At 74.7% G+C, this 56309-nt stretch carries 47 protein-coding genes and 3 pseudogenes (1 of these 50 running past the window's edge); 21 read left to right on the forward strand and 29 right to left on the reverse strand.

Going from position 1 to position 56309, the window contains the following annotated elements; all coding sequences use genetic code 11:
* Positions 1-18 precede the first annotated feature (18 nt).
* The 3 genes from ABZ836_RS11830 to ABZ836_RS11840 form a co-directional block, all read right to left on the reverse strand.
* A complete protein-coding gene (locus ABZ836_RS11830; protein ID WP_356129673.1) occupies positions 19-381 on the reverse strand; it encodes a hypothetical protein in 363 nt (120 codons plus the stop codon).
* Entirely contained in the window at positions 378-2087 is a 1710-nt protein-coding gene (ctaD, locus tag ABZ836_RS11835; RefSeq protein WP_356129671.1) for a cytochrome c oxidase subunit I, read from the reverse strand. The genes ABZ836_RS11830 and ctaD overlap by 4 nt, the downstream gene beginning before the upstream one ends.
* Before the next feature lie 269 nt (positions 2088-2356).
* Positions 2357-3013 carry a pentapeptide repeat-containing protein gene (locus tag ABZ836_RS11840; RefSeq protein WP_356129669.1) on the reverse strand — a complete coding sequence of 219 codons (657 nt, stop codon included), beginning with the start codon at positions 3011-3013 and terminating at the stop codon, positions 2357-2359.
* Between the two features lie 132 nt (positions 3014-3145).
* Between ABZ836_RS11840 and ABZ836_RS11845 the strand changes: the two genes are divergently transcribed.
* On the forward strand, positions 3146-3634 hold the full coding sequence (locus ABZ836_RS11845; RefSeq protein ID WP_361141481.1) for a hypothetical protein: 489 nt from the start codon (positions 3146-3148) through the stop codon (positions 3632-3634).
* Positions 3631-4800, forward strand: coding sequence for a zinc-dependent alcohol dehydrogenase (locus ABZ836_RS11850; protein WP_356129665.1), 1170 nt, complete (start codon positions 3631-3633; stop codon positions 4798-4800). The genes ABZ836_RS11845 and ABZ836_RS11850 overlap by 4 nt, the downstream gene beginning before the upstream one ends.
* Positions 4801-4817: 17 nt before the next feature.
* Here the strand turns inward: ABZ836_RS11850 and ABZ836_RS11855 are convergent, their stop codons facing one another.
* The 4 genes and pseudogenes from ABZ836_RS11855 to ABZ836_RS11870 all read right to left on the reverse strand — a co-directional run bounded on the left by ABZ836_RS11855 (position 4818) and on the right by ABZ836_RS11870 (position 9226).
* On the reverse strand, positions 4818-5924 hold the full coding sequence (locus ABZ836_RS11855; protein ID WP_361141483.1) for a cobalamin-dependent protein: 1107 nt from the start codon (positions 5922-5924) through the stop codon (positions 4818-4820).
* Positions 5921-7471 (reverse strand): PP2C family protein-serine/threonine phosphatase, encoded by a 1551-nt coding sequence (locus ABZ836_RS11860; protein ID WP_361141485.1) that lies wholly within the window; start codon positions 7469-7471, stop codon positions 5921-5923. The genes ABZ836_RS11855 and ABZ836_RS11860 overlap by 4 nt, the downstream gene beginning before the upstream one ends.
* A gap of 207 nt (positions 7472-7678) precedes the next feature.
* A pseudogene (locus tag ABZ836_RS11865) lies at positions 7679-7982 on the reverse strand (hypothetical protein).
* A 5-nt stretch (positions 7983-7987) separates the two neighbouring features.
* The gene (locus ABZ836_RS11870) at positions 7988-9226 is read right to left on the reverse strand and encodes a cytochrome P450 (protein ID WP_361141487.1); all 1239 of its coding nucleotides are present in this window, start codon (positions 9224-9226) and stop codon (positions 7988-7990) included.
* Positions 9227-9373: 147 nt separating this feature from the next.
* On the opposite strand from ABZ836_RS11870, the gene ABZ836_RS11875 reads away from it, so the two are divergent.
* A complete protein-coding gene (locus ABZ836_RS11875) occupies positions 9374-9874 on the forward strand; it encodes a DUF4383 domain-containing protein (protein WP_361141489.1) in 501 nt (166 codons plus the stop codon).
* Positions 9875-10202: 328 nt separating this feature from the next.
* Here the strand turns inward: ABZ836_RS11875 and ABZ836_RS11880 are convergent, their stop codons facing one another.
* Entirely contained in the window at positions 10203-11708 is a 1506-nt protein-coding gene (locus tag ABZ836_RS11880) for a DEAD/DEAH box helicase (RefSeq protein ID WP_356129655.1), read from the reverse strand.
* Between the two features lie 293 nt (positions 11709-12001).
* On the reverse strand, positions 12002-12205 hold the full coding sequence (locus ABZ836_RS11885; RefSeq protein ID WP_108952184.1) for a cold-shock protein: 204 nt from the start codon (positions 12203-12205) through the stop codon (positions 12002-12004).
* 321 nt (positions 12206-12526) lie between these two features.
* Between ABZ836_RS11885 and ABZ836_RS11890 the strand changes: the two genes are divergently transcribed.
* Complete coding sequence (locus ABZ836_RS11890) at positions 12527-13210, forward strand: ABC transporter ATP-binding protein (protein WP_356129653.1); 684 nt, start codon at positions 12527-12529, stop codon at positions 13208-13210.
* Positions 13207-14862 (forward strand): hypothetical protein, encoded by a 1656-nt coding sequence (locus ABZ836_RS11895; protein WP_361141492.1) that lies wholly within the window; start codon positions 13207-13209, stop codon positions 14860-14862. Before ABZ836_RS11890 ends, ABZ836_RS11895 begins: the two co-directional genes overlap by 4 nt.
* Positions 14863-14941: 79 nt before the next feature.
* On the opposite strand, the gene ABZ836_RS11900 is transcribed toward ABZ836_RS11895, so the two are convergent.
* The 6 genes from ABZ836_RS11900 to ABZ836_RS11925 form a co-directional block, all read right to left on the reverse strand.
* A complete protein-coding gene (locus tag ABZ836_RS11900) occupies positions 14942-15559 on the reverse strand; it encodes an XRE family transcriptional regulator (protein WP_361141494.1) in 618 nt (205 codons plus the stop codon).
* A gap of 104 nt (positions 15560-15663) precedes the next feature.
* Entirely contained in the window at positions 15664-17589 is a 1926-nt protein-coding gene (locus tag ABZ836_RS11905; RefSeq protein WP_361141496.1) for an ABC transporter ATP-binding protein, read from the reverse strand.
* Positions 17586-18425, reverse strand: a complete 840-nt coding sequence (locus ABZ836_RS11910) for an ABC transporter permease (RefSeq protein ID WP_361141498.1) — start codon at positions 18423-18425, stop codon at positions 17586-17588. The genes ABZ836_RS11905 and ABZ836_RS11910 overlap by 4 nt, the downstream gene beginning before the upstream one ends.
* A complete protein-coding gene (locus ABZ836_RS11915) occupies positions 18422-19429 on the reverse strand; it encodes an ABC transporter permease (RefSeq protein WP_356129643.1) in 1008 nt (335 codons plus the stop codon). Before ABZ836_RS11915 ends, ABZ836_RS11910 begins: the two co-directional genes overlap by 4 nt.
* Entirely contained in the window at positions 19426-21597 is a 2172-nt protein-coding gene (locus ABZ836_RS11920; protein WP_361141500.1) for an alpha/beta fold hydrolase, read from the reverse strand. Before ABZ836_RS11920 ends, ABZ836_RS11915 begins: the two co-directional genes overlap by 4 nt.
* A gap of 96 nt (positions 21598-21693) precedes the next feature.
* Complete coding sequence (locus tag ABZ836_RS11925; protein ID WP_361141502.1) at positions 21694-23331, reverse strand: ABC transporter substrate-binding protein; 1638 nt, start codon at positions 23329-23331, stop codon at positions 21694-21696.
* Positions 23332-23611: 280 nt separating this feature from the next.
* On the opposite strand from ABZ836_RS11925, the gene ABZ836_RS11930 reads away from it, so the two are divergent.
* The 3 genes and pseudogenes from ABZ836_RS11930 to ABZ836_RS11940 form a co-directional block, all read left to right on the forward strand.
* Complete coding sequence (locus ABZ836_RS11930) at positions 23612-24424, forward strand: M23 family metallopeptidase (protein ID WP_361141504.1); 813 nt, start codon at positions 23612-23614, stop codon at positions 24422-24424.
* 140 nt (positions 24425-24564) lie between these two features.
* Positions 24565-24939: a DUF2255 family protein gene (locus ABZ836_RS11935; RefSeq protein ID WP_356129635.1), complete on the forward strand. Its 375-nt coding sequence runs from the start codon at positions 24565-24567 to the stop codon at positions 24937-24939.
* A 386-nt stretch (positions 24940-25325) separates the two neighbouring features.
* Positions 25326-25577, forward strand: a pseudogene (locus ABZ836_RS11940) (lysine transporter LysE); the annotation flags it as partial.
* Here the strand turns inward: ABZ836_RS11940 and ABZ836_RS11945 are convergent.
* The 3 genes from ABZ836_RS11945 to ABZ836_RS11955 form a co-directional block, all read right to left on the reverse strand.
* A complete protein-coding gene (locus tag ABZ836_RS11945) occupies positions 25570-25974 on the reverse strand; it encodes a VOC family protein (RefSeq protein WP_356129633.1) in 405 nt (134 codons plus the stop codon). The pseudogene ABZ836_RS11940 and the gene ABZ836_RS11945 overlap by 8 nt on opposite strands.
* Positions 25975-26654: 680 nt before the next feature.
* Positions 26655-28238 (reverse strand): alkaline phosphatase D family protein, encoded by a 1584-nt coding sequence (locus tag ABZ836_RS11950; protein ID WP_361141506.1) that lies wholly within the window; start codon positions 28236-28238, stop codon positions 26655-26657.
* 188 nt (positions 28239-28426) lie between these two features.
* Positions 28427-29074: a TetR family transcriptional regulator gene (locus ABZ836_RS11955; RefSeq protein WP_361141508.1), complete on the reverse strand. Its 648-nt coding sequence runs from the start codon at positions 29072-29074 to the stop codon at positions 28427-28429.
* A gap of 205 nt (positions 29075-29279) precedes the next feature.
* On the opposite strand from ABZ836_RS11955, the pseudogene ABZ836_RS11960 reads away from it, so the two are divergent.
* Positions 29280-30852, forward strand: a pseudogene (locus tag ABZ836_RS11960) (MDR family MFS transporter).
* 88 nt (positions 30853-30940) lie between these two features.
* Here the strand turns inward: ABZ836_RS11960 and ABZ836_RS11965 are convergent.
* The 4 genes from ABZ836_RS11965 to ABZ836_RS11980 all read right to left on the reverse strand — a co-directional run bounded on the left by ABZ836_RS11965 (position 30941) and on the right by ABZ836_RS11980 (position 36179).
* Entirely contained in the window at positions 30941-31981 is a 1041-nt protein-coding gene (locus ABZ836_RS11965) for an NAD(P)-dependent alcohol dehydrogenase (protein WP_356129627.1), read from the reverse strand.
* A gap of 60 nt (positions 31982-32041) precedes the next feature.
* Positions 32042-32809, reverse strand: coding sequence for an SDR family NAD(P)-dependent oxidoreductase (locus ABZ836_RS11970; protein ID WP_356129625.1), 768 nt, complete (start codon positions 32807-32809; stop codon positions 32042-32044).
* A gap of 212 nt (positions 32810-33021) precedes the next feature.
* Positions 33022-34077, reverse strand: a complete 1056-nt coding sequence (locus ABZ836_RS11975) for a YncE family protein (protein ID WP_361141510.1) — start codon at positions 34075-34077, stop codon at positions 33022-33024.
* Between the two features lie 80 nt (positions 34078-34157).
* Positions 34158-36179, reverse strand: a complete 2022-nt coding sequence (locus ABZ836_RS11980; RefSeq protein WP_361141512.1) for a hypothetical protein — start codon at positions 36177-36179, stop codon at positions 34158-34160.
* 243 nt (positions 36180-36422) lie between these two features.
* Between ABZ836_RS11980 and ABZ836_RS11985 the strand changes: the two genes are divergently transcribed.
* Positions 36423-36839: a hypothetical protein gene (locus tag ABZ836_RS11985; RefSeq protein ID WP_356129620.1), complete on the forward strand. Its 417-nt coding sequence runs from the start codon at positions 36423-36425 to the stop codon at positions 36837-36839.
* Positions 36840-36855: 16 nt separating this feature from the next.
* Here ABZ836_RS11985 and ABZ836_RS11990 read toward each other — a convergent pair whose 3' ends face one another.
* From ABZ836_RS11990 to ABZ836_RS12000, 3 genes are all read right to left on the reverse strand, one after another.
* Positions 36856-38772 (reverse strand): glycoside hydrolase family 15 protein, encoded by a 1917-nt coding sequence (locus tag ABZ836_RS11990; RefSeq protein ID WP_361141514.1) that lies wholly within the window; start codon positions 38770-38772, stop codon positions 36856-36858.
* Positions 38769-39731, reverse strand: a complete 963-nt coding sequence (locus ABZ836_RS11995) for a TIGR03885 family FMN-dependent LLM class oxidoreductase (protein WP_361141516.1) — start codon at positions 39729-39731, stop codon at positions 38769-38771. The genes ABZ836_RS11990 and ABZ836_RS11995 overlap by 4 nt, the downstream gene beginning before the upstream one ends.
* Before the next feature lie 197 nt (positions 39732-39928).
* A complete protein-coding gene (locus ABZ836_RS12000) occupies positions 39929-40201 on the reverse strand; it encodes a GlsB/YeaQ/YmgE family stress response membrane protein (RefSeq protein WP_356129614.1) in 273 nt (90 codons plus the stop codon).
* Between the two features lie 91 nt (positions 40202-40292).
* Here ABZ836_RS12000 and ABZ836_RS12005 point away from each other — a divergent pair, with 91 nt between their 5' ends.
* From ABZ836_RS12005 to mnhG, 7 genes are all read left to right on the forward strand, one after another.
* Positions 40293-41291: a PfkB family carbohydrate kinase gene (locus tag ABZ836_RS12005; RefSeq protein ID WP_361141518.1), complete on the forward strand. Its 999-nt coding sequence runs from the start codon at positions 40293-40295 to the stop codon at positions 41289-41291.
* A 97-nt stretch (positions 41292-41388) separates the two neighbouring features.
* Positions 41389-44271, forward strand: a complete 2883-nt coding sequence (locus tag ABZ836_RS12010) for a Na+/H+ antiporter subunit A (RefSeq protein WP_361141519.1) — start codon at positions 41389-41391, stop codon at positions 44269-44271.
* Positions 44268-44702 (forward strand): Na(+)/H(+) antiporter subunit C, encoded by a 435-nt coding sequence (locus tag ABZ836_RS12015; protein WP_356129608.1) that lies wholly within the window; start codon positions 44268-44270, stop codon positions 44700-44702. Before ABZ836_RS12010 ends, ABZ836_RS12015 begins: the two co-directional genes overlap by 4 nt.
* Entirely contained in the window at positions 44699-46219 is a 1521-nt protein-coding gene (locus tag ABZ836_RS12020) for a proton-conducting transporter membrane subunit (RefSeq protein WP_356129606.1), read from the forward strand. Before ABZ836_RS12015 ends, ABZ836_RS12020 begins: the two co-directional genes overlap by 4 nt.
* On the forward strand, positions 46216-46764 hold the full coding sequence (locus ABZ836_RS12025; RefSeq protein ID WP_361141522.1) for a Na+/H+ antiporter subunit E: 549 nt from the start codon (positions 46216-46218) through the stop codon (positions 46762-46764). The genes ABZ836_RS12020 and ABZ836_RS12025 overlap by 4 nt, the downstream gene beginning before the upstream one ends.
* Positions 46761-47027: a monovalent cation/H+ antiporter complex subunit F gene (locus ABZ836_RS12030; protein ID WP_356129602.1), complete on the forward strand. Its 267-nt coding sequence runs from the start codon at positions 46761-46763 to the stop codon at positions 47025-47027. The genes ABZ836_RS12025 and ABZ836_RS12030 overlap by 4 nt, the downstream gene beginning before the upstream one ends.
* Positions 47024-47386 carry a monovalent cation/H(+) antiporter subunit G gene (gene mnhG, locus ABZ836_RS12035; RefSeq protein ID WP_356129600.1) on the forward strand — a complete coding sequence of 121 codons (363 nt, stop codon included), beginning with the start codon at positions 47024-47026 and terminating at the stop codon, positions 47384-47386. The genes ABZ836_RS12030 and mnhG overlap by 4 nt, the downstream gene beginning before the upstream one ends.
* Here mnhG and ABZ836_RS12040 read toward each other — a convergent pair whose 3' ends face one another.
* On the reverse strand, positions 47387-47614 hold the full coding sequence (locus tag ABZ836_RS12040) for a twin-arginine translocase TatA/TatE family subunit (RefSeq protein ID WP_356129598.1): 228 nt from the start codon (positions 47612-47614) through the stop codon (positions 47387-47389).
* A gap of 174 nt (positions 47615-47788) precedes the next feature.
* Here ABZ836_RS12040 and ABZ836_RS12045 point away from each other — a divergent pair, with 174 nt between their 5' ends.
* From ABZ836_RS12045 to ABZ836_RS12060, 4 genes are all read left to right on the forward strand, one after another.
* Positions 47789-48529: an SDR family oxidoreductase gene (locus ABZ836_RS12045; RefSeq protein WP_356129596.1), complete on the forward strand. Its 741-nt coding sequence runs from the start codon at positions 47789-47791 to the stop codon at positions 48527-48529.
* A gap of 134 nt (positions 48530-48663) precedes the next feature.
* The gene (locus ABZ836_RS12050) at positions 48664-50349 is read left to right on the forward strand and encodes a helix-turn-helix domain-containing protein (protein WP_361141525.1); all 1686 of its coding nucleotides are present in this window, start codon (positions 48664-48666) and stop codon (positions 50347-50349) included.
* Positions 50350-50587: 238 nt separating this feature from the next.
* The gene (locus ABZ836_RS12055) at positions 50588-51913 is read left to right on the forward strand and encodes an MFS transporter (RefSeq protein ID WP_356129592.1); all 1326 of its coding nucleotides are present in this window, start codon (positions 50588-50590) and stop codon (positions 51911-51913) included.
* Positions 51914-52045: 132 nt separating this feature from the next.
* Positions 52046-53485, forward strand: a complete 1440-nt coding sequence (locus tag ABZ836_RS12060) for a M28 family metallopeptidase (RefSeq protein WP_361141527.1) — start codon at positions 52046-52048, stop codon at positions 53483-53485.
* 41 nt (positions 53486-53526) lie between these two features.
* On the opposite strand, the gene ABZ836_RS12065 is transcribed toward ABZ836_RS12060, so the two are convergent.
* From ABZ836_RS12065 to ABZ836_RS12075, 3 genes are all read right to left on the reverse strand, one after another.
* Positions 53527-54576 carry an MBL fold metallo-hydrolase gene (locus ABZ836_RS12065; RefSeq protein ID WP_361141529.1) on the reverse strand — a complete coding sequence of 350 codons (1050 nt, stop codon included), beginning with the start codon at positions 54574-54576 and terminating at the stop codon, positions 53527-53529.
* A 182-nt stretch (positions 54577-54758) separates the two neighbouring features.
* A complete protein-coding gene (locus ABZ836_RS12070; RefSeq protein ID WP_361141530.1) occupies positions 54759-55340 on the reverse strand; it encodes a hypothetical protein in 582 nt (193 codons plus the stop codon).
* A gap of 56 nt (positions 55341-55396) precedes the next feature.
* Positions 55397-56309 carry the 3' portion of a DUF6571 family protein gene (locus tag ABZ836_RS12075; RefSeq protein ID WP_361141532.1) on the reverse strand. 1382 nt of this gene lie beyond the right edge of the window, so 913 of the gene's 2295 nt are visible here — the last part of the coding sequence; its start codon lies off the right edge, out of view — the gene reads right to left on this strand; it ends in the stop codon at positions 55397-55399.

Genomic DNA, 56309 nt, shown 5'->3' on the forward strand with positions numbered 1-56309 from the left:
ACGGCCGTGTCGTGCGGGTCAGCGGGCCGCCGGCAGGGCCAGGGACCCCAGGCCCGCCGCGCAGGCCAGAGCGGCGCAGGCGGCCGCGGCGTGCCGGCGCAGCAGGTCGCGGCGCAGCTCCTGGTAGCGCGCCTCGTACTCCCCGCGGAGCTGGTCGGCCCGCTCGGCGGCCTCCCGCAGCATGCGCCGGCTGAGGCCGAGGCGCAGCGGCACGTAGTGGCGGGCGAGGTCCTCCGCCTGCGCGGACGTCAGCCACGGCATGCGCGCGCACAGCTCCCGCGCCTCCTGCCGGGCGCGCTCACGGTGGGTGTGGGCGATCAGGTGGGCCTCCATCTCCACCGACGGCGGGACCCCGCGCCCGCCCGGCGTGGGCAGGCTCATGTCCGCCGTCCGCGGTGGCTCGCCGCGTCCACGACGTCCCGCTTGCCGTCGTTCTCGTCCTCGTCGAACGCCGCCAGGTCCGGGTGGTGCAGGTCGAAGGCCGGGGACTCGGACCGGATCCGGGGCAGCGTCTCGAAGTTGTGCCGCGGCGGCGGGCAGGAGGTCGCCCATTCCAGCGAACGGCCGTAGCCCCACGGGTCGTCCACCGTGATCCGCTCGCCGCGCTGCGCGGTGCGCCAGACGTTGTAGAGGAACGGCAGTGTCGACAGGCCCAGCAGGAAGGCGGCGATGGTGGAGACGGTGTTGAGGGCGGTGAAGCCGTCGGCGGCCAGGTAGTCGGCGTAGCGGCGCGGCATGCCCTCGGCGCCCAGCCAGTGCTGCACCAGGAACGTGCCGTGGAAGCCGACGAACAGCGTCCAGAAGTGCATCTTCTCCAGGCGGTGGTTGAGCATGGTGCCGGTCATCTTCGGCCACCAGAAGCTGAATCCGCCGAACATCGCGAACACGATCGTGCCGAACAGCACGTAGTGGAAGTGGGCGATCACGAAGTAGCTGTCGGTGACGTGCCAGTCCAGCGGCGGGGAGCCGAGGACCACGCCGGTCAGCCCGCCGAACAGGAAGGTGACCAGGAAGCCCACCGCCCACAGCATGGGCGGTTCGAAGGAGAGCGAGCCCTTCCACATGGTGCCGATCCAGTTGAAGAACTTCACCCCGGTCGGGACGGCGATCAGGAAGGTCATGAAGGAGAAGAACGGCAGCAGCACACCGCCGGTCGCGAACATGTGGTGCGCCCACACGGCGACCGAGAGGCCGGTGATGGCGATGGTGGCGCCGACCAGGCCCATGTAGCCGAAGATCGGCTTCCGGGAGAAGACCGGGATGATCTCGCTGATCACGCCGAAGAACGGCAGCGCCAGGATGTAGACCTCGGGGTGCCCGAAGAACCAGAACAGGTGCTGCCACAGCAGGGCCCCGCCGTTCGCCGGGTCGTAGACGTGGGTGCCGAACCTGCGGTCCGCCTCCAGCGCGAACAGGGCGGCGGCCAGCACCGGGAAGGCCAGCAGCACCAGCACCGAGGTGAGCAGCACGTTCCAGGTGAAGATCGGCATCCGGAACATGGTCATGCCCGGGGCGCGCAGGCACAGGACGGTGGTGATGAAGTTGACGGCGCCGAGGATGGTGCCGAAGCCGGAGAGGGCCAGGCCCATGATCCACAGGTCGCCGCCGAGGTACCCGGTGTGCTCCCTGCCGCTGAGCGGGGTGTACGCCGTCCAGCCGAAGTCGGCCGCGCCGTTGGGGGTGAGGAAGCTGGCCAGCACGATCAGGCTGCCGAACAGGAACAGCCAGAACGAGAAGGCGTTCAGCCGGGGGAAGGCGACGTCGGGGGAACCGATCTGCAGCGGCATGATCGCGTTGGCGAACCCGGCGAAGGTCGGGGTGGCGAACAGCAGCAGCATCATCGTGCCGTGCATGGTGAACGCCTGGTTGTACTGCTCGTTGGAGATCAGCTGAAGCCCCGGGCGGGCCAGTTCCGCGCGGATCACCAGGGCCAGCAGACCGGCGAGCAGGAAGAAGACGAACGAGGTGATCAGGTACAGGTGACCGATCTTCTTGTGGTCGGTCGTCGTCAGCCACGAGACGATCACGCGTCCCGGCCCGCGGCCCTTCACGGGCACCGGGGCAACAGGTTCGGTATGGCTCGCCATCGGTCTCCTCGGTGCATGGCGGTCGACGCGGTCGACGCCTGCGGCGGATGGAAGGGACCGGCGAACCGGGGGTTCCCCGCCCTCCGCCTCACCGGTCCGGCCGAAGGTAGCCGTGAACTCTTCCCCGCACGGCGCGTCGCAGCCGTGCCGTGGGGCCGAATGGCCGGTCGATCCACCCTTCCGGGCGACGGGGCGACGGGGCGACGGGGCGACGGGGCGACGGGGCGACGGGGCGACGGGGCGCGGCCCGGCGTCGGCGCGGCCCGGCGTCAGCGCTCGGCGACCGTGACGCCCAGCGCCTGGGCGAACGCCGGGGCCAGGTCGAGGAGCTGGCCGTGGTCGATGACCGCCCCGCTCAGCGCCTCCACGCCGTCGGCGATGCCCAGGGACGCCGCGCCGCGCAGGTCCACGGAGCCGAGCCGGGCGCCGCGCAGCCGGACGCCGTCGAGGGTGGAGCCGGGGAAGGACACGTCGGTGAGCGTCGCCTCCCCGAAGTCCACGTCGCGCAGCAGGCAGTCCACGAAGCGGACCTCCCGCAGCGCCGCGGAGCGCCAGTTCACCGAGTCCAGCTTGCAGTGGGAGAAGGTCACCCGGCGCAGCGTGGAGCCGAAGGCCTGCGCCCCCGCCAGCATCCCGGAGACCAGCGAGACGTCCATCCACGACGACTCGGCCAGGTCGGTGCCCACCCAGCGGGTGCTGTGGCACCACACGTCGGTGAACCGGGCCCGCCGCATCCCCCCGCCCTCGAACGCCACCGAGGTGAAGGCGCACTCCACGAACCGGGCGCCGCCCGCCCGGGGCTCCAGGAACTCCCGCTCGTCGGCGTGGACGGTGTCGTACACGCCCTCGGTCTCCAGCTCCCCGGGCAACGGCTCCAGGTAGCCGGCGTACGGCAGGTCGCCGAGCTCTTGGGGGACGGCCGTCATGGGCACCTCGCAGACGTACGGGAGGCACCGACTCTACCGGGGCCGGCGCCGCGGGCGCCGTTTCGAACCGTTCCTTCCTGGTACCCCACCGCCCACGGGGACGGACACCGAGCGCTCGGCCGGGAGGACCGGATGAAGAAGATCGTGTGGGGGCTGCCCGCCCTCGCCGCCGGGGTGGTGGCGGTGCGCGGAGCCCGCGCCCGGGGCCGGGAGGACCGCGAGGACCGCGAGGCGGAGGAGGGGCGTGCCGGGAACCGGTGGCTGGCGGTCACCGTCAACCTGCCGCCCGAGGAGGTCGGCCGCGGCGGTGAACTCCCGCCGCCGCTCGACCGGTTCGCCGACCGGGTCGACGTGAGGATCACCCCCGCCCCCGGCGACCGCGGCACCGAACTGGCCGTGCTGCTGAAGGACCCGCCCTCGCGCCTCGCGTCGTCCCTGCCGGGACGGCTGGCCGGCGAGGACCCGCGGCAGGAGCTCCGGGTGGCCCTGCGGGAGGCCAAGTCGCTGCTGGAGACGGGCGAGGTGATGCTGCCCGACACGCCGCCCACCACGCACGACACCCCGGGCGGGAAGGTGCTGGGACTGCTGAGCCGGAGGTCCGGCGGGGAAGGAGTGCTGTGAAGGCGCTGTGCTGGGAAGGCGTGAACGAGCTGGCCGTGGAGCAGGTCCCCGACCCGGAGCTGCGCAACGACCAGGACATGATCGTGCGGCTGCTGGCCGGCACCACCTGCGGGTCCGACCTGCACCTGATCGGCGGCTACATCCCCGCGATGCGGGCCGGCGACGTCATCGGGCACGAGTTCGTGGCCGAGGTCGTCGAGACCGGGCGGGGGGTGCGGCGGCACAAGCCGGGCGACCGGGTCGTGGTGTGCTCCTTCGTCGGCTGCGGCCGGTGCTGGTACTGCGCCAACGACCTGTGGTCGCTGTGCGACAACACCAACACCAACCCCGGCGTCGGCCAGGCCCTCTTCGGCTACGAGACCGGCGGCATCTTCGGCTACTCGCACGCCATGGGCGGCCTGCGCGGCAGCCACGCCGAGTACGTGCGTGTGCCGTTCGCCGACCACGGGGCGTTCCCGGTGCCCGAGGAGGTCGACGACGTCAGCGCTCTGTTCGTCTCCGACTCGGTGCCGACCGGGTGGATGGGCGCCGACCTCGGCGGGGTGAAGCCGGGTGACGTGGTCGCCGTCTGGGGCTGCGGGGCGGTCGGCCAGATGGCGGCGCGGGCGGCCCTCCTGATGGGCGCGGAACGCGTGATCTCCATCGACCGGATCCCCGAGCGGCTCGCCATGACGGAGCGCCACATCGGGTCCGAGACCATCGACTACACCCGCACGGACGTCGCGGCGGAGCTGCGGGAGCGGACCGGCGGCCGGGGACCGGACGTGTGCATCGAGGCGGTGGGCCAGGAGGCGCACGGCGACGGCATCGGCCACGTCTACGACCAGGTCAAGCAGCAGCTGCGGCTCCAGACCGACCGGCCGACGGCGGTCCGGGAGGCGATCCACGCCTGCCGCAAGGGCGGCACGGTGTTCGTGCTCGGGGTCTTCGCCGGGGGCGTCGACAAGTTCCCGCTCGGCGCCGTCGTCAACAAGGGGCTGACGCTGCGGGGCGCGCAGATGCACGGGCAGCGGTACATCCCGATGCTGCTGGAGCGGGTCGCCGCGGGGGACATCAGCACGGCCCACCTGGCGACCCACACCTTCCCCCTGGACGAGGCCCCGAAGGCGTACGACCTGTTCAAGCACAAGAAGCAGGGCTGCGTCCGCTCCGTCATCCGCCCCTGAGGCCGCCGGGGGCGGGGTCAGTGCCGCGGGGCGGCGGTGAGCGCGCGGTCGCCGGCGGCGAGGACGCGGCGGGCGCGGGGGGTGCCGGGCGGGAGGGCCGCGGCGAGGAGGTCCAGGGTGGGGATCAGGCCGGCCGCGGGGACACCGCGGGCGGCGAGGACCTCCGCGGTCCAGGTGAGGAACTCGGTGAAGAGGGCGTCGTCGTCGACGTAGACCGCCGCCGCGAGGTGGTCCACGATCTGCGCGACGTCCTCCGCCGTGCGGTCGCGCTGCACGTCCGAGTACGTCCGCATCGGCGGGAACCGCTCCTCCAGTCCCGCCAGGGCCGACCGCACCAGCTCCTGCCGGGCCCGCGACACGACCGCGTACTCCTGGTCCGCCAGGTGCGGCAGGTCGTCGACGGGCCGGTGCCCCGGCCGCGGCAGGCTCCCGGCGAGGCCCGACGCCAGCACGTCCGCCGCCCCCAGCGCGTCCGGCGCCCACCCGTCCGCGCCCAGCGCCCGCGCGTACCGCCCGTCCGTCCCGAACGCCCGGCCGCCGGCGAGCACCGGGAACCCGGCGTCCTGGCAGGCGGCCACCACCCGGTGCGCGGTGGGCAGGTGACGCGGCAACGAGCAGGACAGCGCCACCGCCCGCGGGGCGGAGGCGTGCAGGTCCGCGACCAGGTGCGCGGTCGGCACGTGGGCGCCGAGGAACCCGACCTCCCAGCCGCGCCGCCGCAGCACCTCCGCGACCAGCCGGGCCGGCAGCGCGTGCCACTCGCCGTCCACGCAGGCCACCGTGATCCGCCCGAGGTGCGGGGCGGGCGGCCGGTGCGCCGGGTGGTGGGCGAGCGCGGCCATCACCCGCTCGTTGACCGCGGTCGCCGTGTGCTCCTGGGCCACCGTGATCCGGTTCGCCGCCCATTCGGCCCCGATCCGCACCTGCGCCGGCGCGATCAGCCCGAGGAGCGCGTCCTCCACGCTCAGGCCGTCCTCGACCGCGTCCAGGACGACCCCGGACGCGGTGTACTCGTCGCCCTCCCGCAGCGCCTCCCACAGGCGCTCGTGGACGTCCAGGGGCACCTTCTCCCAGGGCGCCTGGGCCGGGGCCGCGCCCCGGTCCTCGGAGTGTCGCTGCGTCATGCGGAGGGGCCTTCCTGAGGCGATGAGCGGTGCGGGGCGCCGACGGCCACCACCGCGATGTCGTCATGATCGTTCCCCGAGAGCCAGTCCGCGACCAGCATGTGCACATGATCGGCCAGCGCGTCGACCGGCATGCCCGCGCACTCGGCCAGCGCCGCCTCGAGCCGCCGCTGCCCGAACATCTCGTTCCCCAGCGGCCCCCCGCGCGCCTCGGTGACGCCGTCGGTGAAGAACACGCAGGTCTCGCCCGGCTCCAGGACCACCTCGGCGGTGGTGGAGCTGATCTCGTGGAAGGCGCCGACCAGCGTGCCCCGGGTGGGCGCCTCCTCCACCGCCCCCGAACGCCGCACCACCAACGGCGGCGGATGACCCGCGCTGGTGACCCGCAGCCGCACCAGCGGACCGTCGCGCACCACGGAGGCCAGGGCCAGCGTGGCGAAGCGCGGGTTGGCGGGGGTGAGCAGGGCGCCGTTGAGCAGGCCCAGCAGCCGCTGGTGGTCGTCGGCGAGCGGCAGCAGCGCCTGCAGGGTGTTGCGTATCTTGCCGGTGAGGACGGCGGCCTCCAGCCCCTTGCCGCAGACGTCGCCCAGCACCACCAGCGTCTCGTCGCCGGAGCCGGAACCCGGATGGACGTCGTAGAAGTCGCCGCCCACCCACTCGCTCGCCCCGGAGGCCCGGTAGACGCCGGCGTACTCCACGCCGTGGACCGCCGACAGCCCGGGAGGCAGCAGGCCCCGCATCAGGGTGGCGGTGATCGCCGCCTGGTCGGCGTGCAGCCGCGCGGCGGAGAGGGCGGCGCCCGCCCGGCTGGCGAAGAGGCGGGCGAAACCCGGACCGGGGCGGGCGTCGTCGGCGCCGTCGGAGGCGCCGGTGTCGAGCAGCAGCAGCGCCCCCGCGGGCATGCCCTGACCCGGCAGCGGGGTGAGCGACGCGCGGGTCACCGGCCCCGTCAGGGACTCCGGAACCGCCCAGTCGGGCAGCAGCGCGGGGTCGACGGTGACGGTGGCGGGCGAGGGCAGGCGCCCCAGCAGGGCCTCCTCCAGACCCGGAACCGCCGCAGGTTCGGCGCGCAGCAACTGGTGGGTCGCCACGCCGTCCGGGCCGCAACGGGCCACCGGCAGGCCCCGGCCGAGCGCGGGGGCGACGACCACCGCGGCGTCGGCCAGGTGCTCGGCGGCCAGCCGTGCGGTGAGCTCCAGGCAGCGCTCGGGGTTGAGGGTGGCGAGCAGCGCGCCGGATGCCTCGGCGAGCACGCCGGCGAGCCGCCGCTCCTCCGCCAGCCGGCGCTCGGCGGCGTGGCGCGCGGTGTCGTCCAGCAGCCACCAGCCGACGCCGCCGTCCGGGGCGAAGACCGGGTGCGCACGGAACCAGCGGTCGCCGACCGGACCGCAGGAGGTGGCGACAGAGCCCTGGGACGAGGCGGCCCGGCAGGCGCGCTCGTGGGCCTTGACCAGCCAGGAGGGCGCGGCGTCGCGCAGCGGCACCCCGGTCGCGGCGCGCGGGAGCAGCACGGCGGCGGCGGGGTTGAGCGAGGTGACGACACCCATCGGGTCCGCGGTCAGAAGAGGGAAGGGGGCCGTACGGGCCGCTTCCCGTTCGAACGCGGCGGCCGAGGGGTTGTCGTGAAGTGAGTGCGAGGGGTCCATCACGGGCGTGACCGAAGCACGCCGACCGCCCTTCTGAACGACATTGGTCCTACCACCTTCCCGCGCTTCGGCGTGTGGGAGCAAGTGCGGGCCCCGATGTGTGCCGGGTCACGGCCGCGGCCTGGTCCGCTGCCGGCGCGGCCGGGCGTCCGGACCGCGGCGGCCGGCCACCGAGGCGCACCGCGGGCACACCCGCCGGACCCGGTCCGCGGCGCCGCCGGACTCCGGGAAGGTGTCCTGCCAGAGCACCCCGGCGAAGCGGGTCAGCTCGGAGCGGCTGATCGACAGACCGCAGACGGTCCGGTTGGTCCCCGGCTCCCAGGCGCACCTCGCCGGCCGGGAGCCGCCGCCCGTCCTCCTCGTCGGTCCACCGTCCGGACGCCGCCACCGCGTAGCGCCTGGGCCTGGCCATCGTCGTCACGTCCCGGTCACCGAGATGCGGATCCCGCTGCGGGGCCGGGCCGGCATCCGGTGGAGGGAGATCCGCAGGTCCTGGTCGGGCACCCGGTGCTCCAGCCGGGCCAGCCGCAGCGTTAGCGCCTCCAGCAGCGCGATGGTGATCGCCTCGCCGGGGCAGCGGTGGCCCCGCGCCGGGTCGCCGCCGCCCTGCGGCACCAGCTCGTCGCGCTCGACCGGCCGCTTGAGGAACCGCTCCGGCCGGAAGACGTACGGGTCGCCCCACAGCTCCTCGTCGTGGTTCTGGCCGAAGAGGTCGAGCAGCACCAAGCCGCCCTCGGGGATCCGCTCGCCGCCGTACGACACCTCCGCCGGGGCCCGTCCGCCGATCAGCGGCGCGAACGGGTAGAAGCGGCGCAGCTCGTGGACGAAGGCGGCCAGGTAGGCGGCGTCGTCCGTCCACAGCCGGTCCCGCACGTCCGGCCGGTGGTGCAGCAGGTGCCCGGCGAAGGAGACGAACCAGGTCACCGCGACCGTCGGGCGCAGCACGTTCAGCAGCTCCACGCCGGCGACCCGCGGCTCCAGCGGCAGACCGTCCGCGTCGCGGTGCCGGGCGATCACCTCGAGCGCCGAGCCCTCCGGCGGGGCCAGCGCGTCGTCGCGGACCTCCTCGACGACTCCCGCCGCCCAGAACTCGCGCCGCGCGCGGGCCCGCCGGGCCCGCCAGTGCCGCGGACCGCCGGTGGCGAAACCGTCCACCATGGCCACCAGGTCGCGGGCGAGGGGACCGACCTCGTCGTCCCGCAGCGGCACCCCGGCCCACCGGCACACGCCCTCCGCGAGGACCGCGGCCACCTCGTCGAACAGCACGATCTCGTCCCGCTCCGCCCAGCCGGGCACCGCCCGCTCCCAGGCGTCGGCGACCTGCTCGGTGAGGTCGGCGACCTGCCGCGGGTCGGTCAGCAGGGACAGGAACATCGCCTTGCGCACCCGGTGCGCCTCACCGTCCAGGGTGTGCACGGCGCCCTTCCCGAAGAGCGTGCTCAGCACGGGCTCCGGCAGGGCGGGCCCGCGCACCACGTGCCGCTCGTCGTACACGAACCGGACCGCCTCCGGGCCGCGCAGGGCCACGGTGGGGCGGCCCGCCAGCCGGGTGCGCAGCGGGGTCCCGTACCGCCGGACCAGCCCGGGGAGCCAGGTGTAGCCCTTGAGCAGGAGCGCGGCGGTGCGGTCGGCGAGCGGAGAGGGATTGCTGGACATGGCGGGCGAGTGCCCGGGGGCCGGGCCGGAAAACTCCCTGCTCCGCCGAGCGGGTGAGCGGCGGACTGCCCCCGCCGGGGCTGGGCACCGGGCGCAGCACAGGCGGGAGCCGAAGGCCGGAGTCCGCCGTGAGGAGGTGGTACGACGATGACCACGAACGACGCGCGCCCGGCCGGGGCCCGCTCCCCGGTGCAGCGGGCCGCCCAGGCGGTGGGCCTGGTGTTCGTCCTGGTGGGACTGCTCGGGTTCGTGCCCGGCATCACCACGAACTACGGCGACCTGCAGTTCGCCTCGCACGGGTCGGGCGCCAAGCTCCTGGGCGTCTTCCAGGTGTCGATCCTGCACAACCTCCTGCACCTGCTCCTCGGCGTGCTCGGCCTGGCCCTGGCGCGGACCGCGCAGGCCGCCCGCGCCTACCTGATCGGAGGCGGCCTGGTCTACCTGGTGCTGTGGGTCTACGGGCTGGTCGTCGACCACCACAGCAGCGCCAACTTCGTGCCGCTGAACAACGCCGACAACTGGCTCCACCTCTTCCTGGGCCTCGGCATGATCGCCCTGGCCCTGCTGCTGACCCGCGGCCGCGGCGGCGCCGGAACGCACCGGGCCACCGGGGGCCGCGGCGACGGCGGGGCCAACCTGGCGCCCTGAGCGGTTGGCACGGAGCCCGGCGGGTGACTCGCGAGGTGACACGTCCGGGCGACCACGAGGAGGCCCCATGCCGGACCCCCAGGACCGCGACCGGGCCGACAGCCCGCTGGAGCAGGTCGGGACGTCCACCCCGAGGAGGAGCGCGCCCGCCAGGACGACGAGCAGCCGTCCACCACCGACGAGGACGGCGGCGACCGACCCGCGCGACCGACCCGCGCGCCCCTCGGGCGACGCACGAGGCCCCCGTCCCGTTCGGTGAGAACGGGACGGGGGCCTGATCGTGCCGGGGGCCGGGGGCCGGGGGCCGGGGGCCGGGGGACCGGACCGGTCAGCGGCCGGAGCCGCCGCCCGGCGTGCGGCGGCGCCCCTGCGCGGGACGGCTGCGCCGGCCCCGGCGGGAGGCCGCGGAACGCGCGGACGGAGCCGTCGCGGCCGGGGCCTGGATGACCACCGGGACGCCGGACGGGGCCTGGGCGCCGGTGATCCGGGTCAGCTCCGCCTCGCCCGAGCGGACCTTGGCGATCCGCGGCGTGATGCCGGCGTCCGCCATCAGCCGGTCCATCTCGCGGCGCTGACTGGGCAGCACCAGGGTGACGACCGTGCCGGACTCGCCGGCGCGGGCGGTGCGGCCGCCGCGGTGCAGGTAGTCCTTGTGGTCGGCCGGCGGGTCGACGTTGACGACCAGGTCCAGGTTGTCGACGTGGATGCCGCGCGCCGCCACGTTGGTGGCCACCAGCACGTTCACCAGGCCGTCCTTGAACTGCGCCAGGGTCCGGGTGCGCTGCGGCTGGGACTTGCCGCCGTGCAGCGCCGAGGCGCGCACGCCCACCGACAGCAGGTGCTTGGTGAGCCGGTCCACCGCGTGCTTGGTGTCCAGGAACATGATCACGCGACCGTCGCGGGCGGCGATCTCCGTGGTCGTGGCGTGCTTGTCCGCGTCGTGCACGTGCAGCACGTGGTGCTCCATGGTGGTGACCGCGCCCGCCGACGGGTCCACCGAGTGGACCACCGGGTCGTGCAGGTAGCGGCGCACCAGCAGGTCCACGTTGCGGTCCAGGGTGGCCGAGAACAGCATCCGCTGCCCGTCCGGGCGCACCTGGTCCAGCAGCGCGGTGACCTGCGGCATGAAGCCCATGTCGGTCATCTGGTCTGCCTCGTCGAGCACCGTGATCGACACGCGGTCCAGCCGCACGTCGCCGCGGTCGATGAGGTCCTTCAGACGGCCCGGCGTGGCCACCACGACCTCGGCGCCGCCGCGCAGCGCGCCCGCCTGGCGGCCGATCGACATGCCGCCGACCACCGTGGCGACGCGCATGCGCAGCGCCTGGGCGTACGGGGTGAGCGCGTCGGTGACCTGCTGGGCCAGCTCGCGGGTGGGCACCAGGACCAGGCCCAGCGGCTGCTTCGACTCGGCGCGCTGCCCGGCCAGACGGGCCAGCAGGGCCAGCCCGAAGGCCAGCGTCTTGCCCGAGCCGGTCCGGCCGCGGCCCAGGACGTCACGCCCGGCCAGCGAGTTCGGCAGCGTGGCCGCCTGGATCGGGAACGGCGCGGTGACGTCCTGCGCGGTCAGCGCCGACAGCAGCGCGGCCGGCAGGTCCAGCGCGTCGAACGTCTCCACCGCCGGCAGCGCCGGGGTGATGGTGGCGGGCGGCGCGAACTCGCTGGAACGGGCCGGGGAACCGGGGCGGCGCGTGCCGCCCTTGCGGGACGGAGCCCCCTGGCGACCGGCCCCGGAGCCCTGCGAGCGGTACCGGCCGCCGCGCGAGCCGGAGCCCGAGCCGTCGGACGGGCGGCGGTCGGGACGCGAGCCGTTGGAGCGGGTGGTGCGGTTCAAGGCGGAACCTTCCTCGATGCGGCACACGTATCGAGGAATTCCCCCGGGCGGGCGAGCGCCGTGCGGGTATTCGCAATACTTGAGCCGGTGGGTGGGCGAAACAGCGCCGGCCGGAGAAGGCGGCGGCTGCGCCGGAAGAATGAGCCGGACGTGTACGGGAGATGAATGTCCGTACCGAGTGCGTCCGGAAGGGGCGGCGGAGCTCGCCGCCCGGGCGTCCGCGCGGCGAACACCGCACGGGAATGGGGCCCGCACTGCGTAGTGCGGGCCCCGGTCCGTCGAACGCGTCAGCGTCAGGCGGGAACGATGTTCTCGGCCTGCGGGCCCTTCTGGCCCTGCGTGACGTCGAAGTTCACCTTCTGGCCCTCCTGAAGCTCACGGAAGCCGGAGGTGGCGATGTTCGAGTAGTGGGCGAAGACGTCGGGGCCGCCGCCGTCCTGCTCGATGAAGCCAAAACCCTTTTCCGAGTTGAACCACTTCACGGTGCCAGATGCCATATTGAATCTCCTTCTGGGCATGCCCGGATCCACACCGCGTGGAACCGGAGTCGCTGCGATGATTTCCCGTCCGGAGATCCCCGGCAAGCGGTGAAACTGCCGAAAACAAAAAGAGTGCTCGTCGACGAAAGGGTCGGAAGAGCACTCGAAGCCTCTGGGAACCAAAACTGCAACTTCTGCGACCGTAGCACACAAGGGCCGTCGGCGGGTCGACCGACGGCGTCCGGATGGGGTGTGCCACCGGTCCGGAGCACACGTTCGTGGTCTGATGAACGTGCGGAAGGGCCGGTCGCGGGCACGGGCCCGGGGAGGAACGGCGGGGTGGGGACGACGACGTTGCTGACGGCCGACGGAGTGAGCCGCAGCTACGGGGAGCGGGTCGCGCTGCGGACCGTGCGGCTGGAGATCGCCCGCGGCGAACGGGTCGCGCTGATGGGGCCGAACGGGTCGGGCAAGTCCACCCTGCTGCGGATCGCCGCCGGGCGGGACCGGCCGGACGCCGGCACGGTCCTCCTCGACGGGGCGCCGATGACCGAGGACGACCCCCGGGTGCGGGCCCGGGTCGCCGTCGTCGCCGACACGCCGAGCTGGTACCCCGACCTCACCGTGCGGCAGCACCTGGAGCTGGTCGCGGTCGGCCACGGGGTGGCGCGGGAGCGGATCGACGACGTGCTGCGCGAGATGCGGCTGGACGCGCACGGGGAGTCGCTGCCCGGCGCGCTGTCCTCCGGGCAGCTCCAGTCCCTGCTGCTCGGCGCGGCCCTGCTCAGGCCCCGCGACCTGCTGGTGCTCGACGAGCCCGAGCAGCGGCTCGACCCCGGCGCGCGCCGCCGCCTCGCCGGCCTGGTGCGGGCCGAGGGCGACCGGGGCACCGCCGTCCTCTACGCCACCCACCACCACGAGCTGGCCCGTGCCGCCCACCGGGTGGTGCTGATGCGGGACGGGGCGGTGGTCGCCGACGGGCCCGCCGAGCGGGTGCTCGCGACGGCGGAGACGCAGAGATGAGCGGCGCGAGCGGCATGAGCGGCGCGAGCGGCACGACGGCGCCGGTGGCCGGGGAGCGGGCGGACGGGCCGCGGCCGGCCCCGGACCGCACGGCCGAGGTGCGCGCCTGGCTGAGGGCCCGGCGCGGGGCCGAGACGAGGCGGCGGTTCGTCTCCCGCCTCTACACGGCCGTGGTCCTGCTCGGGGGCTGGTACGGCCTGTTCCTGGCGGGGCTGCTCGCGGAGTCCGGGCAGCGTCCGTTCGCGGTGCACGCCGCCGTCACCGAGGCCGTGCTGCCCGCCGGGCTGACCACGGCCGCCGCCCTCGTCGTGTGGGCCACCGTCCGCGACGCGCTGTGGCGGGGGCCGGTGACCCCGCCCGCCCCCGTGGTCGACCTGCTGCTGACCCTCCCGGTGCGGCGGCGGACCTTCCTGCTGCCCTGGTTCTGGCTGTCCGCCGGGATCTGGTCCACCGCGGGGCTGCTGCTGGGCCTGGTGGGGGCCGGGCTGCTGGCCGCCACCGGGCTCGGCGACCTGGGCCCGCTGGCCGCGGCCTGCCTGGGCGGCGCCCTGTGCGTGGCGCTGCTGGCGGTCTCCGCGGCGGCGGTGGTGCAGCGCTCCCGCCGGGCGGCGGACGCCGTGCACCGCGTCACGCCGTGGGCGGTGGCCGCGCTGCTGCTGGGCGGCGCGCAGGCGGTGGCGGCGGCGCGCGGCGGCGGGCGGGCGCGATGGCTGGAGACGGCGGAGCTGTGGTCGGGGCCGTGGGGCTGGGCGGCGCAGCCGGTGCTGGCGGCGGCGGGCGGCACGGCGCCGGGGTGGCCGGTGGCGGCGCTGCTGCTGGCGGTGGCCACCGCCGCGGCCCTGTGGGCGGCGCTGCGGTGCGTGGGAGGCATCCCCGGCGAGACCCTGCGGGCGCGGGCCCGGGCGGCCGACGGCGTGCTGGCCGGGATCCTGGCCGCGGACGCGCGGGTGGTGCGGCTGGCGACGGCCCGCGCGCGGGGCGACCGGGGCAGGGGACGGCTCGCGCGGTGGGCCGGGCGGCTCGCCGCGCCCGGCTCCCCACGACTGCTGGTGCTCTGGCGGGACGCGGTGTCCCTTGCGGCGGCCCCCCGGCGGACCGGCACGGCGCTGCTCCTGCTGCTGCTCGCCGTGGCGGCGGCGGAACGGGGACCGCTGGCGACGGTGGCGGCAGCCCTCCTGGCGTACGGCGCGGCGGCACGGCTGCTGGAGCCGGCCCGGCTGGACGGGGACGACCCGCGCCGCGCGGCCTGGTCGCCCCGGCCGTTCCAGCGGATCGCGGTGGCCCACGCGGTGGTGCCGGTGGCGGTGCTGACGGCGGTGGGGACGCCCGCCGCCGTGGTGCTGGGCGGCGGGCCGGCGCTGTGGTGGCTGCTGGGGGCGGTGCCGGTGTTGGTCGCGGCCGGTCTGGTCGGCGCCTGGCGGCCCGCCACACCCGCCGCGCGGCTGTACGGGTCGCCCGCCCTGGCCGGGGCGGGGCCGATGCTGGCCCTGCTGTGGAACGCGGCGGGACCCGTGGCCGGCGTCCTGACGGCCACGGCCGCGGCGGGCGGGACCGGGGGCACCGGGGCGGTGCGGCTCCTGGTCTGCTGGGCGGTCGCGGCGGTGCTGCTGCTGTGGGCCCGCCGCCGGGCCCGCGCGCTGGTCCGGCCGTGAGCCGCGCCGCGAGCCGCGCCGCGAGCCCCGCCGCGGGCCCCGCCGCCCGGTCGGTGCCCGGCGGCGCGGTGCCGCGCCGTCAGTGGCGCGGGTGCCCGACCATGGTGAGGGTGACGGCGGGGGCCGCGTCGGTGGTGTAGAAGTGGCTGCTCAGCCCGGAGAAGCGGGCGCTGTCGCCGGTCCCGAGATGGTACGGCCGGTCGTCCACCGTGAGGGTGACCTCCCCGGCCAGGACCACCACGTACTCCACCGACCCCGCGCCGTGCGAGCTCAACTGGCTCTGCGCGTGCGGGTGGAGGCGCGTGCGGTACAGCTCGATCCGGCCCGGCTCGTGGCCGGCGAAGAGCTGGTGCACCGAGGTCTCGTCCGGCGGCTCGGGAAGGTCGGCGGCGCGGACGATCTCCGGGTGGAGCAGCGGGCGGCGCAGGAGCTCGTCGCAGGTCGTCTCCAGCGCGTCCGCGATCCGCACCAGGACGTCCACCGTGGGGTTGGCCTCGGCGCGTTCGATCTGCGACAGCAACGCCTTGCTGACGCCGGTCGCGGCGGACAGCTCCCGCAGGCTCAGACCCCGTGCCAGGCGGCGCCGGTTGACGTTCCCGGCGAGCGAGGCGCGGGCGCCGGACGCGGACGGCGCGGCGGGCTCCGTCACGTCGCCGGCCTGGCGCGGGACCGCCGCCCGGGTGCTCGTCCCGGTCACCGTCGGCCTCCTTCGTCGTCGCGGTCAGGTCGCTGGTCAAGGTCGCTGGTCAAAGTCGCAGGTCAGGGTCGCTGGTCGAGAGCGCAGGTCAGGGGTGCCCGACTCTACCGTGGGGTGGGGACGGCGGCGAGCAGCCGCCGCGTCTCGGGGTGTTCGGGGGCGTCCAACACCCGTTCCGCCGGGCCGGTTTCGACGAGGCGGCCGTCGTGGAGCACCGCCACGTGGTCGGCGATCTGCCGCACCACGGCGAGGTCGTGGGTGATGAACAGCACCGCGAAACCCTGGTCCCTGCGCAACTCGTCGAGAAGGTTGAGCAGTTGCGCCTGCACCGACACGTCCAGCGCGGCCACCGCCTCGTCGCAGATCAGCAGCCGTGGCCGCGCGGCCAACGCCCGGGCCACCGCGACGCGTTGACGCTCTCCGCCGGAGAGGGCGGCGGGCCGCCGGCCCGCGTACCGCTCGGGCAGGCCGACCCGGGCCAGCAGCGACTCCACGGTCTCGTCGCCGCCGCGTCCGCCGCGCCGGGCGGCGTCCAGGGCCTCGCGGAGGGTGGCGCCGACCGTGCGGAGCGGGCTCAGCGAGGCGTAGGGGTCCTGGAAGACGATCTGCGCGTGCGCCGCCAGCCGGCGCCGGTCCGCGGTGGACGGGCGGCGGCCGCGGGGGAGTTCCACCGGGCCGGTGCGCACGGTGCCGGAGTCGTAGGACTCCAGGCCGATGGCGATCCGCGCCAGCGTGGTCTTGCCGGAGCCGGACCGCCCCACCAGCGCCGTCACCTCCCCGTGCGGCACCGTCAGCGACACGTCGGCGAGCGCCTGCCGCTCCCCGCCGTCCGTCCCGAACCGGCGGCCCACCTCCCGGACCACCAGCGCGGCGTCGTCGGCGCCACCGGGCCCGTCCGTCCCGTCCGTCCCGTCCGTCCCGGCGGCCCCGGCGGGCTCGGCGGCCCCGGCGGGGTCCTCCCGCGCCGTCTCCGGCCGGTCCGCGGCCGGGTCGCCGTCGGCGGGAGGGCCGAGCCGTCCGAGCTCGGCGGCCCGCAGGCAGGCGGTGGCCCGTGCGCCGGCCGCGGCGTCCGCACCGGCCGGCCCGAGGGCGACCGGGGTCGTGCGGCAGGCCGCGACGGTGAAGGCGCAGCGGTCGGCGAAGGGACAGCCGGGGCCGCGCTCGCCGGGGGCCGGGACGGAGCCCGGGACGGTGGCGAGGCGGGGGCGGCGCTCCCGCGCCGAGGGCTCGGAGGCGAGCAGGGCCGCCGTGTACGGGTGCCGGGGGTCGGCGCGCAGCTCCTCGGAGGGGCCGTGCTCGACCACCGTCCCGGCGTACAGCACGTGCACCCGGTCGCAGGTGGAGAAGGCGACCCGCAGGTCGTGGGTGATCAGGATCAGGCCCATGCCGCGGCTGCGCCGCAGCCCGCCCAGCAGGTCCAGGACGGCCGCCTGGGTGGCCGTGTCGAGCGCGGTGGTCGGCTCGTCGGCGATCAGCAGCTCGGGGTCGCCGGCCAGCGCGGCGGCCGTGGCCACCCGCTGGAGCATGCCGCCCGACAGTTCGTGCGGGTGGCGGTCGGCGACCGACGGGTCCAGGCCCACCTCGGCGAGGCGGCGCTCCACCTCGGCGCGTCGCGCCGCGCGGACGGCGCGCCCGCGGCCGTCGAGGCCGCGCAGCCCGTCGGCGATCTGCCGGCCGCAGGTGAGCTGGGGGTGCAGCATCGCGAACGGGTCCTGCATCAGCAGCGCGATCCGCCGCCCGCGCAGCGCCGCCCGGGCGCGGGGGGCGAGGGCCAGGACGTCCTCGCCGTCGAGGCGGACCGCGCCGCCGGTGACGCGCAGGCCCTCGGGGAGCAGCCCGGCGACGGCCCGCACGGTCAGCGACTTGCCGCTGCCGGACTCGCCGACCACCCCGACGCACTCGCCGGGCGCCACGGTCAGCGACACACCGTCCACGACGACGGCGCGGGACCCGGCGTCGGAGGCCACGGACAGGCCGTCGACCTCCAGGAGCGGGGTCGTCGCGGTGCTGGTTGCGGTGGTGGTCGTCACGACTTGCCTCGCTTGGAGAACGCCTCCAGGACGCGGTCGCCGAGCAGGTTGAGCACGACGGCCGAGAGGACGATGAGAACGGCGGGCGCGAGCGCGGCGCTCGGGTTGGTCCACAGCAGGTTGCGGTTCTCGGAGAGCATCCGGCCCCAGTCGGGCGCCCCCGGCGGGACGCCCAGGCCCAGGAAGGACAGCGAGCTCAGCGAGACCACGGCGCCCGCGAAGTTGAGCAGCGTGTTGGCGACGACCACCGGCAGGGTGTTCGGCCAGATGTGCCGCAGCATCACCGTGCGCCGGGACAGCCCCAGCGTCTCGGCGGCCTCCACGTACGGCAGGTGCCGCTGCTCCAGGACCGCGGTGCGCACCAGGCGGATGTCGGACGGGGAGGTCAGCACGACCAGCGCGCAGACCGCCAGCGCCCAGCCACCGCCGCCGATGCCGGCCACCACCAGGGTGACCAGCAGCGCGGGGACCGCCAGCAGCAGGTCGGCCCAGCGGCGCACCAGGACGTCGGTCCAGCCCCCGAGGTAGCCGGCGAGCAGGCCCAGGACGCTGCCGATCAGCATGGAGCCGAGGGCTACCAGCGCGGCGCCGGTGAGCGTCGACCGGGCGCCGGCGACCACCATCTGCGCGATGTCGCGGCCCAGTTCGTCGGTGCCGAGCAGGTGTCCGCCGCCGGGCATCCGGGCGCCGGCGGTGATGTCCTGGGCGTCCCAGTGCGGCAGCAGCGTCTGGCCGAACGCGGCGGCCGCCAGCAGCAGCACGGCCACCAGGGCGCTCAGCGCGGTCAGCGGACGGACCCGGCGCGGCCGGGCGGTCACGGAGGCGGGCGCGCTCATCGGGGCTCCCCGGTGCTGCGGAGGGAGGAGCCGCCGGACGGCGGCCCGGCGCGTCGGGGCGCGGCGGCCACCGGGCGCAGGCGGGGGTCGACCAGCGGCTGGGCGAGGTCGGTGAGCAGGCCGGCCAGGCAGACCAGCACCGCGATCAGCAGCGCCTCCGCCTGCACCAGCGGGACGTCGCGGTAGGTCACCGAGTCCACCAGCAGCGAGCCGAGACCGGGCAGCGCGAAGACCTGTTCCACCATCACCGTGCCGGCCAGCAGGTAGGCGACGACCAGCCCGACGCCGGTGAGCACCGGGACCAGCGCGCCGCGCAGCACGTAGTGGACCAGGATGCGGCGCTCGGGGACCCCGCGGGCCCGCGCGAACACCACGTGCTCCTTGTCGAGTTCCCGGATCACCGCGGCCCGGGTCAGCTTCAGCAGCACCGCGGTGACGCCCAGCGCCAGCGCCACCGAGGGCAGCACCAGGTGGAGCAGCCGCTCGCCGCCCTCGCCGGGCCCGTACGCGGGGAACCAGCCGAGCATCAGCGAGAAGACGTAGATCAGCACCAGGCCGCCCGCGAAGGCCGGGGTGGAGAGCGCGATCAGCGAGGCGGTCTGCACCACCCGGTCGGTCGCCCGGTAGCGGCGCAGCGCGGCGAGGACCCCGCCGGGCACGCCCAGCAGCAGCGCGATCGCCAGGCCGAGCCCCACCAGCTGCCCGGTGAGCGCCAGCCGTCCGCCGATGGTGGCGGCCACGGACGCCCCGGTGCGGATGGAGGTGCCCAGGTCCAGCCGGAGCGCGTCGCCGGCCCAGCGCACGTACTGCACCGCGAACGGCTGGTCGAGGTGGTGCCGGGCGCGTACGGCGGCCAGCGCGTCGGGGGTGGCGTTGCGCGGGCCCAGCAGGGTGCGCGCCGGGTCGCCGGGCGCCGCCTGGAGCAGCGCGAACACCGCCACCGACAGCACGAACAGCAGCACCAGCGTGCCGCCGAGCCGGCGCAGGACGTATCCCGCGGTCATCTCTCGCCTCCCTCGGGCGCGTGGGGTCCGCCGGGCGCGTGGCGGGACCCGCCGTCGGCCGGGGGGCCGCCCGGCAGGTGCTCGGCCAGCCATGCCTCGACCCGGCCCACGGCGTCCAGCAGCCGGTCGGGGGAGGTGAACTCGTGGCCCTCCTCCGGGTACACGTAGAGCTCGACCGGGGCCCGGCCCGCGCGGCTCAGCGAGCGGTACAGCTGGTGGGCCTGGCCGACCGGGGTGACCCGGTCCTCGGCGCCGTGGACGATCAGCGTGGGGGTGCCGGGACCGCCCTCGGCGGCGACCGCGGAGCGTTCGCGGGCCCGGGGCCGGATCGCGTAGGCGTCGTCGTAACCGCCGCCGATGTTGCTGGTGTCGCGGAAGCTGACCCAGTCGGCGGGCGCGGAGACCACCACGGCGGCGCGGAACAGGCCGGTGCGGCCGGCGGCCAGCGCGGCGAGGTGACCGCCGTAGCTGTGGCCCAGCACCGCCGTCCGGTCCGGGTCGGCGAGGCCGGCGTCGATCAGGTGGCGCACGCCCGAGAGCACGTCCTCGAGGTCGCCGCCGCCGACGTCGCCGACCACCGCGCGGGCGTGGTCCAGCCCGCGGCCGCTGCTGCCGCGGGGATTGGGCAGCAGCACCCGGTACCCGGCGGCGGCGAGCGCCGGGGCGAGGCCCAGCACGTCGCCCGGGGCGTGGGCGTAGGTCCAGAGCCAGGACGGGCCGCCGTGCAGCAGCACGGCGAGGGGGCGCGGGGCGGCGGGGGCGGCGGAGGTGTGCGGGGCGTCCAGGAGCAGGCCGTGGACGGGGGTGCCGTCGGTGGAGGTCCAGGAGGTCGCGGAGGTGCGGAAGCCGTCGATCCGCCGTCCGGCGTTGAGCGCGGTCACCGGACGCCAGTGCCAGGCGTCGGGCCCCTCGGTGGCGGCGACCACGGCCTCGGCGGGGCGGCCGGGGGCGTCCAGCACGGTGGCGGCGGTGCGGCCGTCGGCGCTCAGCGAGAGCGCGGGCGCGAAGCCGGGGCCGGTGAGGGTCACCGGGCCGTGCCAGCCGGTCAGGGGCTCGCCGCGGTCCGTGACGCGGCCGACGCGGGAGCCGAAGCCGTCCCAGCCGGCGTGCCACAGGCCCGGTCCGGCCTCCGCGACGGCGGGGCGGGACCCGGACCCGCGCCCGGGCCGCCCGGCCCGCGCGTCGTCGCCGTCACCGTCCCCGTGCCCATGCTGCTCGGACGGGTGCCCGTGCCCGTGCCCGTGCCCGGGCTCGTGCGCGGGGTCGGCGAACTCCAGCCAGGTCAGGTCCTCCAGACCCGACGGGCGGGTGACCTCGCCGGTCGCCAGGTCGATCAGCAGAGGGCGTCCGGCCACGATGGAGATGCCCTCGACCACGGCGGCGCGCCGGCCCTCCGCGTCGATCGCGGGCGCGGTGAGCTGGCCCTCGGGCAGGTGCAGGGTGCGCGCGGTGCGGGTGGTGAGGTCCAGGGCGGCGAAGCGGGCCGCGTAGTAGCCGGAGGGCAGGGTCTCCTCGGAGACGGTGGCCACCGCCACGTCCCCGCCGCGCCAGGCCGCGTTCCAGACGGTCAGCCCCTCGGGGCCGACCTCGCGGGCGGCGCCGGTGGCGAGGTCCACCAGGTGCAGCCGGCGGCGCCCGAGGCCGGGCGCGAACCGCTCCGGGTCCGGTGCGGGGCCCAGCCGCACGGGCAGGCCGAGGCTCATCCCGTCCCGCTCCGCGCCGTCGTCCGCGGTGAGCAGCAGGGCGTGCGCGCCGTCGTCGGCGAGCAGCAGGTCCTCGACCTCGCCGGGGGCGCGGAGCAGGGTGCGGGCCTCGCCGGTGGCCGTGTCGAGCAGGGCCAGGTGCGGATGCCGGTCCGCGTCCTCGGGGTGGGCGACGTGCAGCAGATGACGGGAGTCGGGCAGCCAGCGCGGGGTGTGCCGCCAGGTCGCGGCGCGGTCCTCCGCGGCCCGGTCGGCGGCCCCGGGGCCGTCGGCGCCGTGTCCGGCCGCCGGGACGAGCACGATGCCGGTGTGGTCCGGGGCGGCGGCGGTGACCGCCACCGTGGTCCCGTCCGGGCTGAGGCGGGCCTCCGCAGGGTGGACCAGCCGCAGCATGGCCTCCCGGACCCGCCGGACGGCGGCGGCCGCGGGGCGCTGTGGGGACGGGGGAGTGTCGGGGCTGTGCATGCGGAGTCCGTGTCTGGAGGGAGCGTGCGGGTGGGCGGGGACGGCGCGGGGGCCGTCGTCCCCGCCCACCGGTCAGGGGGAGGAGCCGTCGGCCGGTCAGGCGGCCTTGCGGATCCGGGTGGCCCAGGGGCCGACGAAGGCGAACGGCCCGGGCTCCTGGAGGACGATCTCGCGGGAGAGCGCCGTCGCGGTCCGCGCCCACCACAGGGGCAGGTACGGCAGGTCCTCGGAGGCGGTGGTGACGGCGGTCATCAGCTTCCGGCCGCGGCTCGCCGGGTCGGTGTCCGTCCTGGCGGCGTCCAGCGCCTCGTTGACGGCCGGCTCGTCGTAGTGGGCGATGTTGGTGGCCGTGGCGGCGGCGTTGAGGTAGGCGTCGGCCAGCTCCGCCGGGTCGCCGGTCACCGGGAAGTACCAGAGGAACTGCAGCGGCTGCTTGCCGGAGCCGAGCTCGTTCACCCAGGCCTCGAGGGTGATCTCCTTGACCTTCAGGGTGATGCCGAGCTTCTTCAGCGAGTCGGCCAGCGCCAGCGCGGCCTTGCCGACCTGGGGGCCGCTGGCCGGGTAGTGCAGCTCGGCGGTGAACCCGTCCGCGTGCCGGGACCGGGCGAGCTCCGCACGGGCCTTGTCCAGGTCGAACGCGTACTCCGGGATCCGGGAGTAGGCGGCGTCGACCTCGTCGGCCGGCATCAGGTCGCCCCACATGGCGGGCGAGACCAGGGCGTTGGCGACCTCGGCCCTGCCCTGCAGGATGCCCCCGACCATGCCCTCCCGGTCGGCGGCGTGCGCGACGGCGCGGCGCACGTGCGGGTCGTTCCAGGGCGCCTTGGAGGTGTCGAAGGCCAGCGAGACCACCGAGCGGTCCGCGGTGTAGGCGACCTCGGCGGCCGAGTCCCAGCCCTTGGTCTCGTCGGAGGCGAGCGCGAGCGCGCCGTCCACCGAGCCGGACTTCATGGCGACCAGGCGGGTGCCGGCGTCCGGGACGAAGGTCAGCTTCAGCTCGGACACCGCGGGCTTCTCGCCCCACCAGCGCGGGTTGGCCTCCAGCAGCACGTGGCTGTCGGCGGCGAACTCGGTGATCCGGTAGGCGCCGGTGCCCAGCAGCAGCGTCTTCTCGGTGCCGATCCGCCCCCGGTTGGCGCGCAGGAACTTCTCGCTGCCGACCGGCAGGCAGCCCGGCGCGACGCTCCACAGGAAGGCGCCGTCGGCGGCCTCGAGCCGGACGGTGACCTCGTGGGAACCGGTGGCCTCGACGGACTTCACGCCGGCGAAGGCGTAGGCGAGCACCGAGGCGTTCTCCGGGTCGCGGATCTCCTCGATGGAGGCGACCACGTCGGCGGCGGTGAAGGGCGTGCCGTCGCTGAAGACCACGCCGCGGCGGAGCGTGAACACGTACGTGGTGGCGTCCGGCTGCTTCCAGGAGGTGGCCAGGCCGGGCTCGAGGGCGCCGGCCGGGGTCACCGAGAGCAGGGACTCCTGGACCAGGGTCGCCACCAGGTAGTTCAGCACGCCGGACTCGCGGCCGACGTCCAGCGAGGAGATGGAGGAGGGGAGGGCGAAGGTCAGCTCGCCGACCGGCCCGTCCACGCCCCGCGCCTCGCCCTTGCCGCCCTGGTCGGCGGCCTGCGGCGCGCACGCCCCGAGCAGTCCGGAGGCCGCGAGCACGCCGGCTCCCGCCGCGGAAAGACCCAGCAGTCTGCGACGGCTCAGGGCACCGCCGGTCTCCGAGGCCGCCATCGGGCCACCGTCCTCACTCTGTACGTCCGTACGTCTCGCTCTTCCGGTCGCTTGTCCACCAGAAGTGTCCACTTGGGCGGTGACAGTATCCGAAGGTTTTTGGCCACGTCAAAGGGCGCCTTATACGCGGACACGGAAGCGGACCCGCGCCGGTGCCGGAGGGCGAACGCAGAGGTTCCGGGAGGTGGCCGGAAGGCCGGTAGGCACTCTTGTGGCGGGCGGGGCGGCGGCCCTACGTTCCGGGCGTCGAGCGTCGTTCCCCCCATCCGAGGAGGACTCCTTGTCCCTGCTCAGACGTCTGCCCGCGCTGCTCTCCGTCGTCCTGCTCGCCCTGACCGGCTTGTCCGCGGCCCCCGCGCAGGCGGCCGGGGCCGAGAGGGCCGCGATCGCCGCCGCCCCCAACTTCAAGGCGCCGTTCCCGTGCGGCCAGCGCTGGACGTACAGCCACCACTCGGCCGAGGTGCGCCGTGCCCTCGACTTCGTCCGGGCCGACGGCGGCGCCACCGCCGGCGCCCCGGTCCTCGCCTCCGCGGCCGGCACCGCCACCCGCCATTACCAGGCGAGCGGCGCCGGCAACTACATCGTCATCGACCACGGCGGCGGCTGGCGCACCTACTACTTCCACCTCGCCGCCTACTCCGTCCCGAGCGGCGCCTACGTCGCCCAGGGCCAGCAGATCGGCACCACCGGCTCCACCGGCAACTCCTCCGGCGCCCACATCCACTACGAGCAGCTGTACAACGGCACCGGCCAGAACATCGTCATCAACGGCGCCGGGCTCTCCTACCCCGGCTCCTACCACCAGGCCTACCTGACCAGCGACAACGGCTGCGGCGGCAGCGGCGGCGGCGCCTTCCGTACCTGGGGCAGCGGCGTCAACGTCCGCGCCGACGCGCGGCTGGGCGCGCCGGTGGTCGCCACCCTGAGCGGCCCGACCTCGGTGTGGGTGGTCTGCCAGAAGCAGGGCGACACGGTCAACGCCGAGGGCTACACCAACAACTGGTGGAGCAAGCTCCGCGACCAGAACGGCTTCGTCTCCAACATCTACATCGACCACCCCTCCGCACAGCTCCCCGGCGTCCCCGTCTGCTGACGGGTCGTCGCCGGCCACCGCGGCGTCCGGACGGTGCGCGCCGTTGGCCCGTCCGGACGCCCACGGGTGGCGGGGGCCGCGGCCGGGCGGTCCGCTGGGAGGAAGGCGCGCACCGACCCCCAGCGAGGAGCCGACAAGTGATGACCACGTGGAGCAGCACCGAACTCACGGGGATCGGCGAGGCGGAGGAACTGGAGATCGCCTCCGTCGCCGAGGACGGGGAGCTGAGCGACTGGCGCACGATCTGGGTGGTGCGGGACGCCGACGACCTGTACGTCCGGTCGGTCTACGGCCCCGCGTCCCGCTGGTACCGGGGCACCCGGGTCCGTCACCAGGGCCGCGTCCGCGCCGGGGGCGTCGAGAAGGACGTCACCGTCGTCGACGCCGACCCGGCGGTCAACGAACGGGTGGACGCGGCGTACTACGCCAAGTACGAGGGCTACCCGGCCTCCCTGGAGGCCATCCTGGGCGAGTCCGCCCGCTCCACCACCATGCGGCTCGACCCGCGCGGGTAGGGACGGGGTTCGACCCGGCCGCACCACCCCGCGCGTCGGCCAGGACCGTGCCGTCCACGAACCGCGGGTGCACGTGCGGCCGGGGGAGTTCCCCGAGGTGCCGCAGTCCGCCAGGTGCTCGCGCCGGGCGAGCACCTGACCGAGCGTCACGCGCGGCGAAACCCGGCGCACCCGCCCGGCCTGCCCGAGCGCGTACGCCAGCTACGAACGCCGCGCCCCGTGGTCGGGTTCCTGTGCGCCACGGCCACGGTCCCGGCCACGGTCACGGTCCCGGCCACGGCGGCCGGGGACCGCGGGGGCGGCCTGCTGCCGAGCAGGTCCGTGCCGTGACTGGGCACCCACCGGGCGGGGCTGCTCTCCACCCGCCACGGCCTGGTGCACCACAGAACCCCATGACGGTGGTCCACTTCGCGGCCTTGGTGCTCGGCAGCCGGGCGGGAGCCGTCGGCATCTCGCCCCCGGAGCAGGCCGTCTTCGTGCTGGCCGTGTTCGCCGCCTCCGCCGGCCGGCAGGTGCTGCTCGCGGGAGGAGGCGCGCTGCTCGGGCGGGTGCTGACCGGGGACCGGGAACGGTTGGCGACCGCGCTCGCCTCCAGTGTGCTGGTCACCGCCCTGGCCGTGCGGCTGCTGGTCAGCTGACCGGGCCGGAGTCCCCCCAGCCGCCGTACGGCACGGTGATCAGCTCCATGGCGTGCCCGGACGGGTCGAGGAAGTAGACGCCCCGGCCCCCGTCGTTGTGGTTGATCTCCCCGGGCAGGGTCTGCCGCGGGTCGGCCCAGTGCTGGACGCCCCGGTCCCTGAGCCGGGAGTAGGCGGCGTCGAACTCCTCCTCGGAGACGAGGAAGGCGTAGTGCTGGACGGCGATGTGGTCCTCGGGGACGGTGGCGAAGTCCAGCGTGACGCCGTTGGCGAGGGCGACCGCGACGAACGGGCCCCATTCCGCGGTGATCTCCAGGTCCAGCAGCTCCGCGAAGAAGCGGGCGGACTCCCGGTTGTCCCGGGCGTGGACGATGGTGTGGTTGAACGAGACGGACAAGGTATGCCTCCACGGGCATATCCCGGCACCTCCATGCCCCGCCCGGACGGCGGCCGGCACGCGATGCGACCGCCGAGTCTAGGCCGGAACCGGTGCCCACCGGAAGGGACCGCCCGCCGCCGGCCCGCCGCCTGCCCGCCCGCTCGCCGCTCGCCGTCCGCCCGCCGCCTGCCCGCCCGCTCGCCGCCCGCCGTTCGTCCGCCTGCCCGCCGTCCGCCCGTCGTCCGCCGTCCGCCCGCCGTCCGCCCGCCGTCCGCCGTTCGTCCGCCTGCCCGCCGTCCGCCCGTCGTCCGCCGTCCGCCCGCCGTCCGCCGTCCGCCCGCCGTCCGCCGTTCGTCCGCCTGCCCGCCGTCCGCCCGTCGTCCGCCGTCCGCCCGCCGTCCGCCGTCCGTCCGCCGTTCGTCCGCCTGCCCGCCGTCCGCCGTCCGTCCGCCGTCCGCCGTCCGCCCGCCGTCCGCCGTCCGTCCGCCGTCCGCCGTCCGCCCGCCGTCCGCCGTCCGTCCGCCGTCCGCCGTCCGTCGTCCGCCCTCCGTCCGTCCGCCGTCCGCCGTCCGCCCGCCGTCCGCCGTCCGTCCGCCGTCCGCCGTCCGTCGTCCGCCCTCCGTCCGTCCGCCGTCCGTCGTCCGTCGTCCGCCCTCCGTCGGCGTCCGGGGAAGGGAGGGGAGGCCAGAGGGGGCACCTCACATCCGGACGCCCGGTACCCGGTCCTCGACCACCGCCGTGGCGCGGGTGGTGATGGGGGCGCCGGGACGCTGGACGTAGGGGAGCACACGGAAGTCGGTGGTCCAGCGGCGGTGGTCCACGCGGACACGGGCGTAGCCGCGCTGGGCGTTGAAGAACCTCATGTGCGGGTTGGCGGCGAGGAACTTCTCGCCGTCGGCGTTCATGTCGGCGCCGTCGCCGCCGCTGGTGATCGAGGTGCCGACGAACTCCGCGCCGACGGTCGGGGATTCGGGGTCCTGGTAGTCCCGCTTGAGGTCCCAGGCGTAGTTCTGGTGTCGGTCCCCGGTGACGACGACCAGGTTGCGCACGCCGCGCCGGTCCGCCTCGGCGAGGAGCCGGTTGCGGTCGGCGACGTAACCGTCCCAGGGGTCGAGCCAGACCAGTTCGGCGGGGCCGGGATCCTTGTCGGTCTGGCCCATGGGGGCCTGGTTGCCGAGGATCTGCCACTGGGCGGGGGAGCGGGAGAAGTTGCCGAGGACCCAGTCGCGCTGGCGGGCGCCGAGGATGGTGCGGTCCGGGTCGAAGCGCGCGGTGCTGGTGGCGGACTCGCCGTCGCCGTCGGGCTGGTCGTCGCGGTACTGGCGGGTGTCCAGCATGGTGAGGTCGGCGAGGCGGCCGTACGGGATGCGGCGGTGGGCCCGCATGCTCGGGCCCTGCGGCATCTGGGTGTGGCGCAGCGGCTGGTGCTCGTAGAGGGCCTGGAACGCGGCGGCGCGGCGGGCCCGGAAGACGGCGGGGTCCTGGTCCGGCTCGGAGTCGGCCTGGGAGAGGTCGCCGGCCCAGTTGTTCTCCACCTCGTGGTCGTCGAAGGTGACGACCCAGGGGAAGCGGGCGTGCGCCTTCTTCAGCGGCTCCTCGGCCTTGTAGAGGCCGTACTGGAGGCGGTAGCGGGCCAGGTCGAAGGTCTCGGTGTGGAACCGGGGGTCGGTGCTGACGCCGCGCCGGTTGCCGCGCACGCCGGACTCGTACAGGTAGTCGCCGAGGTGCACGACGAGGTCGAGGTCCTCCTCGGCCATGTGGTCGTAGGCGGTGTAGTAGCCGTCCTGCCAGGCCTGGCAGGAGGCGAAGGCGAACTTCAGGTCCGCCGGCTTCGCCTCGGCGGGCGGCGTGGTGCGGGTGCGGCCGACGGGGGAGACGTGCCCGGCGGCGCGGAACCGGTAGTGGTAGACGCGGTCCGGGAGCAGGCCGGAGACCTCCGGGTGGACGGAGTGCGCGAGCTCCGGCGTGGCGACGACGCTGCCGCGGCGCACGACCCGGCGGAAGCGGTGGTCGGCGGCGACCTCGTACTGGACGCGGACGGGCGTCGGCGGCATGCCGCCCCGCCCGTCGGGGGCGAACGGGTCGGGGGCCAGGCGGGTCCACAGCACGACGCCGTCCGGGCGGGGGTCGCCCGAGGCGACGCCGAGGGTGAAGGGGTCGTCGGGGACGGCGGGTGCGGACCAGGCGGTGTCCGTGCTCCAGAGTCCGGTGCCGAGCATCAGGGCGGCGCCGGCGGTGCCGTAGCCCAGGAGGTGTCTGCGGGACGGATGCAGGTCGGCCATGGTGCCTCCTCGGAGGTCGGGCTGGGACATCCGGAAGGCTGCTCCCCGGCGATGACACGGTGAGGGTGCCGGGGTGACCGAGACATGAATTGCCGTGACGCGCCGGGCCGGAAGGGTTCGCCCGGACGTCGGTTGACGACGTGGGCCGACGGTGCGTCAGTCACCGCTGCGCACGGACGCGGCGCGGGTCACGCGTCCCCCGCGCGGGGGTCCTCCTTGAAGGGGCGGGCCATGAGGTCCATGACCTCGCCGATGAGGTCGAGCGGTTCACCGGGGTGTTCGGTCTCGACCCAGGCGCGCATGGCGGTGCGCAGGGAGGCGAGGAAGGCGGCGGCCAGGACCCGGGCGCGGAGCGGTGCGGCGCCGCGGTCGGCGAGGACGGCGGCGAGGTCCTGCTCCAGCCGTGCGTGGGTGGCGAGTTGACGGCCCAGCAGGGAGGGGTGGCGCAGGGCCAGCCGGGTGCGGGTGACCGTCTCGCGGTCGACGCGGTCGGCGCCGGGTCCGACGCCGGCGATGGTGGCGTGGAGGGCCGCGCGCAGGGCGGTCCAGGAAGCCTCCCCGGCGGGGCGGTCGCGGACCGCGCGCAGCAGGGCGGCGACCTGCTGCTCCTCGCCCCACAGGACGGCGTCCTCCTTGGTGGCGAAGTAGTTGGAGAAGGTCCGGCGGGACACTCCGGCCTCGTCGGCGACGGCCTCCACCGTCACGTGGTCGAGGCCGTGCTCGACCGTCAGGCGCAGCGCGGCGCGGTGCACCGCCTCACGGGTGGCGGCCTTCTTGCGTTCGCGCAGGCCCGGCTGGGAGTCCGGGGCGGCGGCGGTGGGGTCGGTGGTGTCCATCGGAGGCCATGGTAAGGCCCGGGCAAGAAAAATGCTCAGTGCGCAAAATTGCACAGTGCGCATGTATGGTGGACGTCATCCCCTTCTCCCTCGCTCCGAGGGCATGCCTTCTTCCCCTTCCCGCCTTCTCCGGAGGTCCTTCTTGAGCGCGCCCGTCGCCGACGCCACCGATGTCACCCCACCGGGTGCGGCCCCCGCACCGCGGATGGAGCACCGGGCCGTCCTGAGGGCCATGAGCGGCCTTCTCCTGCTGCTGTTCGTCACGATGATCAGCGGCACGATCGTCTCCGTGGCGCTGCCGCAGATCATCGGCGCGCTGGAGGGCACGCAGTCGCAGTACACCTGGGTGGTCACCGCGATGCTGCTCACCTCGACGGCCTCCACGCCGATCTGGGGCAAGCTGGCGGACCTCTTCGACAAGAAGGTGCTGCTGCAGGTCGCCATCGTGCTCTTCTTCGTGTCGTCGCTCGGCGCCGGTCTCTCGGAGAACACCGGCACGCTGATCGGCTTCCGGGCCCTGCAGGGCCTCGGCATGGGCGCGCTGCAGATCCTGGTGCAGGTGATCATCGCTGCGATGATCAGCCCCAAGGAGCGCGGCCGGTACAACGGCTACCTGGGCGCGGTGATGGCCGTCGCCACGGTCGGCGGCCCGTTGCTCGGCGGCGCCATCGCCGACGCCTCCTGGCTCGGCTGGCGCTGGTGCTTCTTCTTCGCGCTGCCGTTCACCGCCCTGGCCTTCGTGATCCTCTCCCGCACCCTCGTGCTCCCCGCGGTCACGCGCACCGGACCGAAGCCGAAGGTGGACTACCTGGGCGCGGCGCTGATCGCCGTCGGCGTCAGCGTGCTGCTGCTCTGGGTCACCTTTCGACAACGAGTTCGCCTGGATCTCCTGGGAGTCCGGCGCCATGGTCGGCGCCACGGTGGTGCTGCTGGGCCTCGCCCTGCTGGTGGAGTCGCGGGTCTCCGACCCGGTCGTGCCGCTGCGGGTCATCAAGCGCCGTGACCCGGCGCTGGCCATCGTCGCCAGCCTGGCGGTCGGCGTGGCCATGTTCGGCGGCGCGGTCTTCCTCGGCCAGTACTTCCAGATCGGACGCGGCTACTCGCCGACCAAGGCCGGTCTGATGACCGTCCCGCTGATGCTGGGCGTGCTGCTCTCCTCGACGATCGCGGGCAAGCTGGTCTCGAAGAGCGGCAAGGTCAAGCCGTACATCGTGGCCGGCACCGTCATCCTCACCCTCGGCTTCCTGAGCCTGGCGGGCATCGACCACACGACGTCCATGTGGTACGTCTTCGCCGGCATGTTCCTCATCGGCGTGGGCGTCGGCATGTCGATGCAGAACCTGGTCCTGGTGCTGCAGAACACCGTGCCGCTCTCCGAGCTCGGCGCGGCCAGCGCCTCGATCACCTTCTTCCGTTCCCTGGGCGGCACCATCGGCGTCTCCGTGCTCGGGGCGATCCTCGCCAACAGCGTCGCCACCAGGATCGCCGACGGGCTGCGGAAGATGGGCGTGGACACTTCGGGCGGCGGCGCGGCGGCGGGCGGCAACCTGGACATCGCGAGCATGCCCGCGCCGGTCCAGGAGATCGTCCGGGCGGCCTACGGCGAGGCCACCGGCCAGATCTTCCTGGTCGCGGCGGCGGTCGCGGTCGTCGGCGTGGTCGCCACCTTCTTCCTCACCTCCACCAAGCTCCGCGACAGCGTGGACCTGCCGGCGGAGGGCCCCGAGAGCCCCGGGAACCGCGAGGGCGCCGAGGGCGGGGAGACGGCCAAGGTCTGATCCCGGCTCCCGGCCCGCCGGGCACGGACCGTGGGGCCGCCCCCCGTCGAGGAGGGCGGCCCCGCGGGCGTGTCCGGGAGGTTGCCGGTCAGCCGTGCGGCAGCACGACCGCGCGGCCGTTGATCCGGCCGTCGTGGAGCCGGGCGTAGGCCTCGGGGGCCTCGTCCAGCGAGAACTTCTCGGTGTGGACGGAGATCGCCCCGGAGCGGGCCAGGTCGAACACCTCGATCAGCTCGCCGCGGCTGCCCCAGTAGGGCGCGGCGACCGACACCTCGAACGGCAGCAGGCCGAAACCGACCGGCAGCCCCGCCCCGGCGATGCCCACGATGGTGATGTCGCCCTCGATGCCGACCGACGCGGCGGCGGTCCGCACGGTGGGTTCCGCGCCCACGAAGTCCAGCACCACCTGGGCGCCCAGCCCGTCGGTGAGCTCGCGGACCTTCGCGGCGGCCCCGGCGTCCGACAGCACCGTCTCGTCCGCGCCGACCGCGCGCGCCAGCTCCAGCTTCTCCTCGCTGACGTCCATCACGACCACCCGCGCCGGGGTCAGCACGCGCAGCAGCTGGATCGCGACGTGGCCGAGGCCGCCGCTGCCGATCACCACCGCGGTCGAGCCGGGGACCAGCTTGTGCAGCGAGCGCTTGATCGCGTGGTAGGGCGTGAGGCCGGCGTCGGTCAGCGGCACCACCTCGGCGGGGTCGAGGCCGTCGATCGGCACCAGGTGGCGCGGCGAGTCGACGATCATGTACTCGGCCATCGAGCCGGGCTCGCCCAGGCCGGGCGGGTTGATGCCCCGCTCGCGGGCCACCAGGCAGTAGTTCTCCTTGCCCTCCGCGCACTTGGCGCACAGCCCGCAGCCCCACGGCCCGTACACGGCGACCAGGTCGCCCTCGGAGAGGCCGGTGACGCCGGCGCCCAGCGCGGCGACCGTGCCGACGCCCTCGTGCCCGAGGGTCAGGGGCAGCCGGTACGGGAACTGCTCTGCGGGCCACTCCATCACGGCGATGTCGGAGTGGCAGACGCCGGCGGCGGCCACCTTCAGCAGGACCTCGCCCGGACCGGGCTCGGGGTCGGCGACCGGCACCACCTCGGGTGCGGAGCCGATGGTGCGGTACTGGAGTGCCTTCATGGAAAACGGCCTCCTTCCGTGGAGGGGGAGAGACCCGGGTACCCCGAGAGGGCGGAGCGCTCAGAGGGAGGTGTAGCCACCGTCGACCAGGTGGTAGCTGCCCGTGACGAACGAGGCGCGGTCGGACAGCAGGAAGGCGGTGAGCTCCGCGACCTCCTCGCTCCGGCCCAGGCGTCCGATCGGGTGAAGTCCGACCAGGGCGTCCCGGGTCGCGGTGTCCATGTTCGCCAGCAGCGGCGTCTCGATGAAGCCGGGGCCGACGGAGTTGATCCGGATGTCCTTGGGGGCGTACTCCACGGCGGCGCACTTGGTCAGCCCCAGCACGCCGTGTTTGGCGGCGACGTACGCGGAGGAGCCGCTGAAGGCCACGGAGCCGAGGATGGAGGCGACGTTGACGATGGAGCCGCCCGTGCCGGACCGCTCCATCTCCTGGATCTCGTACCGCATCGAGAAGAAGACGCCGTCCAGGTTGACGCGCACCACGCGGTCCCAGTTCTCCAGCGTCTGCTCGCCGGTGGGAGCGCTGTCGCCGCCGATGCCGGCGTTGTTGACGCCCAGGTGGAGGCCGCCGTAGGTGTCGACGGTGAACCGGACCGCGGCCTCGACGGAGGCGGGGTCGGAGACGTCCACCGTGACGGCGGACGCCTCGAGACCGTCCCTCCCGAGGTCCGCCGCGGCCTGTTCGGCGCCGTCGGCGTTGTAGTCGGCGATGACCACCTTGGCGCCGCCCTCGGCGAGGCGGCGGGCGACGGCGAGCCCGATGCCGGAGGCCGCACCGGTGACCAGGGCGGCGCGTCCGGCGAACTCGGTGGCGTAGTCGGTGCTCACGATGGGTGCTCACTTCCTCTGGGCGAGACATCGGGACATGGGGCGGTATGCGAAGTTCGTCCGTCAGCGCGACCGTACAACGCCCTCTTCCGGGCGACATCTCGTACGGGCCGGGCGGGCGGAACGGGACCGCCGGGAGGCGTGGGAAACGCGGGAGCCCCCGCGGCCCTGGGGAGGGGATGGCCGCGGGGGCTCCGTCGAGGTGCCGTGGCTCAGTGGCCGAGGTCGATCCGGTAGCCGAGGTCGAGGCCCTCGGCGCCGGCGCCCGACTTGTCGAGCACGTAGGCGGTGTCGTCCACGATGGTGACGTGGTTGGGGTTCTTCTGTGTGACCAGGTCCTGCACGGCGCCGGTCCGCGGGTCGACGACCGAGACGGTGGCGGCGACGCGGTTGGCGACGACCAGCCTGCCGGTCCGCTCGTCGGTGGCCACGGAGAGCGCGCCGGCGCCCGTCGGGATGGTCGTCTTGAGGGTGCTGGTGCTCAGGTTGACGACGGAGACGGTGCCGTCGGTCTGGTTCGTGGTGTAGGCGGTGCGGCCGTTGCGGGACAGCGAGACGCTGATGGCGCCCGCGCCGGCCGGGTGGAACGCGACGGCCTCGTCCTTGTACGGCGAGAACTGCACGATGCGCGGGTTGTTGAGGTCGGTCGCGTAGACCTTGCCCGTCCGCTCGTCCAGGGCGACGCCCATGAGGCCGGCGCCCTCGACGGCGATGCGCTTCTTCTCCGCGAAGGTGTCCGTGTCGAACGCGACGATCTCGCCGGTGTTGTACGAGGTCGCCCAGGCCAGGTCGCGCTTCTCGTCGACGACGACCTCGCGGGCGTGTCCCACGTTCGGCAGGAAGGCGAGGTGCTCGCCGGTCCGCTGGCTGTAGACGGCCACGCCGTTGTCGCGGGTGTTGGTGACCCAGACGGTGTTGTTCTCGTCGTCCACGTCGATGCCGTAGACGGCCTCACGGGCGCCGGTCGTCTCGTTGACCAGCGGCGGGGTGAAGCTGCCGAGGACCTCGAGGGTGTCGGGGTCCAGCTTCAGCAGCGCGGTCTGGGTGACCGGCGGGCGGCCGGTGGAGGCGGTCGCCCACAGGACGTCGTTCCGCTCCGAGTAGGCGGTCTGGTACAGGCCCTTCCACACCGGGGTGGTGCTCTCCACCGTCGCCGGCTTCGGCTTCGGCTTGTGCGGGTGGGCGGAGGCGGGAGAGGTCAGCGTGAGGCCGGCGGCCGCGGCGACGGCGACGGCCACGGTCAGGCGCAGGTGACGGGTCGAGCTCATGAAAGGTCAATCTCCTTGTCAGGGCAGCGCGTTCGCGGTGCGAGAGCGAAAACTGAGGGGAGCGGGGGGAGGGGGGAGGGTCAGCCGGCGGCGGGGGTGCCGGTGCCGGCCGGGTCCGCCTTCGGGCGGGCGCGGCGCAGCACCAGGTAACCGGCTGCCGCGGCGCCCGCCGCGCCGCCGACCACGCCGCCGGCCGTGGACCAGCCGATGGTGGCGTAGGAGACGGGGGAGGCGGCCGTCGTGGTGGCGGCCGGGGCGCCGTCGAGGGTCTCGGCCTGCGGGGCGGCGGTGGAGTCGGTCGCCGCCGGGGCGCTCCGGCCGGCGGCCACCACGGTGAAGTCGACCTTCAGACTGGTGGGCGGGTTGGGCGCGAGGAAGCGGAACCAGTGCTCGCCGGCCGGGGTGTCGGCGGGGATCTCGATGTCGCCCTCGTAGGAGCCCTCGGCGTCGGTCTTCCACTGGCCGAGGATGCCGTCGTCGTCCAGCTTGACGGTGACGGTCTCGTTCTTCGGGAACTTGGTCACCGTGAAGTGGATCGTGCCGCCCGGCTGGACCTCGCTGGCGGTGATCTCGGCCTTGGCGCCGGCGGAGTTGGAGGCCGAGGCGGGGGAGCCGGTCGCGGCGGGCACATCGCCCGTGGCGCCCGTGCCGCCGGCGCCCGAGCCGCCGGTGGCGGCGGAGGCCGGGTCGGCGCCGTCGGTGACGGTGAAGTCGGCGCGGAGGCTGGTGGACGGGTTGGGGGCCAGGAAGCGCAGCCAGTGGGCGCCCTTGGTGGTGCCCGAGGGGACGGTGACGCTGCCGGAGAAGGAGCCGTCGGAGCCGATCGTCCACTGGCCGATGATCTCGGAGTCGTCCAGCTTCACGGTCAGGCGCTCACCGGCCGGGAAGCCGGTGACGCGGAAGGAGACCTTGCCGCCCGCCCTGACGCTGGAGCCCGCGGTGATGGACGCGGAGGCGCCGCTGCTGGTGCCGCCGGTGGCCGAGCCGCCCGTGGACCCGCCGGTCGAGCCGCCGCCCGTGGAGCCGCCCGAGCCGGAGCCGCCGCCGGTGGAGCCGCCCGAGCCGGAGTCGCCACCGGTGGAGCCGCCGCCCGTGGACCCGCCCGAGCCGGAGCCGCCGCCGGAGGTCACCGTGAAGTCGGCGCGGAGGCTGGTGGACGGGTCGGGAGCCAGGATGCGCAGCCAGTGGGCGCCCTTGGCGGTGTCCTTGGGCACGGTGACCGTGCCGGAGAAGGTGCCGTCGGCGCGGACCGCGTTCTCCCACTGCTTCAGGATGGCGCCGTCGTCCAGCTTGACGGTGATGTTCTGGCCCTTGACGAAGCCGGAGAGGGAGAACGACACCTTGCCGCCGGCCGCGACCGAGGAACCCGCGGTGACGACCGCCTTCGGACCCGCGGGCGCGGGCTTGGCGGTCACCGTGAAGGTGGAGCTCTTCACGCTGGTGCCGGCGGCCAGGAAGCGCAGCGAGTGGTCGCCGGCCGCGGTGTCGGCGGGGACGGTGACGCTGCCGGAGAACGAGCCGTTCGCGTCGGTGGTGAAGGGCTTCGAGGTGAGGAGGGCCGCGTCGTCCAGCTTGACGTTCAGCGCCGAGTTGGCCGGGAAGCCCGAGACGCGGAACGGCACGGCGCCGCCGGCCTGCACCGAGGAGGCCAGGAGTTCGGCCGCCGGGACGCGGACGGTCAACGCGACCGGTATGCCGGGCTGTCCGGGCACCAGGAAGTACAGCGTGTGCGCGCCCGCCGTGGTGCCCTCGGGGACGGTCACCCGGCCGGTGGCGGAGCCGTCCGCGCCGACGGTGAACGGTTCGGGGGTGAGCAGCGTGACCTTGTCCAGCTTGACGTTGAGCGTCGCCCCGGCGGGGAGGCCCGTCGCCGTGAAGGAGACCTGCGCGCCCGCCGCGACGGATCCGGACCCCAGCGACACCGCGGGGGCGGCGTCGGCGGTCGTCCGCGTCGACAGGCCGGCGGCCTCGCCGCCCTGGCCCGCGCCGAGCGCCGGGGAGGTCAGCGCGCCGATGGTGAGCGCGGCTCCGGCGGTGGCGGCGGCGATCCTGCCAAGACGGCCGTGGGGACGGGGGGCGCGGTCGGCTCTGTAGGGGGACATGGCTGAGGAAGGCTCCTGGTGGGGCGAAGGGTGTGAAAAGCCCAAGAAGTAGGCGACGGCGCAGGACTGAGGCCCTGTGCGACGTGCTTAGGTTAGCCTAACCAAAGCTGATCTGTGAGGGGTGGGTGAGGGCCGATTCACCGGACCCGCCCGCCGTTAGCCCGTCCGCCTCCCACCGCGTGCCGGGCACTTCGGCCCGGCGCACCCTCGTAGGGACCAGTCCCCACGGCGGAAGGACCGCGTATGAGCGGGCAGGCGGGCTCCGGGAAGAAACAGCTGCTGGCGACGGGCGGCACGACGTTCGCGGGCGTGCTCCTCGGCGTCTCCGGCGCGGTGACGGTGCTGCAGGGCATCGCCGCGGTCGCCGGGGACGACGTGTACGGCCGGATCGGCTCGTACGTCTTCGAGTTCACCCTCACCGGCTGGGGCGTCGTCCACCTGGTCGTCGGCGTGCTCCTGCTCGTCACCGGCGCCGGGCTGCTGGGCGGCAGGGAATGGGCACGGGTGGCCGGTCTGGTGCTGGCCGTGCTGAGCCTGATCGAGCAGTTCGTGTTCCTGCCCTACGCGCCGGTCTGGTCGGTGCTGCTGATCGCCCTGGACGTCTTCATCATCTGGTCCCTGGCCACCTACCGGCCGGACGCGCGCGAGGGCGCCCTCTGAGCGGAGCGGTACCCGCTCAGGCGGTGCGCTCCGCCCAGGCGCGCAGCGACTCCTCGTCACCGGCGGCGTCCAGGTTCATCGCCGCGTCGATCTGCGCCAGGTGGGTGAAGGCCTGCGGGTAGTTGCCCAGCATGACGCCCTCCGCAGTCATCTCCTCCGAGAAGAGCCCGAACCGTCCCGCGCGGGCGCAGAGTTCCTCGTACCGGCGGCGCGCCTCGTCGGCCCGGCCGGCCAGCACCAGCGCGGAGACCATGGCGAAGGAGCAGAGCAGGAAGCCGCCCTCGGGGCCGCCGACGCCGTCGTCGGTGGCGGCCGGGTCGTAGCGGTGGACCAGCCAGCCCCCCTCGCCCAGCTCCCGCTCGACGCGGTCGAGGGTCGACACCACCCGGGGGTCGGTGCCGTCCAGGAAGCCGAGCAGGGGAAGCGACAGGAGGGAGGCGTCGAGGTCCGGGGAGCCGTAGCTCTGGGTGAAGGCGCCCACCGACGCGTTCCAGCCCCGGGTGAGGACCTCCTCGCGGACCTCGTCGCGCTGCCGCCGCCAGTGGTCCAGGTCGGGCCGGTCGTCGCCGGTGAGCTCCGCCAGCCGCAGGCCGCGGTCGAAGCAGACCCAGGCGTACACCTTGGAGATGGTCCAGTGCCGCCTGCCCCGGCGCACCTCCCAGATGCCCTCGTCCGGCTCCCGCCAGCGCCGCGCCGCCTCGTCGACCACGGCGTAGGCGGCGCTCAGCTCCTCGGCGGTCAGCTCCTCCCCGGTGCCGAGCGCGGCCTGCTGGTGGACGAACGCCGCGTCCAGCACCTGCCCGTAGACGTCGAGCTGGTGCTGGGCGAAGGCGCTGTTGCCGACCCGCACGGGCCGCGAGTCCCGGTACCCGCCCAGGTGGTCCAGGACGGTCTCCTCGCCCTCGGCCCGCCCGTCGAGGTCGAGCATCGGGTGCAGCGCTCCGGCCTCCCGGGCGCTGTGGGCCAGGAGCACGCGCAGGTACCTGCTCGCCTCCGCCCGGTGCCCCAGCCGCATCAGCACCAGGACGACCAGGGCGGCGTCACGGTGCCACAGGAACCGGTAGTCCCAGTTGCGTTCCCCGCCGATCCACTCCGGCAGCGAGGTCGTGGCGGCCGCCAGCAGCGCTCCGGTCTCCGCGGTCATCAGCCCGCGCAGGACCAGCGCGCTGCGCCGGACCTGTGCCGCGCCGAAGCCGTCGTACCGGTTGCGCGCGTCCCAGGCCCGCCAGGCGCGCAGCGTCTCCTCCCGCATCCGGTGGACCAGGTCCATGCTCAGCGGGCCGTGCGGCGCGCCGTCGTAGCCGAGGACGACGGCGAGCGACTCGCCCTCGGCGAGGGTGGTCTCCACGGTCACCAGGCCGTCCTCCGGGCCCTCCGGGGCGGGCGCGCCCCCGCGGTCGTCGACGGCCCCCAGCCACAGGCCCGCCGTCGCCTCCCGCAGGGCGCCCCGCTCCCCGGCCGGCGACCAGCGCGGCCGGGCGCGCGCGTAGTCGGGCCGGACGTCGACCCGGTGCCGGACCGTCACCCGCCCCTCGGCGCAGCGCAGCAGGCGCACCAGGACCCCGCGCGAGGCGACGCCGTCGGCCTCGTCCATCGCCGGGGGGTCGTGGACGGCGAGGAAGTCCTCGCCCAGGAGCGTGCCGCCCGGCGCGGACCAGCGGCTCTCGACCAGCAGGGTGGAGTCCCGGTACCGCTGCTCGGGCGGCGGCGCGCCGTCGACCAGGAGCTCCCAGGCGCCCCCGGTCCGCCGGTCCAGCAGCCGGGCGAAGACCGACGGCCCGTCGAACCGCGGGGCGCAGAGCCACTCGACGGCGGCGTCGGGGCCGATCAGCGCGGCCACGTGGCAGTCCGACAGGAACGCCAGCGACCCGATGGGCGGCCACCCGCCGGCCGTCCCACCGTCGGCCTCCTCCCGGCGCGGCGGGGCGCTCACGCGCTCAGCTCCGGCAGCACCTCGGCCCCGAAGGCCTCCACGAACCGCAGCTGGTGGTCCTTGGCCACCTGGTGCAGCATCACCTCGTCGAACCCGTGGGAGCCCTGCCGGGCCAGCCAGTCCGCGTGGCGGCCGAGTTCGGCGGAGACGAGGACGGGGCCCTCCACGCGGTGCGGCTCCGTCCCGGCCGCGGCCTGCTCGAAGTGCTCGGGCAGCGGGATCTCCCAGCCGACGTCGCTGCCGAGGGCGGCCTCCCGCCACTGGTCGTGCGCGGCGTCCAGCGCCTCCTGACCGGTCGGCGCCCACGACAGGTGCGCCTGCAGGACGGCGGGGCCCCGGCCGCCGGCGTCACGGTAGGCGGCGAGCGTGTCCCGGTGCGCGTCGCCGGGCCGGTTGACCGTGACCAGGCCGTCCGCCCAGGCCGCGACCCGACGCGCCGTGGCGGGGGTGACGGCCGCGCCCAGCAGGATCGGCGGGCGTTCCGGCAGCGACCACAGCCGCGCCCGGTCCACCCGGACCAGACCGTCGTGCGAGACCTCCTCGCCCGCGAACAGCGCCCGCATCACGTCCACGCACTCCTCGAGACGGCGGGTGCGCTCCTCCTTCGAGGGCCAGCGGTCCCCGGTGATGTGCTCGTTGAGCGCCTGTCCGGTGCCCAGCGCCACCCACAGCCGTCCCGGGTGCATCTGGGCGAGCGTGGCCGCCGCCTGGGCCAGCACCGCGGGGTGGTACCGCTGCCCGGGCGCGGTGACCACGCCCATCGGCAGCTCGGTCGAGGCGAGCGCGGAGCCCAGCCAGGCCCAGGCGTGCCCCGAATGGCCCTGCCGGGAGGACCACGGCGCGAAGTGGTCGGAGCACATGCCCGTCGCGAAGCCGGCGTCCTGGGCCGCCCGGAGCAGCTGCAGCGCCTCGGCGGGGGAGAACTGCTCGTGCGAGACGTGGAATCCGTACGCGGTCATGGCGGCGTGCTCGCTTCCTGCTCGGGTGGCCCGGCGCCCCCTGGCGACGGAGCGCGGACGGGCCGCCCGTGCCCTCCGCAACCCTCACCCCGCCACGGGCCGTCCGCCGAACCGGGTTGCCCCGAACGGGCCGACCGCCACCCGGACGGACCCCTCGCCGCTCCTGCCCGCATCCGCCGCCGCCGGGCGGGGGCCGGTCAGCCGCGCTCGCGGGAGTGGCCGAAGAGGACGCGGTAGGCGATCAGCAGCACCAGCGCGCCGCCGATCGCGGACACCCAGGTGGCCGGGTCGTAGAAGTCCTGGTCCACCGGCCGGTCGAAGAAGCGCGCGGACAGCCAGCCGCCCAGGAACGCGCCGACCACCCCGATCAGGGTGGTGCCGATCAGCCCGCCCGGATCCCGGCCGGGCATCAGCACCTTGGCCACCGCCCCGGCGACGAGTCCCAGTACCACCCACGCGACGACGCTCATGTCCCGCTTCCTCCGCTTCCTTCCCGTCCGGCCCCCGGGCCGGTAGGGGGTTCCTGCCCAACGATCCGGCAGGTCACGCCAGGATGGGCGGATGCAGCGAACGGACGACGACTTCGACGTACTGGTCCTCGGCGGCGCGGGCGTGGACACCATCGTGTACGTGCCCGAACTGCCCCTCCCGGACGCGGACAGCCGGCTGGTGGAGGGGGTGCAGGCACGGGCCGGGCACACCGGCGACTTCGTGGCCCTCGGCCTCACCGGGCTCGGCCTGCGCGTCCACCACCTCGACGTGGTGGGCGACGACCCGGAGGGCGACCTGGTGCGCGCCTTCCACCGGGACCACGGCATCCCGCTGACCGCGCCGCACGCCCCGGACGGCACCCGGCGGGCCGTGAACCTGGTGGGCCCCGACGGCCGCCGCGCCTCCCTCTACGACGGCGGCCGCGGCGGCGGCCACTACCCCGAGGAGACCGTCGCCGCCCTGGCGTCCAGGTGCCGCCACGCCCACGTCTCCATCACCGGCCCCTGCGAGCAGGCCCTGCCGGTACTGCTCAGAGCGGGCGTCACCGTCTCCACCGACCTCCACGACTGGGACGGCCGGGCCGAGCACCACCTGCCGTACGCGCTCGCCGCCGACGTCGTCTTCCTGTCGGCCGCCGCGCTCCCCGCGGACCCGGAGCCGGTGATGCGCCGGATCGCCCGCGAGGGCCGCGCCCGGGCCGTGGTCGTCACCGCCGGGGCCGAGGGCGCGCTGCAGCTCGTCGACGGCACCCTCACCCGCGTCCCGCCCGCCGTCCCGCCCGCGCCGGTCGTCGACTCCAACGGCGCGGGCGACGCCTTCGCCGCCGGCTACCTGTACGGCATGCTGCGCGGCGAACCGGCCGAGCGGTGCGGGCGGTTCGGCGCGGTCGCCGGCGCCTACGCGTGCACCGTGCCGGCCACCGAGGCCCGCGCCGTGGACGCCGCCGACCTCCTGGCCGCCGCCGCCGACTTCCTGGCCGACGCCGACGCCGACGCCGACGCCGACGCCGACGCCGACGCCGATCGCCGGGCGGCCGGGGACGGCCCGTCCTCCGGGGGCGGACACTAGGCCATGTAGGGCAGCGCGGCAGGCGGCGGCCGATCAAGGCGTTAAGGGTGGAGCGAACAGGGAACCGGAGGCTCACCGCCCAGCGCCCGGAGGTCGCGTGCTCGTCGTCGTGCTTGCGCAGCTCGCGTGCGCCGCCGCCCTGCCCGCGGCCGCCCGCCGCATCGGCCGCGGGGTGTGGGCCCTCGCCGCCGTGGTGCTCGCCGCCTCCCTGGCCTGGCTGCTCACCCGGACGGCGTCCGTCCTGGACGGCGGGACCTACACCGAGACCTACGCCTGGGCGCCCACGCTCGGCCTGGAGATCGCGTTCCGTCTGGACCCGCTGGCGCTGCTGATGGCCCTGGTCGTCACCGGCGTCGGCGTCTGCGTGATGGTCTACGGCGCGTACTACCACCACACCGGCCACGGCCGGGAGGCCGGCCTGCTGCTCGCCTTCGCGGCGGTGATGCTGGGACTGGTCCTCGCCGACCACCTGCTGCTGCTCTACGTCTTCTGGGAACTCACCAGCGTCGCCTCCTTCCTGCTGATCGCCGGACGGCGCGAGGGCGGCGACCGGCGGCGGGCCGCCGAGCAGGCGCTGCTCACCACCGTCGCCGCCGGACTGGCCATGCTGCTCGGCCTGGTGATGCTGGGCCAGGCCGCCGGCACCTACCGGATCTCCGCGCTCCTCGCCGACCTGCCGGAACCCGGCCCCCTGGTCACCAGCGCCCTGGTGCTGATCCTGGTGGGCGCGTTCGCCAAGTCCGCCCAGTTCCCGCTGCACGCCTGGCTGCCCGCCGCGATGGCCGCGCCCACCTCGGTCAGCGCCTACCTGCACGCCGCGACCATGGTGAAGGCCGGCGTGTACCTGGTCGCCCGGCTGGCCCCCGGCTTCGCCGAGACCGCCCCCTGGCGGCCGCTGGTGCTGACCGTCGGGCTGTACACCCTGGTCGTCGGGGCCTGGCGGGCGCTGCGCGAGACCGACATGAAACGGCTGCTGGCGTACGGGACCGTCAGCGAACTCGGGATGATGATCGCCCTGTTCGGCATGGGCACCCGCACCGCCGCCCTCGCCGGGGCGGTGCTGCTGCTGTCCCACGCCCTCTTCAAGGGCGCCCTGTTCATGGTCGTCGGCGTCGTCGACCACCAGACGGGCACCCGCGACCTGAGGAAACTGTCCGGCCTGGGCACCGCGCTGCCCGTGGTCGCCGCGGTGGCGGTGCTGGCCTGCGCGTCGATGGCCAAGCTGCCGCCGACGGTGGGCTGGATCGCCCAGGACGGCGCCCTGGAGGCCCTGCTGCACGGCGAGGTCACCGGCACGGCCTGGGCGGCGGCCGCCCTCTGCCTGGGCTCGGTGCTGACCGTCACCTACACCGCGCGGTTCCTCCAGGGCGGGTTCGGGACCAAGCGCGACGACCGGCCCCCGCGGCCCGCGCGCCCGTCCCACCCGGTGTTCCTCGCTCCCGCCGCCGTGCTCGCGGTGCTCGGCCTGGCCGCCGGCCTCGCGTACCCGGCGGTCGACGCGCTGACCGCTCCGTACGCCGACCTCTACCCCGAGCCCTCCGGGAAGCCCTTCCACGCGGCGCTCTGGCACGGCTGGACCGCCCCCCTGTGGCTGGCGCTGCTCATCGTGGTGCTGGGCCTCGCGCTGCACGCCGCCCGCCGGCCCTTCTCCCGGCTGCTGGGCCGGCTTCCCCGGCTGCCCGACGCCGAGTGGTGCTACCGGCGCCTCATGGTCGCCCTGCACCACGGCGCGGTGGTGTTCACCCGCCGCACCCAGGTCGGCTCGCTGCCGCTGTACCTGACCGCCGTGCTGATCACCGCCGTGGTGCTGCCGTCGATCGCCGTGCTGCACACCCTGCCCCCGCTCGGCCAGGTGCGCGCCTGGTGGACCACGGCCGAGCTGCCGCTGGCGCTCACCGTGCTGATCACCGCCTTCGGCGCCGCCGTGATCAGGCACCGGCTGGCCGCCGTCCTGGTCACCGGCGCCGTCGGCTACGCCGTGGCCGGCCTGTTCGTCGTCCAGGGCGCACCCGACCTCGCGCTCACCCAGTTCCTGGTGGAGTCGCTCACCCTGGTCGTGGTGGTGCTGGTGCTGCGCCGCATGCCGGCCCGCTTCAGCCCCGGCTCCCGGACCGGGGTGGGGCGCTGGGCGCGCGCCTCGCTGGCCCTCCTGGTCGGGGCGTTCGTGGCCGGCTTCGCCCTCACCGCCCAGCAGGGGCGCGAGAACCCGGGCCCGGCCGGCGACTACCTCCGCCGGGTGGGGGAGACCGGCGGCAACAACGTCGTCAACGCGATCATCGTTGACTTCCGTGCCCTGGACACCCTCGGCGAGATCGCCGTGCTGATGGTCACCGCCCTCGGCGTGATCAGCCTCATCCGGCTCGGCACCCGCACCGACACCGGTCCCGGGAGCGGCCCCGAGAGCTGGGCCCGGCCCGGCGAGGAGGAGGGGCCGGTGCCCACGGCCGCCCGCTGGGACGAGCCCCGCGAGCACTGGCTGCCCGGCAGCACCGACCTGCTCGGCGCCGAGCGCTCGGTGCTGATGGAGGTCGTCACCCGGCTGCTCTTCCCGTCGATCCTGGTCGTCTCCCTCTTCCTGCTGCTGTCCGGGCACTACCGCCCCGGCGGCGGATTCGCGGGCGGACTGGTCGCCGGCCAGGCGTTCATCCTGCGGTACGTGGTCGCCGGGGCCGCCGACGTCGAACACGCGGCCCCCGTCCGCCCCGGACACCTGATCGGCTCCGGCCTCATCCTCGCCGCCACCACCGCCATCGTCCCGCTCGCCTTCGGGAGGCCGCCGCTGACCAGCACCCTGTGGACCTGGAACCTGCCCGTGCTGGGCGAGGTGAAGACCGCCAGCAGCCTGGTCTTCGACGTCGGCGTCTACCTGCTGATCCTCGGCGTCATCCTGACCCTGCTGTCGGCGGCCGGCAGTTCCCTGCGCGCCCCCGTGCCCCAGCTCGGCACCGGCCCCGGAACGGTCGGAGGGCGGTCACGATGACCACGGCCAGCCTGGACGTCACCATGGCACTGGTCGTCGGCGGACTCTTCGCCGCCGGCGTCTACCTGCTGCTGCAGCGCTCCCTGATGCGGATCGTGCTCGGCATCATCCTGCTCGGCCACGGAGCCAACCTGCTGCTCCTGGAGGCCGGCGGACCGCTCGGGGAGCCGCCCATCACCAGCGGCGGCGAGGCCGTCGACGTCTCCGCCCACTCCGACCCGCTGCCGCAGGCCATGGCGCTCACCGCCATCGTCATCACCTTCGGCGTCACCACCTTCCTGCTGGCCCTCTCCCACCGCTCCTGGCGTCTCACCGGCCACGACGAGGTCCAGGACGACCCGGAGGACCGGCGGATCGGCGACGTCGCCGAACGCGCCGACGACGACCCCACGCCGCACCTGCCGCCCGACGACCGGGAGGACGCCGGATGATCCTCGCCCTGGTCGCCCTCCCCGTCCTGGTCCCGCTGCTCGCCGCCGGGCTCTCCCTGCTCGTCTCCGCCAACACCGACCGGCAGCGCACCGTCACCCTCACCGCGCTGACCCTCGTCCTCGCCGACGTCGTCGCCCTGCTGGTCGTCGTCGAACGGGACGGCACCGTCGTGGTGCGGGCCGGGGACTGGGCGCCGCCCCTCGGGATCGTGCTGGTCGCCGACCTGCTCGCCGCGATGCTGCTCGCCCTGGCCGTGCTGGTCGCCCTCGCGGTGCTGCTCTTCGCCGTCGGCCAGGACAACGCCGACCGCGGGCCCGGCATCACCGTGCCCTACCACCCGTCCTACCTGGTGCTGGTGGCCGGGATCGCGCTGGCGTTCCTGGCGGGCGACCTGTTCAACCTGTTCGTCGCCTTCGAGATGCTGCTCTCCGCGTCGTACGTGCTGATCACCCTGGACGCCGGCCCGGCCCGGATCCGGGCCGGCATGACCTACGTGATCACCAGTCTGACGTCCTCGCTGCTGTTCATCACCGCCCTCGGCCTGGTCTACTCGGCGCTCGGCACCGTCAACCTCGCCGACCTGGCGGTGCAGGCCGAACGGCTGCCGCCCGGACTGCGGACCGCGCTCAGCCTGATGCTGCTGGTCGTCTTCGGCATCAAGGCCGCCGTGGTGCCGCTGCACTTCTGGCTGCCCGACAGCTACCCGACCGCCCCCGCCCCCATCACCGCGGTCTTCGCCGCCCTCCTCACCAAGGTCGGCGTGTACGCCATGGTCCGCACCGAGAGCCTGGTCTTCCCCCGCGAGGGCGTCTGGTGGGTGGCGGCGGTGCTGGCGGTGGCCACCATGCTGGTCGGCATCCTGGGCGCGGTCGCCCAGGACGACATCAACCGCCTGCTGTCGTTCACCCTGGTCAGCCACGTCGGCTTCATGATCTTCGGCCTGGCGCTCTCCGACGTCGCCGGACTGACCGGCACCATCCTCTACATCCTTCACCACATCACCGTGCAGGCCACCCTCTTCCTGGTCTCCGGACTCATCGTCAACGCCGCCGGCACCGCGGAACTCTCCCGGATGGAACGCGGCGAGGCCGCCCGGCGGGTGCACGGCGTCACCGGGCTGCTCTTCCTCGTCGGCGGGCTCAGCATGGCCGGCGTCCCGCCGCTCTCCGGCTTCGTCGCCAAGTTCGCCCTGCTGCGGGCCGCCGCCGCCCACGGCGGGGTCGCCGCCTGGATGCTCGCCGGGGCGGCGCTGGTCACCAGCGTGCTCACCCTCTACGCCATGGTCCGGGTGTGGCGCGGCGCGTTCTCCCCCAAACTCGGTGAGCCGCTCCCGCTGCGGCGGCGGCCCGGCGTCATGCTCACCATGTCCGCCGCCGTCGCCATGACCCTCACCGGCCTCGGCCTCGCGGCGGCGGCCGGACCGCTGTCCGACATGGGGGAGCGGGCCGCCGCCGAACTGATCCGGCCCGGCGGGTACCGGGACGCGGTCCTGGTCGAGGGAGGGCGGGGCCGGTGAACCGCTCCCTGCTGCGGCGTCTGCCCGCACTGCTGTGGCTGTGGCTGCTGTGGATCCTGCTCTGGTCCACGCCCAGCCCGCTGGTGATCCTCGGCGGACTGCTGGTCGCGCTGGCGGTCCTCGCCCTCTCGCGCTTCCCCCGCGTCTCCCGGCAGATCACCGTCCGCCCGCTGCGCCTGCTCGCCCTGTGCGCGCGGATGGCCGGCAACCTCGTCGTCTCCGCCACCGCGGTCGGCTGGGCCGCCCTGCGGCACGGCCCCCGGGTGCGGGCCGCCATCGTGGAACTCCCGCTCGACGCCGACAGCGACCTGCTGGTGACCCTCGCGACCCTGCTCACCAACGTCTCGCCCGGCAGCCTGGTGCTGGAGATCGACCGCGACCGGCGGGTGCTCTACGTCCACGTCCTGCTGGTCGTCGCCTCCGACGACGTCACCGAGGCCCGCCGGGAACTGCTGGCCAGCGAACGCCGGCTGGTGGCCGCGCTCGGCCGCCGCCAGGACACCGCCCCCGCCGCCACCCCCACGTCACGGAAGGACGACGCGTGACCGCCGTCTACTACGTCGTGTTCCTGCTCCTCGGCCTGTCCGCGCTGCTGACCGTGGTGCGGCTGGTGATCGGGCCCGGAGTGCTGGACCGGATCGTCACCCTCGACGTGCTGGTCACCCTGTTCGCGGCCGGCATCGCCGCCGACGCCGCCCGCCGGGAGGACGGCACGGGGCTGCCGGTGCTGCTCGCCGTCACCCTGCTCGCCTTCGTCGGCTCGGTCACCGCGGCCCACCTGGTCGAGGAACGGGAGGGGATGCGGTGAGCACCGCACTGGACGTGATCTCCGCGGTACTGCTGATCGCCGGGGCGGTGTTCTGCCTGCTGGCCTCGATCGGGGTGCTCCGCTTCCCCGACGCGGTGGGCCGGCAGCACGCGGCGACCAAGGCGCAGACCCTGGGGCTGCTGCTCATCCTGCTCGGCGCGGCGCTGCAGAACGCGCCCCGGTACGCGGTGCCGCTGGCCCTGGTCGCCCTGTTCCAGCTGCTCACCATCCCGGTGACCGGCCAGATCGTGGGCCGCACCGCCTACCGGACGTCCGCGCTGGCGGAGAGTTCGCTCACCGAGGACGCGCTGGCCCGGCGGCTGCCGCCGGAGGAACGGCGGCCCGGCCCGGACGACTGATCAGGCCCCGGCGGTCCGGTCCTGCTGCCCGCCGGCGCCGCGGTCGACGACCTCGCCCTGGACGACCTTGGGCTCGCCCGGCGCGGGCGCCTCCTTCATGGCACGCGACTCCGCCTTCAGGATGCGGGCCGACTTCCCCGCCGAACGGGCCAGGTCGGGGAGGCGCTTCACCGCGAGGACGGCGGCGACGACGAGCAGGATGACGGCGAGCTCGCTCAGTCCGAACATGGGATCCCGTTCTGTGGTCGGTGATGTGTGGTCCGTGGGCTGCGGTCGGTGCTCGGGGTGTCGTCCCGAGCCGTGTCGTGCCGTGTCGTGCCGTCGGAAAATGTACCTGGTGGCCGCCCCCGTGCCCATGCCCCGCCGCCGTCGGGCGGACCCACGCCGGGGAGAATGACCGTCATGACAACGGAGCAGCGCAGGATCACGATCGTCACCGGGGGAAGTCGCGGCATCGGGGCGGCGGTGTGCCGGCGGCTGGCCGCCGAGGGACACGACGTCGTGATCGGCTACCGGTCCGGCCGGGAGGCCGCCGAGGCGGTGGCGGCCGAGGTTGCCGCGGTGGGGCGGCGCGCGCTGGCCGTGGCCGTCGACACCGCCGACGCCGCCTCGGTGGACCGGCTGTTCGACACGGTGGCCACCGGGCTCGGGCCGGTCACCGGGCTGGTGAACAACGCGGGCGTCAGCGGCCCGGTGGGGCGGCTGGCCGACGCCGACCCGGAGGGCATGCGGGACGCCCTCGGCGTCAACGTCCTGGGCTACCTGCTCTGCGCCCGGCGCGCGGTCCGCGAGATGACGGCGGGGGAGGGCGGCGCGATCGTCAACATCTCCTCCGCGGCGGCCACGCTCGGCAGCCCCGGCGAGTACGTCCACTACGCGGCCGCCAAGGCCGCCGTGGACACCATGACGGTGGGGCTGGCCAAGGAGGTCGCCGCCGACGGCATCCGCGTCAACTGCGTCGCGCCGGGCACGGTGTGGACCGAGTTCCACCAGGACCCGCAGCGGCCCGCCCGGGTGGGGGAGACCACGCCGATGGGGCGCTCGGGGCAGCCGGAGGAGATCGCCGGGGCGGTGGCCTGGCTGATGTCCGACGACGCGTCGTACACGACCGGCGCGGTCCTGCGGGTGGCGGGCGGGCGGTAGGCCCGGCCGGGGCGGCGGCCGGCAGGGCGGGGCCGGGTGGTCGGCAGGCCAGGCCGGGGGGCAACCGGCAGGGTGGTCCGCGTCACAGGGGCGGGCCTTACGGGCGGAAACCGGCCCTGCCTACGCTGTCGCCCATGCAGCACGACCCGCCGGGCGGCGACACCCTGGGCACGCCACTGGAGCGCATCGCCGAGGCGCTGGGCGCCCGCCTCACCCACTCCCACGACGAGGGCATCAGCGACGTGGTCATCGCGGAGCCCGGCGACGCCCTGGTCGGCATGCCGGGCGTCCTGGTGCTGGCGGTGGGCGCCCGCGAGGAGGAGGCCCCGGCGCTGATCGCCGCGGCGGGCACGGCGGGCGCCTCCTGCGTCGCGGTCCGGGCCGGCGCCGACGGCGGCCTGCCGCCGGCCGTGCGGGACGCGGCGGCGGCGGCCGGGACACCGGTGCTGGGCGTTCCCGCGGGCGTGCGGTGGGACACCGTCGAGGCGGAGGCGCGACGGGAGCTGATCCGCGGCGGCGCCGGGCAGCAGGGCGACCTGTACGCGCTGGCCCAGACCGTCGCCACCCTCACCCACGGCCTGGTCAGCATCGAGGACACCGCCCACCGGGTGATCGCCTACGCGGGCCCCGGCGAGGAGGCCGACGAACTGCGCCGGCGTTCCGTCCTGGGCCGCACCTGCCCGGAGCCGTACCTCGCGATGCTCCGCGACTGGGGCGTCTACCAGCGCGTCCGCAAGGGCGACGAGGTGGTCGAGGTCGCCGCCGTGCCGGAGAAGGACATCCGCCGGCGGATGGTCGCCGGCATCAACGCCGGGGCACGGCCGCTCGGCACGATCTGGGTGCAGGAGGGCGCCCGCCCGCTCGCGCCGGACGCGGAGGGCGCGCTCCGCGGCGCCGCGCGCATCGCCGGGGCCCAGCTGATCGACCACTACTACCGGGGCGACCCCGCCGCCCGGCTGCGCTCCCGCGAGGAGTTGGCCCACGGCCTGCTCACCGGGCGGTTCAACACGGCGGCCCTCGCCGAACATCTGGGGATCCCCGCCGACTCGGGCGCCTCGGTGGTCGCCTTCGACCTGCGGGACACCGCCGCCCGCGCGGACGGCACCTGGCGCGACGCCCGGCTGGCCGAGGCGGCCGTGCTCGTCTCGGTGCACGCCGCCGCCCACCGCCGCAACGCGCTGGTCGCCCAGGCGTGCGGGCAGATCTACGCGATGCTGCCGGAGCCGGCCGGGCCCACCGGGGCCACCGGGTCCGCCAGCACCACCGCCGCCGCCGCGGACACCGCCGCGACGGCCGCCGAACCGGCGCTGGTCCGCTGGGCGGAGCACCTGGTGGCCGCGCTGCGGCAGCACACCCGGACCCCCGTCCAGGCCTGTGTGGCCGGCACCGCCGCCCGGCTGGAGGAGATCCCCGAGGTCAAGCTCCGCGGCCACCGGGGGCTCGGCATCCTGGCCGCCCACCCGGAGCGTCCGGTGGGCGCGTACAGCGGACTGGTGTCGTCGGTGCTGGTGCGCGAGACCGTGGAGCTGATGGCCGCGCGCGGCGGCGTCCGGCACCCCGGGCTCACCGCGCTGGTCGCCCAGGACGCCGAGCACGGCACCGAGCTGGCCCGTTCGCTGCGGCTGTACCTGGACGCCTTCGGCGACGTGGGACCGGTGGCCGAAATCCTCAACGTCCACCCCAACACCCTGCGGTACCGGGTCCGCAAGGCGGCGGCGGTCGCCGGGCTCGACCTCGACGACCCCGAGCACCGGCTCGCCGCGATGCTCCAACTCCGGCTCCCCGCACGCGCGGAGGAGTCCGCGGGCCCGGCCTTCTGACGGCCCTCCCGGCCGTGGCGGGTCCTCGGAACCCGGCGGCGGGGGAGGCGGTGGCGGGGGCCGTCGCGTCGGGCCCCGGCGGCCGTTGGCGGAAGGCGGCCCGGCGCATTGTCCGGGCGGACAGCGCGGGGGCCCGATCACTGTTCCGGAGGACGAGAACCGGCCTGTCCCGGCCGCCCTACAGTCGCCTTCCGGCCCGATCCGTGCGGGCTTCCCGTCATCTTCCCGGAGCAGCAACATGAACAGCTCTGCCCCGCCCTCCTCCTCGGACCCGGCCGCCACCACCGCCGAGTCGCCCCAGGGCATGCGCAAGATCGCCACCGCCAGCTTCGTCGGCACCGCGATCGAGTTCTACGACTACTACATCTACGGAACAGCCGCCGCCCTCGTCCTCAACGAGGCCTTCTTCCCCGAGCTGTCCAAGACGGCCGGCACCCTGGCGACCCTGTCCACCTTCGCCGTCGGCTTCGCCGCACGCCCCATCGGCGCCGCGATATTCGGCCACTTCGGCGACCGGGTGGGCCGCAAGGCCGTCCTGGTGGTCTCGCTGCTGATGATGGGCCTGTCCACCGGCCTGATCGGCCTGCTCCCCGGCTACGACACCCTGGGCATCCTGGCCCCCGTCCTGCTGGTGCTGCTGCGCCTGATCCAGGGCCTGGGCCTGGGCGGCGAGTGGGGCGGCGCGGCCCTGCTCGCCGTCGAGCACGCGCCCAGGAAGAAGCGCGGCCTGTACGCGGCGGCGCCCCAACTAGGATCCCCGGTCGGGTACTTCGCGGCGACCTGTACCTTCCTTCTGCTCGGCGTGGTGATGCCGGACGAGATGTTCGACAGCTGGGGGTGGCGGATCCCGTTCCTGCTCTCCTTCGTGCTGGTCGCCGTCGGACTGGTGATCCGGCTGCGGATCTCGGAGACCCCCGCGTTCGCCAAGGCGATGGAGCGGCACGGGTCCGCCAAGGCCCCGCTCGCCGAGGCGTTCCGCAAGCACCCCAAGGAGATGCTGCTGGGCGCGGGCATGATCACGGTCGTCTACGTGATGTTCTACACGGCCGCCACCTACTGCATGACCTACACGACGGGCACGTTGGGCATCCCGAAGAACGACATGCTGGCGCTGACCCTGGTCGCGGTGGTGGTGCTCGGCGTCTCCACCTACCTGGTGGCGAAGTGGTCGGACCGGGTCGGACGCCGTCGGCTGATCATCGCGGGCGCCGCCTTCGGCGTCGTCTGGGGAGCGCTCATCTTCCCGCTGCTGGACACCGGGAACTACGTCCTGATCGCCCTGGCCCTCAGCGGCGCGCTGCTGTGCATGGGCATCATCTACGGTCCGGCGGGCGCCTACATGCCGGAACTCTTCGCCACCCGCCTGCGCTACTCGGGCGCCGGCTTCTCCTACAACCTGGGCGGCGTCCTCGGCGGCGCGGTGGCCCCGCTGGTGGTCACCACCCTGGCCGAGACGTACAGCCCCTCGGCCGGCGGCTGGTTCATGAGCGCCATGGCGCTGCTGTCGCTGCTCTGCGTGCTGGCCCTGCCGGAGACGCGGGAACGCGACCTCGACCAGGTCTGACGCGCGTTCCGAGCGCGGTGGGGGTGGGTGGTGGGACGGACGGGGCCGCCGGGAGGCGCTCTTGTGGGTGGTTGAGGCGTACACAACCATGACCCTCGTCCGTCCCCCCACCGCTCCGGACCCGGAGGTGCCATGTCGCCGCAGCACGACCAGCCCACCGCCACCACCACCCCCAGCAGGAGAACGGTGCTCACGGCGGCGACCGCCGTGGCCACCGCCGGAGCGGCCCTGGCGGTCCCCGGTTCCGCCGCGGCCGAGCAGGCGGCCGCCGACCGGGCGGGCGGCCCGCCGCCCGCCACCCGGCAGCGCCCCGGCCGTGAACTGCGGGCGCTGCTCGCCGAGATCGACCCCGACCGCATCGAGGCCACGGTCCGCAAGCTGGCCTCGTTCGGCACCCGGCACACCCTCTCCGCCCAGGACGACCCGGAGCGCGGCATCGGCGCCGCCCGCGACTGGATCCACGAGCGGATGCGCGCCTACGCCGAAGCCTCCGGCGGCCGGATGACGGTGGAGCTCCAGTCGTACGTCCAGGAGCCCGCGTCCCGCATCCCGGAGCCGACGCGGATCACCAACATCGTGGCCACCCTGCGCGGTTCGGTCTCCCCCGAGCGGGTCTACGTGGTCTCCGGGCACTACGACTCCCGCGCCACCGACGTGATGGACGCCGAGTCCGACGCGCCGGGCGCCGACGACGACGCCTCCGGAGTGGCCGTCGCCATGGAGCTCGCCCGGGTGATGGCCCGCCGCCGTCCCGCCGCCACCCTCGTCTTCGCCGCCGTGGCCGGCGAGGAACAGGGCCTGTACGGGGCCGCGTACATGGCCGAGCGGTACCGGCAGGCCGGCACCGACGTGCAGGGCATGTTCACCAACGACATCGTGGGCAGCCCCAAGGCCGACGACGGCACCGTCGACCCGTACGGCGTCCGCCTGTTCGCCGAGGGGGTGCCCACCTCGGAGACGCCCGCGGAAGCCACCCGGCGCCTCTCCGTCGGCGGCGAGAACGACTCCCGCTCCCGCCAGCTGGCCCGCTTCGTCCGGGACACCGCGGACAACGACGCCACCGGGATGCGCGTCCGCGTCGTCTACCGCCGCGACCGGTACCTGCGCGGCGGCGACCAGATCCCGTTCCTCGAACGCGGTTACCCCGCCGCCCGGTTCACCGAGCCCACCGAGGACTTCGCGCACCAGCACCAGGACGTGCGGGTCGAGGACGGCAAGCAGTACGGGGACCTGCCGGAGTTCTGCGACTTCGCCTACATCGCCCGCGTCGCCAAGGTCAACGCCGCCGCCCTGTGGACCCTCGCCCAGGCCCCCGGCACCCCCACCGGGGTACGGCTGCTGACCTCCTCCCTCACCAACGCCACGCAGATCGTGTGGGAGCGCGGCGCCGACCCCGACCTGGCGGGCTACGAGGTGGTGTGGCGGGAGACCACCGAACCGGAGTGGACCCATGTCGTCCCGGCGGGGGACGTCACCGGGTTCGAACTGGACCTCTCCAAGGACAACGTCTTCTTCGGCGTCCGCGCCGTGGGGCGGTCCGGGCTGCGCAGCCCGGTGGCGTTCCCCCGGTGATCCGGTCCGCGTCGGCCGGTGTCGGCCGACGTCGGCAGGTGTCAGCCGGTGGTGCGGGAGTCGTCCGAGGGGGCCCGGGGACCCGAAGGGCCCCAGGGGTCCGAGGGGTCCGAGGGGTCGCCGCGGAGGTCCCAGGCGAGCTGGGCCACCTGCCGCATCACCGGCAGCATGTCCGGGAGGCCGTCGCCGTCCAGCGCCCGGTACTCGCTGCCGATGGTGATCACCAGCCGCTCCGGCAGGCCGAGTTCGGGGTAGTTCCCCTCCGCGATCACCCGGCGTGCCGCCTCCGCGGCCGGCACGCCCGCCCCGTGGAACGCGTGGGCGCGCTCGGCGACGTACTCCAGGTATCCGATGTGCTCCTTGAGCCCGGCGGCGTCCAGCACCGGGCCGTGACCGGGCACGAAGGTCCGCGCCCCGGTGGCCAGAAACCGCTCGCACGCGGCGATCAGGTTGCTCAACGGCCCCGCCCAGTGCGACGGATGGTCACCGGGCTGCGCGGCGGTGCTCCCGAACACCGCGTCCCCGGTGAAGACCACGCCCTGCTCCGGCAGGTGCGCGTACAGGTCCCCGACCGTGTGCCCGGGCGGCAGCGAACCAAGCAGGACCGGGAACTCGCCCACCTGCAGCTCCAGTTCGCCGGTGAACGTCCTGGACACCGCCGGCACCTCGGTGGCCGACCAGTCGAAGCCGCCGAAGTGGTGCCGCACGTAGGAGCCCCACGGCGTGCCCGGGTGCGCCGACGCGGCCAGCGCCCGCAGCTGACCGGGGGTGGGCTCCCCGCCCAGGTGCTCGCGGGCCGCCTCGGTGGCGACGACCTCCGCGTCCGGCAGCACGCAGGCGCCCCACAGGTGGTCGCCGTTGGCGTGGGTGACGACCACCCTCTCCACCTCGGCCCCGGCCGGCAGCAGCGCACGGCTGGCGCCCAGGAACGCCTCGGCGTGGCCCCGGTCGTAGGGGCTGTCGATCCACAGCGCGGTGGACCCCGACACCAGCAGGCCGCAGTTGGCCAGGCCCCAGCCGCGCCGCGGATGCAGCAGGGCGTGCAGCCCCGGTCCGATCTCCGTGAGGGGCGCTCCGCGCGTGATCGTCATGCCACGCGATTATGCAGACCCGGGCCACTTCCACCAGCGCGCCGCCCGCCCGTTGGCCGGAACTCATCCCCACCGCACCGGTCCCTCACGCCTTCCTGGTCCGCTACTCGCCGGCCCCCGGCCCCTCGATGTGGACGATGACCCCGAGGTTGTACTGCCTGCCCGCGTCCGGCCCCACGGCGTTACTTCTGTCCCCCGACATCGAACGGCATGGTGCAGTCGGCTCGTTCATGGGCGGACGCCGCGGCACTCCTGGCCAGGGTGATGAGGCCGGCCCGCCTCTGCCCGGTGGACGTCTCCCCTGTCTGCTTCAGATGGACCAGGACACTGAGGTTGTGCTGGCCGCCGGGAAGCACACCACGAGGCTCGCAGGGCACGAAGATGGCCGCCATCGAATGGGATGCGACGGCCCGGATGCCGGCGTCGAACCGGGTCAGGGAATGCGAGGGGTCCCCCAACGCGACATCCTCCTCCCACATGTCGGGTGGCGCGTCCGGCTGGAACAACGCCCGCACGCTCAGCAGTTGCGATTCGTCACCGTCGACGAAGCAGTACGCCGCGAAGGCGTCGTCCTGCTTGCTTCGGCGGGGGATCGTCTCGTCGTCGAACCGGTAGGAGCCCTGTTCCGGCAGGATGCTTCTGAGCGCTTCCACGGCATGCGCGGAGGGGCCGAGCGACGCACAGACGGAACTCTCCTCGATCGTGCCCACCTTCGTGAACGGTGGGATGCCGAGCACGTACGCGCCGCCGGCCAGCGCGGTCACCGATGCGACGGCAGCCAGCGCCGCCACATACCTGGATCGACGTAGACTCATGTCCGTCACCCCTGTTCCAGTTGCCGGGGAATCCCCTGGCCGTCGATGGCTTCGCGCACATGTCTGGCGCCGAGGGTGAAACCGTCGTTGGCTCCCCCGGCAGCGGCGTCCACAATCATCGACGAGTAGCTTCTGGTGTTGTCACCCGCACTCCGGGCAGCGTGCTCGACGACTGTGCGGGTGGAGTCTCGTGCGCTCTCCATGTCCTGCGCGTTCTTGTAGACGACTTCACCGGAACTGTCCTTCAACGCCCCCTCGGTGATGCCGCCGATAATCTGGTCGGCCGCGGCGCCGGCCAACTCCGCCGCCACCACGGCGCCGGGACCCGCTGTCGGCGAGACGGCGAGTCCGACACCGATCCCGACCGCGGTCCCACCCCAGTCACCGGCCGCTTGGATGGCCGAGTTGTATTCGGCGTCCTTCTTCCCGCCTTCGGTCTCACTCTCGTACGCCCTGCCTGCGCCGATGATCGCCTCGACCGTGCCTGACGTTCTGCCGATATTCGTGGCCGTCTGTTTCAGGCGTTCGTGCTCGGTGGCGTCCTTGTCGGTGAAGTAGGCGTCGGGATTCTCGAAGTGGTAGTGCATGAGTTGTGTGGTGTAGCTGTGCTGCGCGAGATTCACCGCCGTGTACCCTTCCGGGTTCCGCCCGAGTGCGTAGAGGAATCTGGTGGCATCGGTGTCGTGCAGTTGGGCTGCTGAACCGGCGACAGGGAAGAGGGAGGTCGTCCTTTCGGTGGAAGGATGGAAGGCGCGTTGGATGTCCGGCATGTACTCACTGGTGATCTGACCCAGGCTGTCGGACATGAACCCGTGCTTGGTCAGCCGTTCCGAGTCGTCGGACACCGACGCGACGATCCTCTCGAAGAGCTTCACCTGGCCATCGTTGTGCGCGGGAGTGTCCGGCCCCGGGAGTTCA

Origin of the sequence: Streptomyces sp. NPDC047130 (assembly GCF_040643475.1) — a bacterium.
Taxonomy (GTDB): Bacteria; Actinomycetota; Actinomycetes; order Streptomycetales; family Streptomycetaceae; genus Streptomyces.

What these genes read in the sequence shown, in the direction of transcription:
- ABZ836_RS11830 (WP_356129673.1), bottom strand. Translation starts at nt 381, where the DNA reads ATGAGCCTGCCCACGCCGGGCGGGCGCGGGGTCCCGCCGTCGGTGGAG.
- ctaD (WP_356129671.1), bottom strand. Translation starts at nt 2,087, where the DNA reads ATGGCGAGCCATACCGAACCTGTTGCCCCGGTGCCCGTGAAGGGCCGC.
- ABZ836_RS11840 (WP_356129669.1), bottom strand. Translation starts at nt 3,013, where the DNA reads ATGACGGCCGTCCCCCAAGAGCTCGGCGACCTGCCGTACGCCGGCTAC.
- ABZ836_RS11845 (WP_361141481.1), top strand. Translation starts at nt 3,146, where the DNA reads ATGAAGAAGATCGTGTGGGGGCTGCCCGCCCTCGCCGCCGGGGTGGTG.
- ABZ836_RS11855 (WP_361141483.1), bottom strand. Translation starts at nt 5,924, where the DNA reads ATGACGCAGCGACACTCCGAGGACCGGGGCGCGGCCCCGGCCCAGGCG.
- ABZ836_RS11860 (WP_361141485.1), bottom strand. Translation starts at nt 7,471, where the DNA reads ATGGGTGTCGTCACCTCGCTCAACCCCGCCGCCGCCGTGCTGCTCCCG.
- ABZ836_RS11870 (WP_361141487.1), bottom strand. Translation starts at nt 9,226, where the DNA reads ATGTCCAGCAATCCCTCTCCGCTCGCCGACCGCACCGCCGCGCTCCTG.
- ABZ836_RS11875 (WP_361141489.1), top strand. Translation starts at nt 9,374, where the DNA reads ATGACCACGAACGACGCGCGCCCGGCCGGGGCCCGCTCCCCGGTGCAG.
- ABZ836_RS11885 (WP_108952184.1), bottom strand. Translation starts at nt 12,205, where the DNA reads ATGGCATCTGGCACCGTGAAGTGGTTCAACTCGGAAAAGGGTTTTGGC.
- ABZ836_RS11895 (WP_361141492.1), top strand. Translation starts at nt 13,207, where the DNA reads ATGAGCGGCGCGAGCGGCATGAGCGGCGCGAGCGGCACGACGGCGCCG.
- ABZ836_RS11910 (WP_361141498.1), bottom strand. Translation starts at nt 18,425, where the DNA reads ATGAGCGCGCCCGCCTCCGTGACCGCCCGGCCGCGCCGGGTCCGTCCG.
- ABZ836_RS11915 (WP_356129643.1), bottom strand. Translation starts at nt 19,429, where the DNA reads ATGACCGCGGGATACGTCCTGCGCCGGCTCGGCGGCACGCTGGTGCTG.
- ABZ836_RS11920 (WP_361141500.1), bottom strand. Translation starts at nt 21,597, where the DNA reads ATGCACAGCCCCGACACTCCCCCGTCCCCACAGCGCCCCGCGGCCGCC.
- ABZ836_RS11925 (WP_361141502.1), bottom strand. Translation starts at nt 23,331, where the DNA reads ATGGCGGCCTCGGAGACCGGCGGTGCCCTGAGCCGTCGCAGACTGCTG.
- ABZ836_RS11935 (WP_356129635.1), top strand. Translation starts at nt 24,565, where the DNA reads ATGACCACGTGGAGCAGCACCGAACTCACGGGGATCGGCGAGGCGGAG.
- ABZ836_RS11950 (WP_361141506.1), bottom strand. Translation starts at nt 28,238, where the DNA reads ATGGCCGACCTGCATCCGTCCCGCAGACACCTCCTGGGCTACGGCACC.
- ABZ836_RS11955 (WP_361141508.1), bottom strand. Translation starts at nt 29,074, where the DNA reads ATGGACACCACCGACCCCACCGCCGCCGCCCCGGACTCCCAGCCGGGC.
- ABZ836_RS11965 (WP_356129627.1), bottom strand. Translation starts at nt 31,981, where the DNA reads ATGAAGGCACTCCAGTACCGCACCATCGGCTCCGCACCCGAGGTGGTG.
- ABZ836_RS11975 (WP_361141510.1), bottom strand. Translation starts at nt 34,077, where the DNA reads ATGAGCTCGACCCGTCACCTGCGCCTGACCGTGGCCGTCGCCGTCGCC.
- ABZ836_RS11980 (WP_361141512.1), bottom strand. Translation starts at nt 36,179, where the DNA reads ATGTCCCCCTACAGAGCCGACCGCGCCCCCCGTCCCCACGGCCGTCTT.
- ABZ836_RS11985 (WP_356129620.1), top strand. Translation starts at nt 36,423, where the DNA reads ATGAGCGGGCAGGCGGGCTCCGGGAAGAAACAGCTGCTGGCGACGGGC.
- ABZ836_RS11995 (WP_361141516.1), bottom strand. Translation starts at nt 39,731, where the DNA reads ATGACCGCGTACGGATTCCACGTCTCGCACGAGCAGTTCTCCCCCGCC.
- ABZ836_RS12000 (WP_356129614.1), bottom strand. Translation starts at nt 40,201, where the DNA reads ATGAGCGTCGTCGCGTGGGTGGTACTGGGACTCGTCGCCGGGGCGGTG.
- ABZ836_RS12005 (WP_361141518.1), top strand. Translation starts at nt 40,293, where the DNA reads ATGCAGCGAACGGACGACGACTTCGACGTACTGGTCCTCGGCGGCGCG.
- ABZ836_RS12015 (WP_356129608.1), top strand. Translation starts at nt 44,268, where the DNA reads ATGACCACGGCCAGCCTGGACGTCACCATGGCACTGGTCGTCGGCGGA.
- ABZ836_RS12020 (WP_356129606.1), top strand. Translation starts at nt 44,699, where the DNA reads ATGATCCTCGCCCTGGTCGCCCTCCCCGTCCTGGTCCCGCTGCTCGCC.
- ABZ836_RS12040 (WP_356129598.1), bottom strand. Translation starts at nt 47,614, where the DNA reads ATGTTCGGACTGAGCGAGCTCGCCGTCATCCTGCTCGTCGTCGCCGCC.
- ABZ836_RS12045 (WP_356129596.1), top strand. Translation starts at nt 47,789, where the DNA reads ATGACAACGGAGCAGCGCAGGATCACGATCGTCACCGGGGGAAGTCGC.
- ABZ836_RS12050 (WP_361141525.1), top strand. Translation starts at nt 48,664, where the DNA reads ATGCAGCACGACCCGCCGGGCGGCGACACCCTGGGCACGCCACTGGAG.
- ABZ836_RS12055 (WP_356129592.1), top strand. Translation starts at nt 50,588, where the DNA reads ATGAACAGCTCTGCCCCGCCCTCCTCCTCGGACCCGGCCGCCACCACC.
- ABZ836_RS12060 (WP_361141527.1), top strand. Translation starts at nt 52,046, where the DNA reads ATGTCGCCGCAGCACGACCAGCCCACCGCCACCACCACCCCCAGCAGG.
- ABZ836_RS12065 (WP_361141529.1), bottom strand. Translation starts at nt 54,576, where the DNA reads ATGACGATCACGCGCGGAGCGCCCCTCACGGAGATCGGACCGGGGCTG.